Below are 57,671 nucleotides of genomic sequence, written 5' to 3' on the forward strand. Positions count from 1 at the left end.
CGTGTTCGATCGCGGTCGTCACCTGCCGCACCAGCTCGCGCAGCTGTCCCTGGTCCAGCTTGCCGCCCTGGTAGCGCCGCGCGCCGTCCAGCAGCTCGGCGTGGCCGGTGCTGCGGCCGAAGTCGGCCACCGCGTCGGCCAGCCCGCGCCCCTTGACCAGCTTGCGCGCCTGGTCGCCCAGGTTGCTCAGCAGCTTGCGTTCCTCGTCCAGCGGCAATTCGTCCAGCGCGTCCACCCGCATGCGCAGGCCCAGCGCCTTGGTCACCTTCTGCGCCAGCGGCCGCGCCTTGGCGCCCTGCAGGGCGATCAGCGGGCGCAGCATGGTGAAGGCGTTCTCGCGGGCGGCGTGGTCGGCGCCGGCGGCGCTGCGCGCGAGGGCGTTGAGGGCCCAGTCGACGCCGACGCCCGATTCGATGGCGTTGAGCACCAGCGCGGTGAACACGGCGGAGGCCTTGCCGTCGCCGGCGATGTCGGTCACGGCGGCGAATTGGGCCAGCGTGGGCGCGCCGTCGGCCGCGGCGATGGCGCCGACGGTGCGCGCGAGGGCGGAGCCGAAGCTATGGTCGGAGGACAGGTGTTCATCCAGCGTGCGCACTTCGATCAGGTGTTCTGGCTCCATCCGGCTCTCATGGCAAAAGTTTCGGGTCTCGCGGCCGCCCTTGTCAAAACCATTATAGTGGCGTCCCCACCACACGCAACGTTGATCGCGTTCAATCGTGTGCTAGGGGGATTCGGTCGACAGGAACAGCGTTTCCTTGATCTCCTCCATCACCACGTAGCTCTTGGACTGGGCCGCGCCCGGCAGCTGCAGCAGCATGTCGCCCAGCAGCTTGCGGTACTCGGCCATCTCGTGGATGCGCGCCTTGATCAGGTAGTCGAAGTCGCCCGACACCAGGTGGCACTCCTGCACCTCCGGTATCCGCAGCACCTCGCGCCGGAACTGCTCGAACATCGAGGCCGACTTGGTGTTGAGCGTGATCTCCACGAACACCAGCAACTTGGCGCCCAGCGCGGGCGGATCGACGCGCGCGTGGTAGCCGGTGATGACCCGGTCGCGCTCCATGCGCTTGACGCGCTCGATGGCCGGCGTGATCGACAGGCCCACCCGCTCGCTCAAGTCCTTCATCGAGATCCTGCCGTCCTCCTGCAGGATGCGCAGGATCTTGCGGTCCAGCTTGTCCAGCGTGCGGACGGATTCCTTGGTGGTTCGCATGATTTTCCACTAAATTTCGGAACTTATATAGTAACAAATACTAGGCGAACGCACATACCATAGCGTTATATCCGGCGCGGGCCGATCACAACACATAGGGGGAGCATCATGCGTATCGTCATCCTGGGAAGCGGCGTCATCGGTGTCACCAGCGCGTACTACCTGGCCCTGGCCGGCCACGACGTGACCGTGCTCGACCGCCAGTCCGGCCCCGCCCAGGAGACCAGCTTCGCCAACGCCGGCCAGATCTCCCCCGGCTACGCCTCCCCCTGGGCCGCGCCCGGCATCCCGCTCAAGGCGATGAAGTGGATGCTGCAGCGCCACGCCCCGCTGTCCATCACGCCCGACGGCACCAGGTTCCAGTTGCAATGGATGTGGCAGATGCTGCGCAACTGCAACGCCGAGCGCTACGCGGTGAACAAGGAGCGCATGGTGCGCCTGGCCGAGTACAGCCGCGACTGCTTCAAGACGCTGCGCGCCGCCACCGGCATCGAGTACGAGGGCCGCCAGCAGGGCACGACCCAGCTGTTCCGCACCCAGCAGCAGCTGGACGGCGCCGCCAAGGACATCGAGGTGCTGAGGGAAACCGGGGTGCCGTTCGAACTGCTGAGCCGCGAGCAACTGGTGCACGCCGAGCCCGGCCTGGCCCGCTCCAAGGACCGCCTGGTGGGCGGCCTGCGCCTGCCCAACGACGAGACCGGCGACTGCCAGCTGTTCACCACCCGCCTGACGGCCATGGCCGAACGGCTGGGCGTGAAGTTCCGCTACAACGTCAACATCGCCAACCTGGCCATGGAGGGCGACGGGATCAAGGGCGTGATGACGGAAACCGGCCTGGTGACGGCGGACGGCTACGTGGTCGCGCTGGGCGCCTATTCGACGCCGCTGCTGAGGAACATCGTGGACGTGCCGGTGTATCCGCTGAAGGGCTATTCGATCACCGTGCCCATCGCGGACGCGGACGCGGCGCCGACCTCGACCATCCTGGACGAGACCTACAAGATCGCCGTGACCCGCTTCGACGACCGCATCCGCGTCGGCGGCATGGCCGAGATCGCCGGTTTCGACCACCGCCTGAACCCGCGCCGCCGCGAAACGCTGGAGATGGTGGTCGACGACCTGTTCCCCGGCGCCGGCGACACCGCCCAAGCCAGCTTCTGGACCGGCCTGCGTCCGATGACGCCGGACGGCACCCCGGTGGTGGGCCGCACCGGCGTGCGCAACCTGTTCGTCAACACCGGCCACGGCACGCTGGGCTGGACCATGTCCTGCGGCTCGGCCCAGCTGCTGGCGGACATCATCTCCGCCAAGCGCACGGCGATCAAGGCCGACGACCTGTCGGTCGCCCGCTACGGCGGCGAACACGCGGCGCGCCCCCCGCGGCTGGTGAACGCCTGAGGCGCGCCCCGCGGACCCGGCGCGCGCCGGTCGCGACAAAACCGCGCGCCGCGGCAAATGCGCGCGCGCGCCATCTATCCATTGTGATTGCCGGCCGCCCTGCGTATAATTTTTTCATGAATAAACTGGAAGCATACGGCCACATCGCCGCCCTGGCGATCCGTGGCGACCTGGTGTTCCCCACCAGCGTCAACGCAGCCCTGCGCGTGCAGCTCGCGCTGGACGATCCCGACTGCCCCATCGACGAGGCGATCCGCCTGGTGCTGGCCGAACCGCAACTGGCCGCGCGCACCGTCGCGCTGTCCAATTCCGCGATGTTCAACCGCACCAGCACGGAGGTGGTCAACGTGCGCTCGGCCATCATGCGCATCGGCTACCACAACCTGTTCGCGCTGGCCGCCGCCATGGTGGTGCGCCAGTTCGGCAGCAAGATCGTCGATCCGGAACTGCGCGCCAAGGCCGAGCAGCTGTGGCAGCACACGGTGCACGTGGCCTGCCTGGCGCGCATCATCGCGCGCGAGGTCACCGGCACCAACCCGGACACGGCGCTGTTCGCCTCCATCGTGCACGAGGTGGGCAACTTCTACATCCTGTCGCGCGCCGACGAGTTCCCCGGCCTGCTGGAGGACGATCCCGACAACTGGCAGCCGGCCAGCGAGGAGATCATCACGCGCGAGGTGCTCAACAAGCTGAACATCCCCGAGGCGGTCAGCAACGCGATCCAGAACCTGCGCGACGGCTTCCTGCAGATCCCGCCCGAAACCCTGCTCGACACGCTGCTGCTGGCCAACCAGCTGTCGCCGGTGGACTCGCCCATGCAGGCGCCGCCGCGCGACCTGCCGCCGCACGCGGAATCGGTGGTGGACCTGTTCATCGACGAGGAAATGCTGGAGCGCATCCTGGCCGAGTCGGAGCGCGACGCGGCCGCGATGAACGCGGCCCTGCTGGTGTGAGGCCCGCGGCCCGGCGCGGGCCCGGGCTCAGGCCTTGGCCAGTTTGACGAACTTGGCGTCGGTCTTGTACACGCCGCCGGAGTTGGAGGGCAGCGTCGCGTTTTGCGCCTGCACCAGCACCGCGTAGCAGCCGGACTCCTGGGTGATCAGGCCATAGCAGGTCTCGAACTTGGTGTCGCCGCACAAATCGCTGGGGCGGAACTCCACGACGTTGGTGAAACGGCCTTTCATGTCGTTCCAGGCGGCCTTGCAATCGCCGAACTCGCCGCCGGTGGAGATGTGGCAAACCATGCGGCGACCGGACTCGTCGGTGTACGCCGCCATCAGGCAGCCGCTGAAGGGGGCGCTGATCACGTCCACGCCGGCCGCCGCGACCGTGTGGATGGCGTTCGGCAGGAAGGGCAGGAATTTGAAGCTGCCGAAGGCGAAAGCCTTGGTGGTGCCTTCGCACTCCACCAGCGCGCCATTGCCCATCCCGGAAAAGCGTTCGTAGGGCAGAAAGCTGGGCGCGCCAACCTTGATGTGTTTTTCCAACATGCGTGTCTCCTAGGGAATTGAACCTAGGAAATACTTTAACAGCAAATTGTGCGGAAAATGTGTAGAGATGCGTGTAGAGACGCGTGTGGGGATGCGCGCGGGCCGCCGCCCGCTCAAAGACTGTTGCCGTTCTGCCGCATCGCGTGCAACAGCACCGCCTGCGGGGCGCCGGGGGCGCGCCGCGTGCTCAGCAACTGCTCCAGCGTCACCCCGTCCAGCACCTTCAGGAAGGCCTCGGTGGCCTCCTTCAGCTTGAACTTCAGGTAGCAGTCGCCGTCCAGCGCGCAGGTGTTGTTGGCCTGGTCGAAGCATTCGGCCATGAAGAAGTCGGTCTCGCTGCCGCGCACCACCGCGCCGATATTGATGTCCGCCGGCTCGCGCTTCAGGCGCAGGCCGCCATTGCGCCCGCGCACGGTGTCGACCAGGCCGTTGACGCCCAGTTGGTGGATCACCTTGGTCAGGTGGTTCTTCGAGATGTTGTGGGTGTCCGCGATGTCCTGGATGGTGACCAGGGCGTCGCGATGCATGCCCAGAAAGATCAGCGAGCGCAGCGTGTAATCGGTGAAGGAAGTCAGTCTCATGGCGTCACTCGAACAGGAACCCGCATTGTAGCGCAAGCCGCGCAATAAAAATTGCCGAGGGGCGACGGGGACGGTGGCGATTTGCTATGCTTGCGGCTCCCCCCATCCCGGAGACACGCATGACGATCACAGCCCCCGCCTACGGTTCGGACCACTCCGGCCTGGTGTGCGGCTACCTGTTCGGCCGCGGCCACCAGCCGCTGCCGATCGAAACCGACGCGGCCCGCGAGTGGCTGGGCCAGCCCGGCCACCACGAGGGCGAGTTCCTCTGGCTGCACTTCAACCTGGCCAACACCGCCAGCGAGAAATGGCTGAAGGAGCACTGCACGCTGGCCGAGGAGTTCTACGAGAGCCTGCACGAGGGCCAGCGCTCGACCCGCATCGAAATGGCCGACAACGCGCTGATCGCCGTCATCAACGACGTGGTGCACGACTTCTCGTTCGACCCGTCCGACATCGCCTCCCTGTGGCTGAGCGTGGACCGGCAACTGGTGATCAGCGCGCGGCGCCAGCCGCTGAAGGCCATCGAGGGCCTGCGCCAGGCCGTGCGCGGCGGCGAGCCGATACGCTCGCCGGTGGAACTGCTGACCCATTTGCTGCGCGACCAGGCCGACGCGCTGGTGAAGATCGTGCGCGACGCCATCGGCCGCGTGGACGGCATCGAGGACAACCTGCTGGCCGGCAAGCTCAAGCGCCGCCGCGCCAACCTCGGCGCGCTGCGGCGGGTGCTGGTGCGCCTGCGCCGCCTGCTGGCGCCGGAACCGGCCGCGCTGTTCCGCCTGCTGCAGCGCCCGCCCGGCTGGGTGGCGGACGACGACCGCGAGGAACTGCGCCAGGCCACCGAGGAATTCGCCGTGGTGCTGAACGACATGGCCTCGCTGCAGGAACGCATCAAGCTGCTGCAGGAGGAGATCGCCGCGCAGGTCAACGAGAGCAACAACCAGAGCCTGTACGTGCTGACCATCGTGACCGTGCTGGCGCTGCCGATCAACATCATCGCCGGCCTGCTGGGCATGAACGTGGGCGGGGTGCCGATGGCCGGGGACCCGATGGGCTTCTGGGTGGTGGCCGGCATCGTGGCCGCCTTCACCGCCGTGGCGGGATGGCTGGTGTACCGCAAGCAGCAGGACCAGGAGTAGTGCGGGTCCGGGGCTACCGTTCGTAGGCGTCGCGCGCGTGCCGGGCGATATAGCCGCTGAGTCCCTCGCCGCCCCGCGCCAGCCGCTTCATCTCCTCCACCCGGGCGCGGCCGGCGCTGGCGTAGCTGTAGCGGTAGACGTCGCCGCCCACGAAGCGGACCTCGATGGCGTCCGCGCCGATGGCGTAGGCGGTGACGCCGGACTTGCCGCTTTTGTTGCGATATCGCTCCATGCCGACACCTTAGCAAAGCGCGCCCGGTCCTGTCGCCCCCTTCCCTGTCCGCCGATCAGCCGCCTGTCCGGGGTTGATCGAATGGGATGTCGCCGGGGTAAGTCCTTACCGACCGGCGTTCAATGAACGGCCACTCGGTGGCGCTCTCCATGGCGATGCTGCGCTTTGCCGCCGGAGCGGTTTGCGGGGCTTTTGCAGGTGCTGGCCTGGGCGCGGGTTGCGGTTGTGGTTGCGATTCGCGTCGCAGGATCGCCGCCAGTTTGGGCCTGGAACCATCCGGCAGATGGACCATCACGTCGTTCCACGCGTTGCGCACGTAGCCGCCCACTGCAAGGACAAACCGGTTCGGCGATGTCGGCAATCCATGGTGGATTAGCTGGTCGCCGATCACGCGGGCGTAGCCAGCGCTGTGCCTCCCGACCACCGTCAATTTGGTGCCCTCGGGCAGAAACAAGGATTTCCATTGATAGCCGCCGGCGATGGTTTCGTCACCCGTGTCCTCTTGCTTACGCTCGAGCCAGAGATTGATGGCCGCTTCGACCGCTTCCTCGGGAGTCACGCCTCCTCCCTCGCGCCGCAGATGGTCGAGAAGCCGGTGCAAGGTGGATGTGGGTACTGCGAGTGCTGTGTGGGAGAACATACTGAAACCTCCACTGAAATGACCTGAAAAGCCCTGAAAAAAACTGAAACCGCCTGTTAAGTTAGACCTTCTCAGGGAATTTCAGTTCATTTCAGGTCGTTTCAGTACCGGTTTCAGGGCGTTCTCCCGCATGGGGTTCGCGCGAGGCACCTCAACGCGCCATCGGATTCGGCGTCGGCTCGGCCACCTTGTGCAGCAGGTTGCGGTCGATGTGGTGGAAGGGCTCATCCTCCTTGCCGCGAATGAGCATCACCGTGTCCTCCTCGTAGCCCCAGCTGCCGTCGTCGTTGATGGTGACCTTGATGCGGTACTCCACCGTCTTGAAGCCGTACTCCAGGAAGGGATTGGAGCGGATGCCGTAGGTCTCGGACTCGCGATAGGCCACCAGTTCGAAGGTCTTGGCGTCCGGCGCCGCCGTGCCGGACGCCATCGCGATCTGGCCGCGCGGGATGGCCAGCGTCTGGATCACGGTGCCGGTGGCCGGCTCCCACAGCCAGTAGCCCACCTGCTCGTGGTAGGTCTTGACCTGGTCCGGCTTGGTGATGAGGATGACGTAGCGCAGGCCGTAGAACAGCTGCGGCCCGTTGGTGACCGGGTCGATCGGCTGCAGCTCGATGCGCTCGACGTAGGCCTGCTTGCGCGGACCGTCCTTCTTCGGCTTGATGTCCAGCCCGCGCGCGCCCTCCCAGACGCCCGCCATCGGCGCCAGCGGCCCCAGGTTGGCCAGCGTGTCGACGTCCACGTCGGACGGTTCGGTGTAGATGTCGTCGGAGAATTCGCTCATGGCCGGCTCGCTGTGGTTTCGATCCGGCAATTGTAATGCATCAAGCGGGGACCGTGGCCTGCCCCTCCAGCAGGCGCTGGATCTCCTCCGGAGGTAGCGGCCGGCCGAACAGATAGCCCTGCATCTCGCGGCAGCCGTTCCGCAGCAGGAAGTCGCGCTGCGCCCCGGTCTCGACGCCCTCGGCGATCACCCGCAACTGCAACTGGTGCGACAGCGAGATGATGGCGCGCGCGATGGCCTGGTCGTCGGCGCTGCTGTCCAGGTCGCGCACGAAGGACTGGTCGATCTTCAGGCAGCTGATGGGGAAGGACTTCAGCGCCGCCAGGCTGGAATAGCCGGTGCCGAAATCGTCGATCGCCAGCGCGATGCCCATCCGCTCCAGCGCGCGCATCTTCTCCACCGACTCCCGCAGGTCCCGCATGACCAGGCTCTCCGTCACCTCCAGCTCCAGCCACTCCGGCTCCAGCCCGCTGCGCTCCAGCGCCCGCTGCACGCGCTGCACCAGGCGCGCCTCGTCGAACTGGCGGGCCGACACGTTGACCGAGATCGTCACCGGCGCCAGCCCCGCGTCGCGCCACGCGCGCGCCTGGCGGCAAGCGGTCAGCAGCACCCATTCGCCGATGTCGACGATGGCGCCGCTCTCCTCGGCCAGGGGGATGAACTGGTCCGGCCCCACCACGCCGCGCTGCGGATGATGCCAGCGCAGCAGCGCCTCGACGCCGAACACGCGGCCCGTCTCGACGTCGACCTTGGGCTGGTACAGCAGCCGGAACTGCCGCTCCGCCAGCGCCGTGCGCAGGCCCTCCATCAGCGCCAGCTTGTGCTCCAGCGAGGCGTTCATCTCGTGCGCGTAGAACTGGCAGTTGTTCTTGCCGGTCTCCTTGGCGCGGTACATGGCCGCGTCGGCGTTCATCAGCAGCGTGTCGGCGTCGCCGCCGTCGCGCGGGTAGACCGCCACGCCGATGCTGCAGCTGACCTGCACCGGCTGGCCCTCCAGCGCCACCGGCCGTATCACCGCCTCGCGCAGCTTGTCCAGCAGCAGCGCCAGCGGCCGGTCGCCGTCGCCGGCCTGCTGCTCCGGCAGCACCAGCACGAACTCGTCGCCGCCGAAGCGGCCCACGGTGTCGTGCCGCCGCACGCAGCCCACCATGCGCGCGGCCACCTCCTTGAGCAGCGCGTCGCCGGCGTTGTGGCCCAGGCCGTCGTTGATCAGCTTGAAGCCGTCCAGGTCGATGAAGGCCACCGCCACCGCGCGGTTGTTGCGCTCGCCGTGCAGGATGGCCTGCCGCAGCCGGTCCGCCACCAGCGAGCGGTTGGGCAGGCCGGTCAGGGTGTCGTGGTGCGCCATGTGGACGATGCGCTCCTCGGCCTGTTTGCGTTCGCTGATGTCGCGCACGATGGCCACCACGCCGCCGTCCACGCCCACCACCTGCCAGTGCAGCCAGTCCGCGTGGAACTGCGGCATGCTGTTGCGCAGCTCCTCCTCGTGCACGCCGCCCACCCGCGTGATGTGGGCCAGCGTCTCGAAGATGCCGTTGCCGCGCGCGTGCGGCAGCCAGCCGCACAGGGTCATGCTCTGCAGCTGGTGGCGGCCCAGGCCCGTCAGCCGCTCGGCGCGGCTGTTGACGGCGGTGATCTTGAAGTCGGTGACCACGCCGTACCGGTCGCGCACGCCGCGCAGCGCGAAGAAGGCGTCCATATTGGCCTCCGACGCGGCGGCGTAGGTCTCCTGCGCGCGGCGGATGCGGCGCCGCACCTTGGCCGCCTGCCAGATCCAGTACCACAGCAGGGCCGCCATCAGCACCACGGCGGCGCTGGCCACGCCCGCCTCCCACAGGCTGGCGCGGCGGCGCTGCTCGAACATGGCCAGCTGCTCGCGCTCGGACAGGCCGGCCAGCGCGGTCAGCGGAAAGCCGTGCAGCGGGCGCGCCACCGTGTAGCGGGACACGCCGTCCCACGAGCTGGCGGCCGGCGCGCCGCCGTCGCGCGCCAGGTCGATCCTGCGGCCCCACATGACCTTTTCGCCCACCCGCAGCGCGCGCACCATGCCGTCGTTGCCCACCAGCGCCAGCACGCCGGCCTCGCCCTGGCGGCGGCGCTCGTAGCCGCTGGTGAAATAGGCCGGTTCGACGGCGATCGCCACCACGCCGGCGAAGCCGCCCTCCTCGTCCTCCAGGCGGCGGGAGAAATCGATCCTGGCCTCGCCGCTGGCCTCGTCGCTCCGCGCCGGCCCGGCCATGGTCGCGGCGCCCTTGTTGCGCTGGTGGTGCAGGAAATACGGCCGGCGCGCCACCGAGGCCGGCCCGGCGGCCGGGTTGCGCGCCACCACGCGCCCGTGCGCGTCGGCGATGGCCACCGCGAACACCAGTCCGGGCGGCAGCAGGCCGTGCTGGTTCAGCTCCGTCAGCGCGCCGGCCGCGCCCTTGCGCTCGACCGCGTAGGCCATCACCCTCAGCGACTGGTCGATCGCGCCCAGGTTGCGCACCACCTGCGCCTCGTAGGTGTCGGCCAGCTCGCGCACCGAGTCGGCCGCGGCCGCACCCGCGGCCTGCCGCTCCAGCGCGATGAAATGCAGCGTGAAGGCCCAGATCGCGGCCAGCAACAGCGCCGCGAACAGCGGCAGGGCGACGTGGGTCTCCAGTCCCATGCGCAGCCAGCGCGCGCGCGCCGACTCGCCCCGCTCGCGCGCGCCGGCGTCCATCAGTTCACCACCAGCACGGCGCGCACGCTGGCGTCGAGCGCGGAGCGCTCGATGTAGCCGATCAGCGCGGGATTGTCGGCCACCAGCCTGCGCACGGCGGCGCTGCCGGGCGCCTCGCGCGGCGGCTGGCCGCGCCCGGTGAAGATCATCTTGGTCCAGTGGGCCTTCATCAGCGCCGGCGAGCGCGAGGCCACCTTGGCGTAGAACTCGTCGCGCAGCGGGGAGCCCAGGTACTGGTCGATGGCCACCGCCTCGCCGCCCTCGGGGTAGCGTCCCGCCTCGGCCAGGAAGATGTCCGCCACCTCCCGCGGCTTGAGCGAGGTGACCGCGCTGCGCGCGGAGACGATGACCACCAGCTCCGCGCCCAGCGCCGCGCGGGCGGAGCCGGCCAGCAGGGCCGCGAGCAGGAAGGCGAGCGGACGTCGCGCCATGCCGCCTCCCCTAGAAGACGAAATCGAGCGACACGCTGGTCACGCCGAAGGCGCGGTCCGAGCGGAAGCCGGGTTGGACGTCGATCAGCATGCCGTTGGTGCCGTCCCTGGGTCGCACGCGGTCGTACTGCAGCTTGAGCGCGGCCGACGGCAGGAAGTCCCAGCGCACCCCGGCGCTGGCGGTGCTTTGCGCGCCGACGCCCCTGAGCGCGGCGTTCAGGCCCGCGTTCAGCGCGGCGGCGGCGGCGGCGGCCCCCGGCGGCAGGCCCTCCAGCGGCAGGCCGGCGATGGCGGTCGCGGTGTTGGCGCGCACCATGGCGCGGGTCGCGTACGGCGCCCACGCGCCGAGGCGGTAGCCGCCGCTGACATAGCCGGCCGTGCGGTCGCCGACGAAGGAGCGCGTGTTGATGCGCGCCACCTCCGCCATCAGGAACCAGTCGCCCGGGTCGTAGCTGGCGCCGACGCTGCCCGCCGTGGTGCGCTTGTCGATCAACTCGTAGCGCCCGGCCAGCGCGGCGCCCGCCGGGCCGAATCGGCGCAGGCCGTCGGACAACGGCCGCGTCAAGTCCACCGACACGGACGCCCGCAGCAACACCGCGCGCACGCTGAGCGGGCCGCGCGTGGCGGTGTTGGAGAGGCCGGCGATGCCGCGCGCCTTGGCGTAGCGGTCGTCCTGCACCTCCTGCCTGGTGCGTCCCGCGAACACCTGCGTGCGGTTCTTCACGTCCCCCAGGGTCCAGCGGTAGGCCGCGTCCACCCCGTCGCTGTGGCTGATCGGCATGGCGCCGTACATCTCCACCGGCGGCCGCACCCATGGCAGCGCGTAGCCGGCCTTGCGGTAGTCGCCGGCCAGGAACAGCGGCGAGGCGATGCGGCCCACGCGCACGCCCAGGTCCGGCGTGGCCTGGTATTTCACGTTGGCCCACTCCACCCGCGGCGCGTAGTCGTGGGTGGGCGCGCGTTCGGCCACCACCTGCAGCACCGCCGACCAGTGCGCGTCCAGCTCCACGCCCAGCTGCGCGCCCAGCCGGCTGTCGACGTCCGCGCTCCAGCGGCGGTCGCGGCCCGCGCGGCCGGGATTGAGCACGCTGGCCGTGAAATTGGCCTGGCGCTCGTTGCTGTGGGTGAGCGCGGCGCTGCCGAAACCGCCGAAGGTCCAGCGCGCCGCCTCCTCGCGGTGGTCGGCGCGCGCGGGCGCGGCCAGCAGGGCCATGGCGGCGCCGGCCACGCCGGCCATGCCTGCCACGCGCGCGGCGCGGCGCGGGGATACGGGTGCTTTCTGCATTCAGGGACTTTCTGGCGAATGACGCAAACGGTTACCCGGCGGTCGGACGGCGGCGCGTGATCAAGGTGTCGGGAAAGGCGTGGCGGCAAGGGCCGGCGCTCAGATTCTCACACTTTATAACAGCGGTTTGCGACTGTCGATAAATTTCCCGAACGAACTTTTTATTTCGTTTTAACAAAAAACAAGATGGCTGGAAATGCCACGCGGCACCGCTTATGCGATATAGTGGACATTCAAGCAACGATAGCCGCGCCGCGCCCACGTTTTCCCAGTGACAGTCCCCCGCCTCCTCCTCCACGCCGCCGCGACGGCGCTGTTCGCGCTGCATTCCGGCTGTCCGGCCGCCCCGCCGGGGCCGTTGCTCTCCGACTACACCCACACCGCCTGGGGCGGCCTGCAGGCCGCGCCGGTGGACGTGCTCAAGTTCGCCCAGGGTCCGGATGGCTGGCTGTGGATGGCCACGCCGACCGGCCTGTACCGCTACGACGGCGTGCGCTTCGAACGCGCCGACGCCGTGCACGGCCGGCCGCTCCACTCCAGCAACGTGCTGGGCCTGATGGCCGGCGCCGACGGCGCGCTGTGGGTGGGCTACCGGCTGGGCGGGGTGACGGTGTTCCGCCCGGACGGCGCGCGCACCTTCATGGAGGCCGAGGGCCTGCCCGGCGGCGCCGTGTTCCACATCGCCGCCGCCCCCGACGGCGCGGTGTGGGTCGCCACGCGCGACGGCCTGGCGCGGCTGGCGCCCGGCGCGGCGCGCTTCGAGCCGCAGGGCAAGGAGGTGGGGCTGCCCGAGCGGCGCATCTTCCAGATCCTGTATGGCCGCGACGGCACGCAATGGATCGCGGCGCTGGCCGGCGTGTACTTCCGCAAGCCCGGCGAGACGCGCTTCACCCACGCCTGGCCGCGCAAAACGCTGATGGCCATGGCCGAGGCGCCGGACGGCGCGATCTGGGCCGCGGACGCCGGCAACCATTACCACCGGGTCGCCACCGCGCCCCCGGCCGGCCCGGCCGGCCCGGCCGGGCCCGGGTTGACCGGCACCGGCATGCACTTCGGCCGCGACGGCGCCATGTGGCTGCTGCGGGCCGACGGCGTGGAGCGCAAGCTGGACATGTCCCGCCGCGCCGCGCCGGCGCAGCGCCTGACGCGCCAGAACGGCATCAGCGGCCCGCTGCCGCAGGCCTTCTTCCAGGACCGCGAGGGCAACGTCTGGATCGGCACCTCGGCCGGCGTGGACCGGCTGCGCCCCAACCGCCTGGCCACGCTGCCGGTGGACGCGCCGCTCGACCATCCAGGCATGGTGCCGGGGCCGGACCGCGACGTCTGGGTCGGCGACTACGCCGGCCACGTGCGCAGCTTCACCGCCGCCGGCGCGAAGCGGGTGGAGATCGAGGGGCCGCTGTCGGCCTCCTTCAGGGCGCCCGACGGCACCCTATGGATAGGCAACGAGCGCTGGCTGCACCGCCGCGCGCCCGGCGGCGCCCTGACGCGCTTCGCGCCGCCCCCCGGCGTGCGGGGCCTGGACCCGCAGGCGATGCAGCAGGACCGCGACGGCGCGCTGTGGGTGTCCTTCTCCGGCGGCGGCCTGTTCCGGCTGGCCGACGGACGGTGGACCAGGCACGGCGGCCTGTCCGGCTTCCCCGCCGCGCTGGCGATGACGATGGCGCTGGACGCGCGCGGCGCGCTGTGGATGGGCCACGCGCGCAACCAGGTCAGCCTGGTCGAGCACGGCAAGGTGCGCGTGCTGGGCGCCGCCGAGGGGCTGGACCTGGGCACGCTGCTGCAGCTGCGCGCCGACGGCGAACTGATGTGGGCCGGCGGCGAAAGCGGCACGGCCCTGTACCGCGCGGGCCGTTTCACGCCGCTGCGGGGACGCGGCGGCGAGGCCTTCCGCGGCGTGTCCGGCATCGCGCGCACCGCCGACGGCGACCTGTGGCTGCACGGCGCGGACGGCATCCACCGCGTCGGCGCCGCCGGCCTGGCGCGCTGGATGGCCGGCGCGGACGCCGAGATCGAGTTCGAGCGCTTCGACGCGCTGGACGGCCTGCGGGGCACCGCCTCCCAGCTGCGCCCCAACCCCTCGCTGATCCAGGCGCCGGACGGCCAACTGTGGTTCTCCACCGGGTCCAACATCGCCATGCTGGACCCGGCCCGCATCCGCCGCAACCCGCTCGCGCCGGCCGTGCTGATACGGGACGTGACGGCCGCCGGCCGCCACTACCCGGCCGGGGGCGGCGCGCCGCTGGAACTACCCAAGGGCAGCGACAGCCTGCAGGTCGCGTTCACGGCGCTGAGCCTGTCCATGCCGGAGCGGGTGCGCTTCCGCTACCGGCTGGAGGGGGTGGACCGCGACTGGCAGGAGCCGGTGGGCCGCCGCGAGGCCTTCTACACCAACCTCGCCCCCGGCGCCTACCGCTTCCAGGTGACCGCGGCGAACGAGGACGGCGTGTGGAACAGGGAGGGCGCCACGCTGGACATCCGCATCCCGCCCAAGTTCGCGCAGACGCCGTGGTTCGCGCTGCTGCTGGCGCTGGCCGGCGCCGCGCTGGCCTACGCGGCCTACGCGCTGCGCATACGCCACCTCACGCGGCGCATGCGGGAGCGGCTGCGCGAGCGGCTGGCCGAGCGTTCCCGCATCGCCCGCGCGCTGCACGACACGCTGCTGCAAAGCGTGCAGGGGCTGATCATGTCCTTCCACGCGCACACCCATTTGCTGCCGGAGGGCACCCGCGAACGCGCGCGCCTGGACCAGACGCTGAACCTGGCGGACCGGCTGCTGGTGGAGGGCCGCGACCAGATCATGGACCTGCGCGCGGCGGCCTCGCCGGATGAACTGGGCCTGGCGCTGCGCGAGTTCGGCAAGGGCCTGTCCGAGCACCGGGCGCACGCCTTCGAGGCGCACGTCGGCGGCCGGCGGCGGCCGTTGCAACCGAAGGTGCAGGACGAGATCTACGCGATCGCGCGCGAGGCGCTGTTCAACGCCTCCCGCTACGCCGAGGCCGGGCGCATCACGCTGGAGCTGGACTACGACGCCGACGTGTTCACCCTGCGCGTGCGCGACGACGGCCGCGGGCTGGACGAGGCCGTGGCGCGGGCCGGCCACCGACCCGGCCACTGGGGCCTGGTGGGCATGCGCGAGCGCGCGGCGGGCATAGGCGCCACGCTGCGGCTGCGCAGCGAACCCGGAGCCGGCACCGAGATCGAGGTGGCGCTGGCGGCGGAACTGGCCTACCTCGCCGGGCGCTCCGCCCTTCGCGGCGATGGCCGCCGCCGCGGCCCGCTGGCGCGCTGGCTGCGCCGCTAGGCGGGGAAAACAACAACGTATTTGTGCTCGCGGTACGCAGCCAGCGCGAGGCCGGCCACGCCAGGTCGTGAGGAGCGCGCGGCGGATCATCCGCGGCATTCTTCGGAGCGGCCTAGTAGCGGAAAAGCAGCGGCAAGGCGGGCCGGAAATCGTGCGCGAGGCCGCGGACCTCGTGGTCGAAGCCGATTTCAATCAGGTGCCGCCCGCCCTCGCGTATCGACACGGCACCACTCTCGACCGCCGCCAGCGCCGCCGCCGACCCGCCTTCGGCCCCGGGCATCGTCACGGTCAGCGAGGTGATCTCGCGCAGGCCAGCCGCGTGTTCAAGCGCCTGCCGGCGCTCCGGTGGCGCCTCCACTGGCGGCGCGCCATTGGACAGGAAGAACCACATCGGCTCCGACGGCGGCACGTCCCGGCCGATGTCGATGCTCATGCCGGCCGGCAGATACGCGGGACGGTAAGCCCAGGCGGGAAAAGGCGCCGGCGTCTCGCTGCCCGACGGCCGGAAGCAAATCCCGAAGGGCGAGACGCCCCGCGTCCCGGACAGGCGTTCGTGCAGGCCGGTCGGCCGCGTCGATTCGCTCACGATCTCCCGCTCATCCGCGATCCAGAGCAATTCGATGAACGCGTTGCGGAAGAAGAAGCGGCGGTTCGCGGTGCCTTGTCCGGGATGCCGGTTGCCGGTCCCCTCGGACAAGCCAAACACGCGCAGCAAATCGGCCTCCGGCGCGCCGACGCCCGCGCGGATGAATACGTGGTCTACCTTCAATTCGCCCCGGCCGCGCAGCCATCCAGTTTGTCCGGCGCCGGCGACTGATAGCCCACCTGGCCGCCGCACAGCGAGTACGCCACGCGCACCGGCTGCCCGTCCGGCCGGCTGATCCTGGCCGTGTGCAGCAGCCGCCCGGGCTTGCCATCGGCGAACAGTTTGATGACGGAGATGCCGCCGGCTTTCGCGGGCGGCGTGACTTCCACCACGCCGCCGACGAGCTTCAATTGACGCGTGTCGCCACCCACGGGAAGCGACAGCGCCTGGGTCTCCACGCCGTGGTCGTTCCGCAGCGCGATGCTATAGCCGAGTTGCGGCGGGAGTTCGGCCGCCCGCGGGTTGGACAGCGCCAGCAACGACAGCGACGCGACGAGAGCGGCGGATTTACGCATGATGTTCCTTTGTTTTTTCGCCAAGGCGGGACCGCCATGATCATCGATTTCAACGTCGGCCGCAATCATCGATTCGCGAAATCCCGGAGCAGCCGGACATACTCCGGACTCAGCGAAATGGTGTTGTGCCCGGTCCCCGGAACGATACGCAGCGTCGCCACCGGCGACGGGAAGCTGGCCAGCAGCGATTCCGTGCTCGCGCGCGGGATGACTTCGTCGTGCTCGGCCGCCAGGATCAGCGTCGGCGCGGCGACCCTGGGCGCATACCGCCAGGATTCGAATTTGTCCCGCAGCAGCGTGCCGACGGGGATGTAGCCGAACAGCCGCGCGGCCAGCGTCTGGACGCTGTCGTACGGCGTCACCAGCACCAGCCCGGCGACGGGACGCCGGCTCGCCACTTGAACCGCCACGCCGCTGCCCAGGCTGCGGCCCATCACGATCACGCTCCCGTGGCGCGCGCGCGCCTTGTCGAACAGGACCAGCGCGTCGGCGACCAGGGCCCGCTCGGTGGGGCTGCCGGTGCTGCCGCCATAGCCCCGGTAATGCATCAGGTAGATGGCCCGCTCGGGAAACGCGGCCGCCAGGTCGGGCAGGCCGAGGTTCACGTCCTCCGCGTTGCCGCCGAAGTAGACGAGCGCCCGCGCGCCCTGACGATCGCGGACGGTGACGCGCAGCTCCGCGCCATCGACCGGCAACGCGACGACGTCCGCGCCTTCGACGGGCGACGCCGGCGGCGGCATATAGATCAGCGAGCGCTGGAACACGAACAGCGCGGCGCACAGTCCGAGGTAGCCCAGCGCCGCGAGCGCGGCGAGCTTGCCGGCGAACGCCAGCACGGCCGCGAGTCGGGGATTCACCCCGCCGTCCCCGCGGGGAGGCCACGGCGACGCGCGCCGCGCCCCGGACCGGCGGCGCGGCGGCCCGCGCTACTTCTTCTGCCAGTACGAGAACTCATGTTCGTAGCAGGTGGTGTCGATCTCGGCGATCTTGTCCTGCATCGCGGCCTGGGCGTCCTGGATGGCCTGGTTGTACACGCTGGGACCGATCTCCCGCAGGCAGTAGTCGAGGAACAGCCTGGCCTTCAGCTCGCCCACCTCCTCGTCCAGGTTCTTGGAACAGTAACGCTGGATGGAGCCCACCAGCCGCTCCTCCACTTCCTTGCTCAACTTGATCGCCATGTATTTCCCTATTTGCCGCCGCCGACCGTGATGGTGGTGGCCGTGATGTAGGACGCCGCCGGCGACAGCAGGAACACCACCGGTTCGGCGATCTCCCCCGGCTGTCCGACCCGGCGCATCGGTATGTTCGGCGCCGCGCGCGCCAGGCGGCCGGCGTCGCCGCCGCGCGCGTGGATCTCGGTCTCGGTCATGCCCGGCGCCACGCCGCACACGCGTATGCCCCGCGGCGCCAGCTCGCGCCCCAGTCCCATCGTGAACGCCTCCACGGCCGCCTTGCTGGACGCGTAGTGCACGTAGTCGCCGGCGCTGCCGCTGGAGGCGGCGGTCGACGAGATGTTGACGATCACGCCCGCCGCGCCGCTGCGCTGGAAGGACGCCACCGCCGCGCGGCAGCAGTCCATCAGCCCCAGCACGTTGACGCGGAAGACGTCGGCGATGACGGCGGGATCGGCCCGCATGAACGGCCCCAGGCCGCCCGTGATGCCGGCGTTGTTGACCAGCGCCGTCAACGGCCCCAGTTCGCGCTCGGCGGTCTCGAACAGCCGCGCCACGTCCGCCGGCGCGCCGACGTCGCCCGGCACCGCGATCGCCTCGCCCCCGGCCGCGACGATCGCGTCCACCACGCCCCGCGCGGCGGCCGCGTCGCTCAGGTAGTTGACGGCCACCGCGTAGCCCTCGCGCGCCGCCGCCAGCGCGGTCGCCGCGCCGATGCCGCGCCCGGCGCCGGTGATGATCACTACCTTTTTCATGCGCCCCCCTATGCCGCTTGCGCCTCGCCGTCGACCGCCACGCGGTCGCGGCCGGCGCGCTTGGCGGCGTACAGCGCCTGGTCCGCCGCGCGCAGCAGCGATTCGGCGTCGGCCAGGCGGTCCTTGTCGAAGCTGGCCACGCCGATGCTCATCGTCACGTGCGGACGGACGGCGGCCGGCGCGTGCGTGATCTCCAGCGCGGCGATGCAGGCGCGGATCGCCTCGGCGTGCTGGCGCGCCTGCTCCGGGCCGGTGTCCGGCAGGATGGCGGCGAACTCCTCGCCGCCGTAGCGCGCCGCCAGGTCGGCCGAGCGCTGCAGCTTGCCGGCGAAGGCCTCGGCCACCATGGTCAGGCAGGCGTCGCCCTGCTGGTGGCCGAAGTGGTCGTTGTAGGCCTTGAAGGAGTCGATGTCCATCAGCAGCAGCGACAGCTCGCCGCCGTGGCGCTGGGCGCGCCCCAGCTCGCGCTGCAGCGCCACGTCGAAATGGCGGCGGTTGGCGATGCCGGTCAAGCCGTCCACGTAGGACTGCGCGCGCAGCGACTCGGCCTGGTCGCGCAGCATGCGCTCGCGGCCCACGGTGGTGCTGACGTCGCCGATCTCGATCAGGCAGTAGCGCTCCTTGCCCTCGCTGAACGGCGTCACCGCCACCGACTGCTCCATCCGCTCGCCGCCCCAGGTGCCGGCGGGGTACAACGGGAACGGCGTGCGGTTCAGCGCCTGCGGCAGCTGCGCCGGCAGGTTGTTGGCCAGCGCGCTGTGGATGGCCTGCTCCAGGCGCTGGCCCAGCAGGTCGGGGAACTGCTCGAACAGGTCGACGCCCTCGACCCGGCTGGCGGACAGGCCTGAACGGCTGGCCATCCACTGGTTCCACAGCACGATGCGGCGGCGCGCGTCCAGCACCACCAGGCCCAGGTTGGCCAGGCCGAGCACGCGCTTGAACAAGTTGGGATGCTGCGGGAGGACCGGCGCGGCGCGCTGTGCGGCTGCGCCCTGCGGCGTGATCGTGTTGTCTTGCATGCGGATTTTCCAGGGGCCAGGCTGCTGGCGGCGGCCAGCGATCGTGACGGGAATTATAAGCGCTGGCGCGCCGCTTGCGGACCTCATTCGCCGAAGGTGTCCATGATCAGCCCCCGCAGCCACTGGCCGCCGGCGTCCTGGCCGTAGCGGCGGTGCCAGAAGATGTTGGTCTGCAGTTCCGGCAACGCCAGCGGCGGCGCGATCCACGCCAGCTTGAACGGCGCCGCCGCGCGCTGCGCCAGCTTCAGCGGCACGGTCACCACCAGGTCGGCGGTGGAGACGATGTAGGGAATGGCGGTGAAGTGCGGCACCCGGTAGCGCGACGCGGCCTGCACGCCCGCCTCGCGCAGCAGCTCGTTGATGCGGTCGTAGGGACTCTCGGCCGAGGCCACCAGCAGGTGCTCGGCGGCGAGGAAGCGCTCCAGCGTCGGCTCGCCCTGCCCCAGCGCGTGCCCCTGGCGGAACATGCTGACATAGGGCTGGCGGAACAGCAGGCGCTGGAACAGCGCCTCGGACGCGTCCTCGAACGCGCCGATGGCCAGGTCGATGCGGCCGGCCTCCATCTCCTCCCTCAGCGCCGCCGTCCCGGCGCGCACCGAGCCGATCTCGACGCGCGGCGCCAGCGCCCTGCAGCGCTCGATGAGCGCCGGCATGAAATACACCTCGCCCACGTCCGTCATCGCGATGGCGAAACGGCGGCGGCTGGTGGCCGGGTCGAAGCGGTCGCGCTGGTTCAACGCCAGCGCCACCTGCCCCAGCGCGGCGCCCACCGGCTCCGCCATTTGCTCGGCGAAAGGAGTCGGCTGCATGCCCTGCGCGGTGCGCACGAACAGCTCGTCGCCCAGCGCCCGGCGCAGGCGCGCCAGCGCGTTGCTGACGGCGGACTGCGTCAGGCGCAAACGCCTGGCCGCCGCCGAGATCCGGCGCTCGCGGTAGACCTCCTGGAACACCACCAGCAGGTTCAGGTCGATGTCGTGCAGCTCGAGCATGAGTCCACCATAATTTACAATGTGAATATTCTACATTTTTATATTCACATCGTAAAATCCGCGCCCATCCCCTAAAGTGTAGCCATACCGTTCAGAGGAGACAGCATGACCGCGACCACCGCCTACCAATCCGGCTTCGGCAACGAATTCGCCACCGAGGCGCTGCCGGGCGCCCTGCCCCAGCACCGCAACTCGCCGCAGCGGGTGGCCCACGGCCTGTACGCCGAGCAGGTGTCCGGCACCGCCTTCACCGCGCCGCGCAGCCACAACCGCCGCTCCTGGCTGTACCGCATCCGTCCGGCCGCGATGCACGGCGCCTTCGAGCGCATCGACAACGGCCGCCTCGTCGGCCGCTTCGACCATCCCGCGCCGCCGCCCAACCAGCTGCGCTGGGACCCGCTGCCCATGCCGGCCGCGCCCACCGACTTCATCGACGGCTGGACCACCATGGCCGGCAACGGCGCGCCCGAGGCCCAGGCCGGCTGCGCCATCCACCTGTACGCCGCCAACGCGGACATGCGGGGCCGCTACTTCTACAGCGCCGACGGCGAACTGCTGATCGTGCCGCAGCGGGGCCGCCTGCGCATCGCCACCGAACTGGGCCTGGTCGAGATCGAGCCGCAGGAGATCGCCGTGATCCCGCGCGGCATCCGCTTCCAGGTGGCGCTGCCGGACGGCGAGGCGCGCGGCTACATCTGCGAAAACCACGGCGCGCTGCTGCAATTGCCGGACATGGGGCCGATCGGCTCCAACGGCCTGGCCAACCCGCGCGACTTCCTGACGCCGACGGCCGCCTACGAGGACCTCGAGGGCGACTTCGAGCTGGTGGCCAAGTTCTGCGGCAACCTGTGGCGCGCGCGCATCGGCCACTCGCCGCTGGACGTGGTGGCCTGGCACGGCAACTACGCGCCCTACAAGTACGACCTGCGCCACTTCAACACCATCGGCTCGATCAGCTACGACCATCCGGACCCGTCGATCTTCCTGGTGCTGCACGCGCCCAGCGACACGCCGGGCGTGAGCACGCTGGACTTCGTGATCTTCCCGCCGCGCTGGCTGGCGGCGGAGAACACCTTCCGCCCGCCCTGGTTCCACCGCAACGTGGCCAGCGAGTTCATGGGCCTGATCCACGGCGAATACGACGCCAAGGCCGGCGGCTTCGTGCCCGGCGGCGCCAGCCTGCACAACTGCATGAGCGGCCACGGCCCGGACGCCGGCACCTTCGACAAGGCCAGCGCCGCCGACACCAGCACGCCGCACAAGGTGGACGCCACCATGGCCTTCATGTTCGAGACCCGGCACGTGATCCGCCCGACCGAGCAGGCGCTGCGTTCGCCGCAACTGCAGGGCGACTACCAGGCATGCTGGGCCGGCATCCGCAAGAACTTCAAGGCCCCGGCATAAAAAGCGCCCAGGGCTATTTAAAGTTGCGCGGCAAAGAAAAACGGCGCCGGACAAGAGCCGGGCGCCGCTGGTCGGGAACGGGAGGACTTAGCCGTGACGGCGGCGGCGCAGCATGCACAGCGCGCCCAGGCCCAGCGCCAGCAACGGCAGGCTGCCCGGCGTCGGCACCACGCGCACCAGACCCTCGATCACGTCGTTCTGGCAGGTTTCGCCCCAGTGCATGGCGAAGGACGAGAAATTGACCAGCGCCGTCGACGACGCGTTGATCGTGAACGTCAGTTTCTGGTCCTTCGTCACGGTCCAGCTGCCGGTCAGGCCGGTGTAATTCACGGTGCTCGAGGTGGTCTTCACCGCCGTGGCCTGGCCATTGCGGTAGAGGCACTGGGTGCCCAGCGTGCAGGTCATGAACGATTCGGAGTTCTTGATGTTGGCCGCGTTGGTCGAACCGTTCAGTTGGTACAGCTTGAAGGTGCCGCCGGTGTTGCTCCAGCGGTTGTCCAGGCTGAAGCCGTAGTTCCACTTGGTGCCGTTGGCGGCGTTGTCGCCGGTGTGGTGGGCGTCCGTGCCGAACGGATTCCAGGCCTGCGACAGGAACACGTCGCCATAGCCGATGCCGTTCGGGCCGGCCCAGGAGTCGGCGCCCGCGTGGCCGGCGAAGGCGGTGTTGATGGTCACCGTCAGCACGCTGCCGACGCGCGCGATCGTCGCGCCGCCGATGTCGTACATGCTGCCGCCGATCACGTCGCCCTGGCCGTGGCTGTCGCCGCCCCAATAGGCGTTCGCGCCGGAGTCGCTGATCCCGCCAGCCTGGGCGCCATGCATCGCCAGCAGCGCGAACGCGGCGCAAAAGGCGCTGAACAGTTTTTTCATGATTCGTCCCGTGGAAAGATTTAATTCTTTAAAGCATTAATCATGCCAGGCGGTTAACAAGCTTTGTAAACAAGCCCTTACCCGCCTCCCCCCGCCCGTGTGGCGCGAACTGTAAAGATTTCCGACAGTCCGGGTTGCCCGGTTGCACCGTGCGCGCAAGCATGCCACCATTCAGGGTTGCCGCCATTGTATACTGGTTCGTACCCAAAGGAAATTCATGTTTCATTTTATTAACAAACGAACGGCGCTTTCCAGCCTGTGCTGCGCGCTGCTCGTGGGGGCCGCGCTGACCGGCTGCCGGCAGGAAAGCAAGGCCGACCTGCTGGCCCAAGCCAGGCAATACCGCCAGAACAATGAATTCAACGCCGCCCTGATCTCGCTGAAGAACGCGGTGGAGGCCAATCCCGACCACGCGGAGGCCCGCTTCCTGCTGGCCACCTTGTACAACGACACCGGCAACGCGCTGGCGGCGGAGAAGGAGATCCGCAAGGCGCTGGCCAACGGCACGCCGGCCGCCACCGCCATGCCGGTGCTGGCCAAGGCCTTGCTGCAGCAGGGCCAGTTCAAGAAGGCGCTCGAGGAGACCGAGGCCGAGGCGGCCAATAACGGCGCCGACCTGCTGTGCGTGCGCGCCGACGCCCACCTGGCGCTGGAGCAGGTGCCCGAGGCGAAGAAAGTGTTCGAGAAGGTGCTGGAGCTGCACCCCGACCATCCCACCGCCCTGATCGGCCTGGGCCGCGTGGCCTTCCTGTCGGGCGACGTGGACCTGGCCCACCAATACGCCACCCGGGTGCTGGCGGCCCAGCCCCGCAACACCGACGCGCTGATGTTCAAGGGCGACCTGCTGCGCGCGCAAAACCAGCCGCAACAGGCGCTGGACGCCTACGACCAGGTCATCGCCATCAATCCGCAGCACCGCACCGTCCACGTCGAGATGGCCTACCTGGAAATCGCCGTCGGCAAGTTCGCCGAGGCCCAGGCCAACCTCGCCAAGGCCGAGAAGGTCACGCCCGGCAGCGTGCTGGTGGCCTACACCCAGGCCCTGCTGGACTTCTCGCGGGGCAAGCACATCGCCGCCCAGGAGTCGCTGCAGAAGGTGCTGCGGGTGGCGCCCGACCATCCGCCCAGCGTGCTGCTGGCCGGCGCCGTGGCCCTGAACCTGGGCTCGCTGCAGCAGGCCGAGCACCACCTGCGCCGCTACCTGGACCGCAACCCCTACAACGTCTACGCGCGCAAGATGCTGGCCTCCACGCTGCTGCGCAGCGGCGCCACGCCGGACGCGCTGGCCGTGCTGGAGCCGGCGCTGAAGAGCGAACAGCAGGACGTGCAGCTGCTGGCCCTGGCCGGCGAATCCTATATGCAGGCGCGCGACTTCAACAAGGCCACCGAATACTTCGGCAAGGCCAGCGAGCTCGATCCGACTGCGGCCAAGCTGCGCACCTCGCTGGGCATGAGCAAGCTGGGCAAGGGCGACCGCGCGCAGGGCATCAGCGACCTGCAGGCGGCGGCCAGGCTGGACACCAGTTCCGAGCAGGCCGGCATCGCGCTGATCCGCGCCGAACTGGGCCTGCAGCGCCTGGACCAGGCCCACGCCGCCGTCGAGGCGCTGGAAAAGACGCAGCCGGCCAACGCCACGCTGCAGGACCTGAAGGGTATGGTCTACCTCGGCAAGCAAGACCCGGCGCGCGCCCGCGCCGCCTTCGAGCGCGCGCTGGCGCTGGAGCCGGCCTACTTCCCCGCCGCCGCCAACCTGGCGCAGCTGGACGCGGTGGAGAAGAAGCCGGAGGCGGCCCGGCAGCGGCTGAAGAACTTCCTGGCGAACAACAAGGGCAGTGTCGAGGCGCTGAACGCGCTGGCCACGCTGGCCACCGCCGAGCGCAAGCCCGACGAGGCCACCCGCTGGCTGGAACAGGCGCACGAGGTGGACGCGAACGCCATCGGCCCGGCCGTGCGCCTGCTGTCCCACTACCTGGTCAACGCCAGGAACGACAAGGCGCTGCTGCTGGCGCGCAAGGTCCAGCTGGACCACCCGGACAACCCGGACCTGCTGGACCTGCTGGGCAAGAGCCAGCTGGCCAACGGCGACAAGGTCGGCGCGCTCGATTCCTACAAGAAGCTGGCCGCCGCCCTGCCCCGTTCCGCGCACGCGCAGATGCAGGTGGCCGCGATGGAGCTGCTGCTCGACAACACGGCGGCGGCCGAGGACCATTTGAAGACGGCGCTGGCGATGCAGCCGGACTTCCCGGCCGCGCAAGTGGCGCAGGCCGAGCTGTACGTGAAGCGCGGCTCGTACGAGCTGGCGATGATGATGGCCGACCGCCTGCAGCGCAAGTATCCGAAGGCCTCGGCCGGCTACCAGCTGGCGGGCGACGTGCGCACCGTGCAGAACAAGCACGAACTGGCGCTGGCGGCCTACGAGCAGGCGCTGGCGCTGGGCAAGAAGAACGAGCTGGTCGTCAAGATCGCCAACGCGCTGCGCGCCACCGGCAAGCCGCAGGAGGCGGTGCGGCGGCTGGACCAGTGGCTGAAGGCCAATCCGGACGACGCGCGCATCGAACTGTACAAGGCCGAGACCATGCTGGCCGACAAGCAGTACGCCGAGGCCGCGCCCTACCTGGAGGCCATGCTGAAACGGCACCCGGACAACGTCACCGCGCTCAACAACCTGGCCTGGGCCTACCAGCAGATGAAGGACAGGCGCGCGCGCGCCGTGGCCGAACAGGCTTACCAGCTGGCCGGCGACCAGCCGGCCGTGATGGACACGCTGGGCTGGATCCTGATCGAGCAGGGCGACACGGCGCGCGGCCTGCCGATCCTGCAAAAAGCCCACGCCCAGGCGCCGCTGGCGCGCGACATCCGCTACCACCTGGCCGCCGGCCTCGCCAAGGCGGGCCAGAAGCCCGCCGCGCGCCAGCACCTGGAGCAGCTGCTGGCCGGCGACACGCGCTTCGCCCAGGCCGACGACGCGCGGGCGCTGCTGCTGCTGCTGCGATGAGGGCGACGGCGATGCCGCCCGCGCCCCGCCGTCCGCTGCGCGCCGCGCTGGCGGCCCTGTGCCTGTGCGCGGGGCCGGCCGCCGCCAACGACGTCACCATGGCCTTCGGCGAGAAGATCCCGCCGTTCTGCTTCCCCGAGACCAATTCCGGCATCGAGATCGAGGTCATCAGCGCCGCCCTGGCCCACCGGGGCCATGTGCTCAAGCCGGTGTACTACCCGTTCGCGCGCATACCGGTCGCCTTCAAGGCGCACGTGGTGGACAGCGCGATGACCGACCTGGGCCAGGACATGCTGGCCGCCGGCGCCTGGTACGGCGACCCGGCCGTCACCTACGACAACGTGTTCATCAGCCTGAGGGAGCGCAAGCTGGTGATCCGCAAGCCGGAGGACCTGCGGGGCCTGACGGTGATTTCCTTCCCCGGCGCGGCCAAGCGCTATCCCGAGTGGCTGGGGCCGGTGCAGAAGGCGGGCCACTATTACGAGCAAAACGACCAGGGCTTGCAGGTGACCACCCTGAACATGGGCCGTTACGACCTGGTGCTCAGCGACCGCAACATCTTCAAATACTTCATGCTGCTGCAGTCGCGGAACAAGGCGGTGCGGCTCAAACCGGTCACCGAGCATGGCTTCGTCAAATTGAATCCGATGGATTACCGCACCGTGTTCTGGAACCGCCAGATCCGCGACGATTTCAACGCCGGACTAAAACACATCAAGGACAACGGCCAATTCGACGCGATTTACCGTAAATATCTGGGCAAGGCCGAGCATTAATCCCCGCGAATAAATCGCGCGCCGCATTGGGAATATCGCTTATTAAATCCCTTCGCCAAACGATCAATTTCTTGATCATTATGTATTCCTCCCCAATATAACGGACACCAATTCCGTTATATGTTCGGCATTTCCGCCACACCTCCCCGCCACTCCCGATCAACCGTGTGATTGTTCATTCGACCGCCGCGCGCGGCCATGCTCGGCTTTATATACTGGCCGGGCAGCTGTTGATTAATAAAACAGAGTCAAAAACCAAATACGGAGATGAGAGTGGATAATATAAACCAGGACAGATTGCGGTTACGCCCTTTAAGCTACGCGGTATCGATCGCGCTGGCGTCTTTGGTGACGGGTAATATCGCCGTGGCCCAGGAGAATAAATCGGCGACCGCCGTCGCCGCAAATGGCGAGGTGAAACAAGTGCTGGTGGTGGGCACCCGCGCCTCCCAGCAATCGGCCATCGAACGGAAGAAGAACGCCGCGACGGCGATGGACTCCATCGTCGCGGAAGACGTGGGAGCGCTACCGGACCGCAACGTCGGCGAGGCGATTTCGCGCCTGTCCGGCGTGGCGCTGGACCGCGGCGACTTCGGCGAGGGTGTCAGCGTGGCGGTGCGCGGCAATTCGGCCGACCTGACCCGCGTGGAGATCGACGGCCAGGGCGTGCTGGCCGGCGGCGGCACCGACCTGAACGGCGGCGGTGGCGGACGCGGCGTGGAGCTGCGCGAGATGTCGGCCGACCTGATCAAGAGCGTCGACGTGGTCAAGGGCGCCACCGCCGACATGACCGAGGGCTCGCTGGGCGGCGGCATCATCATCAAGACCCGCACCGGCCTGGACTTCAAGAAGCCCTTCTATTCGCTGCGCGTGGCCGGCTCCCAGGGCTCGCTGAACAAGCAATGGTCGCCGGACACCAACCTCATCCTCGCCGACAAGTTCCTCGACAACCGCCTGGGCGTGCTGCTCAACGTGTCGACCTCGCAGATGCACAACGAGGGCCACTCGTCCGAGGTGGCGACCAGCAAGGTGGCCGGCTACGCGCGCGCCATCGACTTCGACAACTCGCCCGCGAAGACCTTCTCCTTCAACCCGGCCACGGTCTCGGCCAACGATCCGGCCTCGACCTCGCCGATCCAGTCCATCCCGATGACGGCCGGCGGCTTCTTCAATTCCGCCTCGCCGCTGGAACTGGTGACCCGCTCGGCCGCCGCCAAGTCCAAGGCCGACTGCCACGCCGCCTTCCCCAACCTGACCACGGCCCAGCAAAACTCCATGGCCGCCGGCAACGCGGGGCGCAACGCCGCCATCAACCAGCGCGGCAATGAACTGCTGACCTGCCTGAACCAGTGGAACGACTACACGCCGTCGCTGGTGCGCTTCCTGGAGAAGAGCCAGGTCGACAAGCGCCGCTCGATGGACTTGCGCCTGGACTTCAAGGTCAACAACGAGCTGAGCGTGTACGCCAAGGGCAGCCTGACGCGGCGCCGCATCGACGACACCTTCATGACCTACGGCCTCGGCGGCCTGAACGTCAACACCGCCGTCGCCCTGAGCCCGACCTACAACGGCCCCACCTTCAGCGACGCGACCGGCAAGCGGGTCGCCGTCCCGAATTCCGGCTATTACAACTACGACAATTACACCTTCCGCACCAACGCCTTCCCGATCGAGGGCGCGGTCGCCAACGTGGTGCCCGGCTCCGCCGTGGTCGACGCCAACCACCACGTGACCAGGTTCTCCATCACCGACGGCAGCGCCGGCGTGGACCAGATCCACAACGTGATGGAAACCAGCGTGCGCTACCTGCAGGCGGGCGGCAGCTGGAAGAGCGGCCCGCTGGCGGCCGAATTCCTGGTGGGCGACTCCAAGGCCGACTTCTCGCGCGGCGACAAGCGCACCAGCTGGAGCTACAACTACGGCCCGGCCACCCTGCAGGCGCTGCCGAACGGCCTGTGGAGCTACAGCTTCCCGGCCGGCAGCGCCTTCGACCAGACCAATCCCGCCCTGTACGCCGCCGCGCGGCCGGCCACGGTGGCCACGGTGGCGGCGCCACTGTCGGCCAACAACACGGTCGCCCTGCCCGCCTACAGCATCGCCCAGCAGCCGCTGCGCACCCAGGCGCCGCAGATCACCTGGACGCCGAAGATCAACGAGTCCAGCGAGCGCACCGCCAAGCTGGACCTGAGCTACGCCCTGCCCGAGGGCGTGCCCTTGCTGACCCGCCTGAAAACCGGCTTCAACCTGCGCGACACCGGCGGCAACAGCTGGGGCGCCGGCGGCTACACGGCGGCGACCGCCAAGGGCGAGTTCGGCGCGGCGGGCTACGTGCCGGCCGTGCACGTGCCGTCGGCCAACGTGCGCAGCTCCTTCATGGGCTGCGAAAACACCGCCGGTTCGCTGGGCGCCGGCGGCGCGCCGTGCAAATACGGCTTCAACCCGAGCAGCGATCCGCGTCCCAACACCGTGCAGTCCGGCCAGACCGTGATGACCCAGGCCCAGTTCCAGGACATCATCGCCCAGTCCATGACGCAGCCGAACTCCCTCTTCTTCAACGGCGCCAAGGACAGGCCGGCGGAACTGATCAAGGGCTGGAACCAGATCGACGTGGAGAAGGTGTTCTCGCTGGTCGGCACCCCGAACATCGACTTCGACTGCGTGAAGGAATGCACCGGCAGCGACGGCAAGGTGTACCAGCAGCCGGTGAGCACCTTCAAGGAGCGCACCACGGCCGGCTACGCCATGACCGACTTCTCGCTCGACCACATCCCCTTCACCGGCAAGGCGCTGCCCTTCGGCATGGAGCTCGAGGGCAACCTGGGCTACCGCGTGGTGCGCACCGAGGTCAAGGCCACCGGCATGATGTATTTCACGTCCATCGTGAAGACGCCGTCCTTCGACCCGGCCTTCCCCAACCTCGCCACCGGCATCTCGTCCAGCACCATCGGCAAGATCACGGCGCTGGAGGCCAACACCACCGACTACCTGCCGATCCAGAACTACGCCATGTGGGTGGTGCCGAACGAGGTCGTGCTGCGCTACCACCGCTCCAAGGCGGTGGCCCGCCCTCCCGTGACCAGCCTGCTGCCGGCCGGCACCTGCACCTTCGACGAGCGCCGCTATTCGACCAGCACCGACGGCGACACCGACCAGAGCTGCTCCGGCACCATCGGCAACCCGGCCCTGCGCGCCCAGCGCAACACCAACCAGAACGTGAGCCTGGAATGGTACCCGAACCGCGACACGCAATTCAGCGTCGCCACGTTCAAGCAGGTCGGCAAGGTCGGCGCGGCCACCACGGTGGGCCGCAGCGACGTCAAGCTGTTCGACGGCACCGACCTGATCGACCCGCAGACCGGCCGGCGCCTGTCGGACCTGGACTTCAACTTCAGCACCTGGGAGAACGGCGCCAGCACCACCCGCAAGGGCGTCGAGTTCTCGACCCGCACCGCCTTCACCTTCCTGCCCTGGCACCTGCGCAACACCGGCATCGACGCCAACTACACCAAGCTGCGCTCGGCGGTGTCGTCGGTCAACATCGTGGACCTGATCACCGGCGATCCGCTGCCGCCGGCGCGCGAGTCGAAGTACTCGTACAACTGGGCGCTGTGGTACGACGACGGCGCGCTGTCGGCCCGCGTCGCGGTGCAGGCCGTGGCCTCGTTCTTCAGCTGCATCGCGGGCTGCGGCGGCAACACGGTCAACAACTACCCGAACGCGGCCGGCGGACGCACCACGATCACGCCGTACAACCCGGGGTCGCCGAACTTCAGGGACGCCACGCGCTGGGTCGACGCCAAGATCGCCTACCGCTTCAAGAACGGCATCGAGCTGTTCGCCGAGGCCCGCAACCTGGGCCGCGCCACCGTCTCGAACAGCCAGGGCGTGTACTCGCCGTTCGCCGACGGCACGCCCAACCTGCTCGACATCGCGTACACCGGCCGCCGCATCATGGTGGGCGTGAACATCCGCAGCCTGGAGTGAGCGGCTAGCCGCGGCCGAACAGCCTGTCCATGCGCGCCATCGCCTCGGCGATGCGCGGCTGCGCGGTCGCGTACGAGAAGCGCACATGGCGATGCGGCGCGGCCACGCCGAAGTCGTCGCCCGGCACGAAGGCCACCCCGGCCTCGCGCAGCACGGACAGCACGAACCTGGCGCTGTCGCCGGCGTCCGGATGGGCGACCCGGCCGCAGTCGGCGTAGACGTAGAAGGCGCCGTCCGGCATCACCGGCACGCCGAAGCCCATGCCGCGCAGGGCCGGCACCAGGAAGTCGCGTCGCCGCTTCAGCTCCAGCCTGCGCTCCTCGTACACCGCGATGGAATCCGGGTGGAAGCAGGCCAGCGCCGCGTGCTGGGCGATGGTGGACGGGCAGATGAACAGGTTCTGCGCCAGCTTTTCCACCGTGCCCACCAGTTCATCGGGCACCACCAGCCAGCCCAGGCGCCAGCCCGTCATGCTGAAGTATTTGGAGAAGCTGTTGACGGTGATGACGCCGTCGTCGATGGCCAGCGCGCTGTGCGGCGCGTGGTCGTAGCTCAGCCCCTGGTAGATCTCGTCGACGATGGCGAAGCCGCCGCGCGCCCGCACGGCGGCCAGCATGTCCGTCATCTGCCCGATGGTCAGCGAGGTGCCGGTGGGGTTGGACGGCGAGGCGACGATGACGCCGCGGGTGCGCGGCGTCCAGTCGCGCGCGACGTCGCCGGCCACCAGCTGGTAGCGCTGTTCGGGGCCGGACGGCACCAGCACCGCCTTGCCGCCGAAGGCGGAGACGAAATGGCGGTTGCAGGGATAGCTGGGGTCCGGCATCAGCACCTCGTCGCCCTCGGACAGCAGCGCGGCGCAGGCCAGCAGCAGCCCGGCCGAGGCGCCGGCCGTGACGACGATCCGGCGCGGATCGACGGCCACGCCGAAGGCGCCCAGGTAATGGGCGGCGATGGCCTCGCGCAGCGCCGGCATGCCCAGCGCGTCGGTGTACTGGGTGGCGCCGCCGCGGATGGCGCGGATGGCCGCCTCGGCGACCAGCTCCGGCGCCGTGAAATCCGGCTCGCCGACGCTCATGCTGATGACGTCCACGCCGGAGCGGGCCGCCTCGCCGGCCGCCTTCATGATCTCCATCACCCGGAACGGCTCGATCGCCCGCACGCGCGCGGCGGTCCGCAGCGCGTGCGCGTGGTTGGCGGGGTTGGCGGCGGGGTCGGGCTGGGTCATGGCGGTTCTCTGCTGGTGGATGGCGGCGGTCCGGCCAGCGGCCGCCCGGGAGGCGATTATAGCCCAACGGGCGGCGTCGAAAAGCCGCTCAGGCGCGCCGTCCCGCCCCTCCCGCCGCCGCCCGGTACGGCTGCGGGCGCATGCCCATGTGCTCCAGCACGCCGTCGGCCATGCGGTCGACGCTGAAGCGCGAGGCGACGACGCGCGCGTTGGCGGCCAGTTCGGTGTGCAGCGCGCGGTCCTCCAGCAGGCGGCCCAGCTGGCGCGCCAGGTCGCCGCTGTCCCAGGTGCGGAAACTCAATCCGCCGGAGCGGCCCTGGTCGTGGATCACCTCCGCCACGCCACCGTAGTCGGGCACCAGCACCGGCGTGCCGTGGCTCATGGCCTCGGCCACCACCAGCCCGAAGGGCTCGCGGTTGACCGACGGGTACACCACGCAGTGGCTGTGCGCGTACAGCGCGCCGCGCAGCTCGGGCGCGACCGTGCCGGCGTGGTGCACGGCCAGCCCCAGGTGCCGGCCCAGGTCGGTCAGCACGTCGCGGTAGCCCTGGCCCTTGGCGGTGGCGCCGCAGATCACCAGCTGCATCGGCGGCGCCGCCTGGCCGCGCCGGGCCAGCAGCCTGGCCGCGTACAGCAGCAGGTCGATGCCCTTCTCGGATTCCTGCCGCCCCAGGTACAGCACGATCGGCGTGTCCTGCCGCAGCGCCGGGAAGGCGGCCTTGATCATCGCGAAGTCCGGGCGCGCCCCCGGCCCCGGCAACTCCACGCCGTTGTACACCACCTGCAGCCGCGCCGGCGACACGCCGATCTCCTCGACCAGGCGCTGCGCGTAGTCCTCGCTGACGGCGATCGCGCGCCAGGCCGAGCGCGTCATGGCCTGCCGCACGCCCGCGCGGAACGGCTCGCCCAGGCCGATGCGGGTGGCCAGCGCCGCGAATTCCTCGTCGCCCTGGAAGGTCAGCGCGTAGTCGAACTGCGCGTCCTTGCCCTGGGCCGCCATCGCCAGCGGCCCCAGCGTGCCGAAGCCGGCCAGCAGGTGGGTGACGCCGTCCTCGGCGATATGGCCGCGCAGCCGCCGCGCCAGCGCCGGATCCGGCTCGGGGCCGGCGAACAGGGAGCGCAGCATGTTGGACAGCAGGCGCTCGACATAGCCGCCGCGGCGCTGGATGGCGCGCACCCGCAGCCGCTTGGGCAGCAGGAACAGCGCGCCGCCCACCACGCGGTCGAGGAATTCGGACGGCCGCTGGAAATGGTAGCGGGTGCCGTGGCACAGCATGCGGTGCCCGATGCCGGCGTCGGCCAGCTCCTCGTTGCACTCAAGCATCCAATACACCACGACCTTGTGGCCGCGCCGGTGCAGCGCGTTGGCCAGCGTCAGGTCGCGCACGGTGGAGCCGAGATAGTCTCCGCTGCCCATGGTGAGGATGGCGAAACTGGGGGCGATAAGCATGGTGTTCTCCAATGGCTGGCTAGAAGGTGGGCTGAAGGGTGGACTAAAAGGTGTACGACAGGCCGTAGAACAGCGAGCGCCGCGGCAGCGTGCCGAATTCGCTGCCCGCCTTGCCGCGCGACAGCGTCGGCGTGAGGTAGAGCTGGGTGTGCCCGCCCAGCTCGTACTCGATGTGGAGCGACGCCTGGTGCGAATGGTCGTCGGCGTTGCGGATGGCGCGCAGCAGCAGGTTGGTGTTGCCGCCCACTTTGGTGTCCACGTATTGCAGCAGCTGGTAGCGGCGCCGCAGCACCGGCAGGCGCGGCTGCGGCAGCGCGGTGCCGGCGCACAGCGCCACCGGCGTCAGGCGGCAGCCGGCGTTGTTGCGGAAATACTCGGCCGTGAAGGTGGCGCCGCTCTCCAGCGTGTACGAGCCGCCCAGCAGCGCGCGGTAGTCGCGCCGCTGCGGCGCCTGGCTGGCGCGCCGCTGCGCCACGCTGGCCTCGCCGTACACCAGCAGGGCCTCCGACGCGTTCCAGCCGGCGAAGGCGCCGGTCCGGTTCAGGCCGTGCTTGCGGTGCGACCACAGCAGCGACGCGTAGTGGCCGTCGCCGGTGTAGTCCAGCTTGGCCGCGTAGGTCCGGTCGAAGCCGGTCTGTTCGCGCTCGGTGGCGTCGAAGAAGTCCGCCACCGCCTCCCGCGCGCCGGCCAGCGCGGCCGCCGCGCCCAGGGCGAAGCTGCCGACGGTGGCGCTGTGGCGGTCCTCGCGCCCCAGCCTGCCGCGCCCGGTGTTGGCGATCAGCGACAGCGTCCACGTGCCGCTGGGGATGTACACGGCGCGCACATAGTCCATGCCGGGCTGCTCGACGTTGGGATTGCTCTTGCCGTTGTTGGGATTGAAGGGATTGGAGGCCGACAGCAGCGCCGCCGGCCCCCATTGCAGGTTCTCGCGGCCGGCGATGAAGGTGAACGCGTCGCCGGCGCGGTAGCGCACATAGCCCTCGTTGATGTAGGCGTGGGAGGCGTGGTAGGTCTGGCGGCCGGGCAGGCCGAACTCCATGTCGGTTTCGCTGCGCAGCAGCGACAGGCGCGGCTTCAAGCCCAGTTCCAGCCCGGCCCCGGTCCAGCCGAAGTCGGGCCGCAGGTCCAGCTGCTGCTGGTTGCGCGGCAGCGCCAGCAGGTTGAAGCCGCGCTCGGCGCCGCTCTGCCGGTGCGCCACGCCGAAGGCGAACAGGTTGTAGCGGGTGTACAGTTCGCTCTCCGGCGCGGCGGCGGACGCGTCCGCCCCGGCGGCGGGGCCCGGGCTGGCGGCCAGGGCCAGCAGCAGCGCCAGTGGCGGCGCGGGCGGACGGGGCGGGTGCTTACGCATGGCGGGTCCTATCGCATGAAAAGGTTCAGGTCGAACACATGGTCGGGCAGCGGGCCGATGTGCGGCTCGCGCAGGCTGAGCCGGGTCACCGCCCCGTTCATCAGCTCGCCCCGCATGACGATGCGCGACAGGAAGGGCCGCTTGCGCCCGCCCAGCCGCACCTCGTTGTCGTAGTCCATGGTGGCGGTCTTGAACTTCTTGCCCGACACCGTGTAGTACTCGGCCTTGACGCCCACCTGGCGCCGCGTCGAGATCCAGTAGCGGATGCGGTCGTAGGTCACCTTGTCGGTCCTGGCCTTCAGGTCGAACACGCGGCAGGCCTCGCCGTCCACGTCCTCCTCAGGCAGCTCGGCGGCGTCGTAGTGCTCGGCGTAGTTGGTGGAGGCGATGTCGCCGTAGGAGGCGTCGCCCATCAGCTTCTGGCGCTGCGACACCGGCACCGGCTTGCTCAAGCCCTGCTTGTAGAACCACATGCTGGTGTTGAGCATCAACAGCTTGTTGCCCTTGTACTTGGGCGGCGCCTGGCTGACGCCGGCCACGTTGAAGCCGCGCGCCTTGATCTCGTACACCAGCGTGTCGGTCACCCGCTCGTTCTCGCTGGTCTCCACCGTCACGTTCCAGGCGATGCCCTCGACATTGCCGCGCGCCTCGTCGGCCGCCCGCAGCAGCTCCAGCGCGGCCGGCGCCGCCGCCCCGGCCGGCGCCGCCGGCGACCATGCCAACGCCACGGCCAGCGCCCAGGCCGTCGGCGCGCCCCTCCATCCTGCCGGGCCGGCCGTCCCGCGCTTGCGTTTCCAGTTTTCCATGATGTCCTCCGTCAGGTGTAGCCCAGGGCGCGCGGAATGTCCATGCGCGCCGCCTTGCGCGCCGGCGCGACCGCCGCCGCCAGCGACAGCAGCAGCAACAGCAGCACGCTGGCCAGCCAGTGCCAGCCCACCAGGTAGATGCGCAGCGGCACCTCGCGCGTGATCTGCGGCGGCACCCAGGTCGGCTCCAGCAGCCGCAGCAGGTACAGCTGCAGCAGCAACACCGCCATCCCGAACAGCGCGCCGGCCGCGCCCAGCAGCGCGCTCTCGAGCGCGAACAGGCCGACGATGCCGCCGCGCCGCACCCCCAGCGCGCGCAGCGTGCCGATCTCGCGGGTGCGCTCCATCACCGCCATGCCGACCGTGTTGAGCACGCTCATGACGACGATGGTGAAGACGATCTGGAACGTGATCAGGAAGATCACGTCGAACATCTTCTTGACCTTGGTGTAGAACGGCGCCTGTTCGCGCCAGGTCCTCAGTTCGACCTCCAGGCCGGCCGCCGCCAGCGCGCCGGCCAGCCGGTCGCGCGCCGCGTCGGCGTCGGCGCCGGCCCGCAGCAGCACCGTCACGCGGTCGGCGCCGCCGGTGTCGTACAGGCCCTGCGCGAACGCCAGCGGCACCGCCGCCAGCTTGTCCTCCAGCGCCTCGACCGGGGCGTCCACCAGCTGCGCCAGGCGCACGTCGAGCGCGTTGATCTGGCCGGACACGGTGGGCGCCATGGCCACCGCCGCGCCGCCCAGCTCCAGGTTCAGCTGGCGCGCCAGGCCCCGGCTGACGCCGATGCCGTCGCGGCGCGCGTCGTCGAGCGCCTCGCCGTCGTACTGGCGCACCCGGTCGGCGCCGTTCGGCGCCTGCTCCATGATGGCCGCCACGTCGGACGGCACGCGTCCGGCGGCGACGAAGATGGTCGACACCTGGCCGTTGCTGAGCAGGCCGGCGATGTGCAGCGCCGGCGTGGCCAGCAGCACCTCCGGGTCGCCCAGCAGCGTGTCCCGCGCGCGCGCCAGCTCGGCCGGCGCCAGCAGGTAGCGCGCCGGATCCAGCTTGCCCTGGCGCAGGAAGCCGGCCTTGTACACCGTCAGGTGGCCGTTGCCCTCGCCGTAGATGTAGCTGTCCTCCAGGCTGCTGAAGATGTAGGCGGTGAAGCCGCCCAGCGTGTTGACGGCCACGAAGCCGAGGCCGATGGCGGCCACCGTCACCAGCGAGCGCCGCCCGTTGCGGAACAGGTTGCGCGCGGCGAGCCTGAGCCAGGTCCTCATGAGACCCCCCTGGCCGGCGCCACCTGGCGGTCGGACACGGCGCGGCCGTCGCGCAGCTGCAGCTGGCGGTCGACCCGCCCCAGCAGGCGCTCGTCGTGGGTGGAGAACACGAAGGTGGCGCCCTCGTGGCGGCCGATCCGGCGCATCAGCTCGATGATCATGACGGCGTTCTCGGTGTCCAGGTTGGCGGTCGGCTCGTCGGCCACCACCAGCGCCGGGCGCGTGATCAGCGCGCGCGCGATCGCCACCCGCTGCTGCTGGCCGCCGGACAGCCTGGCCGGCCGGTGCGCCATGTGCGCGGCCAGCCCGACCTGCGCCAGCCGCTCGGCCGCCTCGGCGCGCGCGGTCCTCTCCGGCGCGCCGCCGATCTGCAGCGGCAGCATCACGTTCTCCAGCGCCGACAGCACCGGGACCAGGTTGAAGCTCTGGAACACGAAGCCGATGGCGCGGTTGCGCACGTCGCTGCGGCGCCGGTCCGACATCCGCGCCGTCGGTTCGCCGTCGAAGGCGAGGCTGCCGGAGGTGGGCGTGTCGAGCAGGCCGAGCAGGTTGCACAGCGTCGACTTGCCGGAGCCCGACGGCCCCCAGACGGCGATGAATTCGCCGCGCTCGATGCGCAGGTCGACGCCGGCCAGCGCGTCGAGCGCGACCTCGCCCAGCTGGTACTGTTTGCCGACGCCGCGCAGTTCGAGCAGCGGCGGCTGGATTTGGTTGAGCATATGCACTCCTGTGGGATTGGGCGGGCGCGCGGGCGCCGGCCGGGGGAAAACGCGCCGCGGTGTCAGCCGCCGGGCGCGGGGTCGGCGGCGACGGCGCACACCAGGTCGCCCTCGCGCAGGCTGTGCACCAGCGCCTCGCGCCCGCCGGGCCCGTGGCGCATCAGCAGCGCGCCGTCGGGCTCGCGCCGCAGCGCCGCGTAGCGCCGGGGCGAGCCCAGGCAGCCGGTGCCCATCAGCTTGCCCAGCGCCTCCTTGGCGCACCACAACCGGGTCTGCCATTCGGCGGCCTGGGCCGGGGTGGCGTCCGGCAGCAGCGCCAGCTCGGCCGGGCCGGCGTAGGCGGCCAGGCAGGCCGGCTCGCGCGCGGCCACGCGCTCCAGGTCCACGCCCACCGGCGCGCCGTGCGCCACCGCCACCGCGCGCTCGCCGTGGTGGGCGATGCTGAGCGAGGGCGGCGCCTGCGGGCCCGGCCAGACGTCCACCCGGGGCTGGCCCCGCTCGTCGGCCGCCAGCGAGAACGCCGCCGGGTGCAGCATGTCGGCCGCGCCGCCGCCGCGCGCGGCCCACACCCGCGCCGCGTCCTTGGCGGCGATCCGGCCCAGCAGCCAGGCCAGCTGGCGCGCCGCGGGCAGCGCGTGGTACGGCGCCATCTCGGCCAGGTGCAGGTAGTGCCGCGCCAGCAGGCCGCGGTCGAAATCGGCGACGGCGCGCCCGTCCATGCAGCGGCACACCAGGGCCGCGCCGGCCGCCGCCGGCAGCGCCTGCTCCACGCTGAGCAGGTGGCGGCAGGGCTGGCGGCGGAAGTCCAGCAGTTGCCGGTCCCAGCGGAACTGCCACGACTTCCAGTCGCGGATGCGCAGCCAGGGTGCGCCGGCGCCGTCGCCGATCTCGACGTCGCTGCTCAGCAGCTTGCCCAGCGCGCGGGTGCGCACGCGGATCGGCACCCGGCTGCCGGGCGGCGGCGTCGGGCCGTAGTATTCCAGCTTGCCCAGGCCGATCGGGAAGGTCACGCGCCCGTGGCGCGCCATGGCCCACACGCCGATCAGCTGCCCCACCCCGTCCATCAGCGCCGGATCGGTCAGCAGCTGCGGCGCGGCGCTGGAGCGGAACAGGCGGTCCGGCGCGCGCACCGCCAGCGTGCCGGCCGCGTCGTCCCGGTCCAGCGCGATCGGGCCGTCCAGGCAGCGCAGCGTGGGGCCGTGGAACAGCTGGCGGCTGGCGTAGACCTCGGCCGCGCCGATGGCCGCCGCCGCGGCCGGCGCGGCCGCCACCGGCTCCAGGCTGTGGCGGTAGTGCGCGCCGAACAGCAACTCGGCGCTGATGGCCGGCTGCGGCGCGTCGCCGGCGACGATGGAGGCGGCCACCCGGATCCCGCGCGGCCCGGCCTCCTCCAGCACCCGCGCCTCGATGCGCAGCGCCAGCGTGGCGCTGTCCTCCAGCGCGATCCAGCGCACCGCGCCGACGGCGTCGATGCCGGTCAGGCCCAGTCCCGGCGCCAGGCACGCGGCCACCTCGGCCATCGCCTCCAGGCTGAAGGTCATCGGCAGCACCGGGTAGCAGGCCGCCAGCGGCTTGTGCGGGCGGGCCGGCACGAAGTGGTGGTCGGCCAGGTGCAGGTCCTCGTCCAGCGCCAGGGTGCGCAGCACGGCGATGCCGCGGCCCGGGACGTGGCCCAGGACCTCGCCCAGGAAGGGCATGGCCGGCGTCATGTCTTCTCCATCACCAGGCCGGTCACGGTCAGGCCGGGACCGAAGCCCAGCGCCACCACCCGGGTGCCGGCGGCGATGTCCGGCTCGTCGACGATGCCCTTGAGGATGTGCGGAATGGTGGCCGAGGACATATTGCCGTTCTCGCGGAACACCTGCTTGCTGATGGCCACCTGCTCGTCGCGCAGCCCGAGCTCGCCCTGCACGTGCTCGACGATCTTCGGCCCGCCCGGGTGGATCGCGAACACCAGGCCGTCGCGCTCGCTCTCGAACTCGATGCCGGCGCGCCGCAGCAGGCCGACCACGAAGGCGCGCACATGGCGCTTGATCACCACCGGCACCATCACCGACAGGGTCATCTGGAACTGGTGCGAGGCCGGCACCCAGGTCATGTCGTCGGCCGAATCGGGCAGCAGGTGCTCGTGCGCGGCCAGCACGCGCAGGCCGCGCCGCCCGCGCCGCCGCACGTGGGCGTCACTGCCCAGCGAGTAGCGGATGAAGCCGTCCGCGAACAGGCTCATGGTGATGATGTTCTCGATGCCGTCGTCCTCGATGTTGTGGTGGCCCGACAGCAGCTCGGTGTGCACGATGTCGACCAGTTCGCGCGGGGCGCCGTCGTGCCAGTGGGCCGACGCCAGGAAGCCGTGCGCCATCTTGATGGCCGGGAAGGCGCCGTAGCAGCCCATGTGGTAGCTGTGCGTGACGGTGGTGTCGTACCATTCGCGTTGCGCCGCCATGCGCTCGACCGGGCTGGGCGCGAGGTAGCCGGAGCAGGTCACGTGGATCAGGTCGTCCGGCGCCTCGCGGCCGGACGGGAACAGCTCGTCCAGGCAACCGCCGACGATCTTGCCGTAGGCCGCGTGGCGCCGTTTCAGGTCGAAGCCCCTGGTGTCCTCGGGGCCGTCGAACAGGCGCAGGTGCTCCTCCTCCGGTTCCTTGAGCACCAGTTCGCCCTCGTTGTAGCGCAGGTCCACCAGGCGCGGGAACAGCACCAGCTGGCGGCGGTGGATCTGGTCGGTCGAGACGGCGTAGCGGGCGATCTTGTCGCGCATGTGGCGCAGCGTGCGCAGCAGGTCCTCCTTCTTGTCCAGCTGGTGCGCCTTGCAGTGGCCCTTGGCCAGGCCGAAGGCCGATATCTCGAGCGCGACGCGCTGGCCGACCGGGCGGGCGACCTGGGCCGGCTGGAAATCAAACAACACGGGTTGGGGGGCGTTCATTGCGGTTCTCCTGGTGCGTGGAATGGAACGGAAACGTCAGCGGCGCGCCCGCGGCGCGGCGATCTGGCGCATGCTGGAGGTGATCACCAGTTCGGGCTCGCCGGCCGCGCCGCGGGCGATCTCGCGCAGGAAATGGCGGCGCCCCTCCTCCGGCGCGATCGGGCGGATCGCGCGCGCCGCGTACAGCTTGCGCAGGCCGTCGTCGACCATGCCGGCGTCCCACGGGCCCCAGTTGATCGACAGCGCGTGGACCCCGGGCCAGCGCGCGCCGAGGCTGTCGGCCAGCTTGTTGAGCACCTCGTTGGCGGCGCTGTAGTCGCACTGGCCGGCGTTGCCGAAACGCCCCGCCACCGACGAGAAGAAGGCGATGAAGCGCAGGCTGTCGGGGCGCAGGCGCTCGGCCAGCAGCAGCGCCGGCAGCACCTTGGTGTCGAACACGGCCTCGAACGAGGCCTGCGTCTTGTCGCCGATCAGCTTGTCGTCGACCACGCCGGCGCCGTGCAGCACGCCGTCGACGCGGCCGTGGCGCAGGTACAGGTCGTCCAGCAGCGCGGCCAGCGCCGGGCCGTCGCGCACGTCGAGCGCGTGGTACTCGACCACGGAACCGCTGGCGCGCATGGCGGCCAGGTTGGCGCGGGTCTGCCGCTCGCGCAGCACGGAGCGCACCGCCCGGTCGACCTCGGCCGGCTTGACCTTGGGCCGCGCGGCGCGCATCCGCTCCAGCAGCACCCGCCGCAGATCCTCCGCGGGCACGCCGCGCGTGTCCTCGCCCTCCTCGCCGGGCGGCGCGCTGCGGCCCACCAGCACCATGGTCGGCCGGTATTCGGCCGCCAGCGCGCAGGCGATGTCGGCGGTGATGCCGTAGGCGCCGCCGGTCACCAGCAGCACGGCGCCGTGCGCCAGGCGCAGCGCCGCCAGTTCCTCGCGCGGCGCGTCGTCGCCGCGCAGGTCCAGGCGCCAGCGCCCGGCCGCCGTCAGTCCGGTCTCCACCGCCTCCGGCGCGCCCTGCAGCTCGGCCAGCAGGCGCGGCGCCAGGGCCTCGGGCGCGATGTCCGGCGCCGCGTCCACGCACTGCACCCGCACCGCCGGCCACTCGCGCGCGGCGGACTTGGCCACGCCCAGCGTGCCGGCGCTGGCGGCGGCCAGCTCGCCGGCGCGGGCCAGGCCGAAGCGGCCATCGAGCCGGGTCAGGTTCAGCACCCGCCCGGCGCCCTGCGTGGCGGACGCCCTCAGGTCCGGCTGCAGCGCCTGCAGCAGCAGGAACAGGGCGCGCGCGTCGTGCACGTGGGCGTCGTCCGTCCCCTGGTCGGCGCCCATCAGGTTGACCAGCGCGCCGAACGGACGCCGGGCCTCCTCCAGCGCGCGCCAGGCGCGCACGCCGGCCGCCTGCGACAGGTCGGCCGTGCAGCGCACCGCGTCCAGCCGCGCGCTGGCGGCGCCCGGTATCAGCTGGAGCACCGTGTAGCCGCGCTGTTCGAGCGCGTCGCGCAGCGCCGTCGCCAGCGCCGACTCGGCGCCGGCCAGCAGCACCGGGAAGGCGCGCGACAGCTCCGCGCCGGGCGCGGGCCGGGCGGCCGCCTCCAGCGCCCGCACCACATAGCGGCGCACCGGGTCGGCCGGCTCGGCCGCGGCCACCACCGGGGCCGGGGCCGGGACCGGGACCGGGGCCGAAACAGGCTCCACCGCCTCAGACTGCGGAGACGACGGAGCCGGCGCTTTTTTTGGCGCGGTCTCCTCCAGCGGAGCGCTCTCCTCCGGCGGAGCGGCCGGCTCCAGGGAGAGCGCGTACCAGTCGACGATCTGGTTGAGCGTCTTGTAGCCGGACAGTTCGCCGATGACGGCCTCCTCGTCGCGCTCGCCGATCAGGTCGTAGCGCGCGGTGAGGCCGCTGAAGATCTCGATGCGCTTGATCGAGTCGATGCCCAGGTCCGCCTCCATGTCGGCGTCCAGGTCCAGCATGTCGGTCGGATAGCCGGTGCGTTCGGACACGGCCCTCAGCAGCTCGGCCTTGAATTCGGCCGCGCCGGGTTTGACGGTGCCGTCGGGCGCGGCGGCCGGCGTCGCGCCCAGCGGCGGCAGCACCGGGATGGGCGGCGTGGCCCCGCGCGGCGCGGCGGGCGCGGGGGTGGCGACCCGCGCGGCGGCGGCCGGCGCCGCGGCGGCCGGCTCGGGCGCGCTTGGCGCGGCGGCCACCAGGTGTATCGGTGGCGCGGCCGCGCGGGCGGGCGCCATCGCGGGCTGCCCGTCCTCCAGCGGCGCGTCCCGCAGCGGCGCGCCGGCGCGCGGCCAGGCCGCGCCGTCGGTCCCGGAAGTCCCGGCCGGCGCCATCAGGGCCGGCGCCTCGGGCAGGCGCTCGTAGGCCAGGCCGGCCAGCTGGGCCTGGAAATCGATGAAGTGGCGCAGGCTGAATTGCTGCTCGCGCTGCAGGTCGAGCAGGCGCGCCAGGCCATGCTGGATCTGGGCGATCTGCGCGTGGCCCGGCGCGCCTTGGACCGCGTGCGGCGCGGAGGGCGGTTCGTGGGCGGTGAATTCTTCTGCGTTCATGGTGCTTCTCCTTTGGTGGGATGTGGGCAAGGAACTGGCGGATCGGCGCGGCGGCAAGCGGTACACGGGCGCGCCGGACGCCGCCGGCACGTGCGAGGCGGCGCGTTGGGCGGGCGCCGGCGTACCGGCGGCGGCGCCGGTCGTCGCGCCCGCGTCGGTCATGGCGCCGACGTCGGTCATGGCGGCGGCGCCGGTCGTCCCACCCGCGTCGGCCAGGGCGCCCGCGTCCGCCATCGCGGCGCGCGCCGGCCGGGACGGCGCGGCGTGCCAGGGCAAGGCCCGGCCGCCGTTGACGCGCCAGGCCAGCGGCCCCGGCGCGGCGCGCCGCGCGGCCTCCGCGGCCACCTGCTCCAGCGTGGCCTCGTCCAGGCCGCGCCCGGCGAACCAGGGCCCGATGTCGACCGGCAAGCCGATCGACATCGCCTGCGCCAGCAGCTGCGCCAGTTGCTGCCAGCCGGGCCGGCCCGGCGCGTCCAGCGACAGCGTGGTGTGCGGCCGCTGGTCCAGGATGGCGTCGACCAGGCCGCCCAGCACCAGCCCGGGGCCGCATTCGACGAACACACGCGCGCCGTCCCGGTACATGGCCTCGATCTGCTCGACGAAGCGCACCGGCTCGGCCACGTGGCGCGCCAGCAGCGCGCGCATGCCCTCGGCCGACGCGGGATGCGGCTCGGCCGTGGTGTTGGAATAGACCGGGACGCGCGGCGGCTGGAACGCGACCGCCTCCAGCTCCGCGGCCAGCGGCGCGCGCACGCCGTCCATCACGGCGCAGTGGAAGGCGGCGCTGACCGGCAGCCTGCGCACCCGCATGCCCTCGGCCTGCAGCGGCGGCAGCGCGGCGTCGAGCGCCTCCGCGCCGCCGGCGACGATGGTCTGCCGCGGCGCGTTCAGGTTGGCGATGCCGACCCCCAGCCCGAGGCGCGCGATGGCCTCCGCCACGCGCGCGCCGTCGCCGTCCAGCACCGCCATTGCGCCGGCCGGGGCGCCGGCCGCCAGCCGGCCGCGCGCGGCGGACAGGCGGCGCAGGCCATCCGGCGTGATGGCGCCGGCCGCGCACAGGGCCACGTACTCGCCGTAGCTGTGGCCGGCCGCGAAGTCCGGCGCCAGCCCGAAGCCGGACAGCAGTTCGAAGGCGGCCATGCCGGCCATGCCCAGCGCCGGCTGCGCCGCCTCGGTGGCGTTCAGCGCGCGCTGTTGCGCCTCGCGCCCGGCGTCGTCGAACACCGGCGCGGGGTAGACCAGGCCGGCGATGGCGGGCTGGTCCGAGAACCAGCGCTGCAGCGCCGGCGCGCCCATCACCAGGTCGCGCAGCATGTTCACGCGCTGCGAACCCTGGCCCGGGAACAGGAAGGCCACGCGGCCGGCGTCGCTGGCGCTTTCACGGTAGTACAGCCCGGGCGGCTGGCGGATCTCGGCCCGCTCCGGCAGCAGTTCCAGCGCGCGCCGCAGACGCTGGCGCAATTCGTCCACGCCGCCCGCCGTCAGCACCAGGCGGCAGGGATGGCCGCCGTTGGCGCGCCGCGCCGCGTGCTGCTCGCGGTGCAGCGCGCAGGCCAGGCGCGCCAGGTCGCCCGGCGCCGCGTGCTCCAGCGCCGCCAGCAGGCGCCCGGCGGCGTCGATGATCTCCGCCCGCGTGGCGGCGGCGAAGCAGAAGATCTCGGCCTCGCGCGGCTGCAGGCTGGACGCGTCGGCCTCGCGGTAGCGGCCCGTGTATTCGCCCAGCACCAGATGGAAATTGGTGCCGCCGAAACCGAACGCGCTGACCCCGCAATGGCGCCGGCCGCCGGCCGCGTGCAGCCAGGGGCGCGCCTCGGTGTTCAGGTAGAACGGCGAGGCGTCGTCGGCGAGCGCCCGGGCCGGCCGCTCGACGCCGATGGTGGGCGGCAGCACGCGATGGCGCAGCGCCAGCGCGCCCTTGATCAGGCCCGCCATGCCCGCCGCCACCTTGCTGTGGCCGATCATCGACTTCACCGAGCCGAGCGCGATGCCGCGCGGCGCGGCGCCGCCGAACACCCCGCCCAGCGCCTCCAGCTCCGAGCGGTCGCCCAGCGCGGTGCCGGTGCCGTGCGCCTCGACCAGGCCGACGCTGGCCGGCTCCAGGCCCGCGTCGCGGTAGGCGCGCCGCAGCGCCAGCATCTGGCCGGCCGGATGCGGCGCGGTCAGGCTGCGGTTGCGGCCGTCGCTGGAACTGCCGATGCCCTCGATCAGCGCGTACACGCGGTCGCCGTCGCGCTCGGCGTCGGCCAGGCGCTTCAGCACCACGGCGCCCACCCCCTCGCTGATGGCGATGCCGTCGGCGCCGTGGTCGAAGGGGCGCGAGCGGCCGCGCGGCGACAGCGCGTGGGTCTGGGCGAAGCACATGAAGCCGATGGCGCCGTTGGTGCAGTCGATGCCGCCGGCCAGCGCCACGTCCGCGTCGCCGTGGCGCAGCTGCTTGATGGCCACGTCCAGCGCGGCCAGGGACGCGGCGCAGGCCGCGTCGACCGTGAAGTTGGTGCCGCCCAGGTCGAGCCGGTTGGCCACGCGTCCGGCCACCACGTTGCCCAGGATGCCGGGGAAGGCATCCTCGGTCCACCGCGGCAGCGCCTCGCGGTTCAGCGTCTCGACGATGCGCTCGCGCTCCCCCTCGTCCAGGCCCTCGACCCGCGCCAGGTACAGCGGCAGCAGCGTGCGGAAGTTGTAATAGCTGCTCAGGTCCGCCATGCCGCCGACGGCGAAGATGCTGGCGGTGCGCTCGCGCGGGAAGGGGCGCGTGTCCAAGCCGGCGTCGGCCAGCGCCTGGCGCGCCACCTCCAGCGCCAGCAGCTGCATCGGCTCGATCGCCGCCAGGCTGGCCGGCGCGATGCCGTAGCGCTGCGGATCGAAGGCGATATCGTCGAGGAAGCCGCCCCACTTGGCGTACACCTTGTCGGGCACGCCGCGTCCGGGCTGGAACATGCGCTCCGCGTCCCAGCGCTCCGGGTCCACCTCGCGCACCGAATCGACGCCGCGCACGATGTTCTCCCAGTATTCGCGCAGGCCCTGCGCGCCCGGGAACAGGCATGCCATGCCAACGATGGCGATGGGCTCCGCCGCCGGCGCCGGCGCGGGCGCCGCTGCGGCCTGCGCCGCGCGGCCCGCCAGCAGCGCCTGGGCGCCGGCGCTCACCGATTCGTGCAGCGCCGCGATGGTGCAGGTGTCGCCGCGCAGGCGGGCCGCGTCACCCAGCATGTACACGCCCTCGCGCCGCTGCTCGCCGGCGTCCAGGCCGACGTAGCGCTCGGCCGCGCCGGCGTCGGCGCCGCGCGTGATGCCCTTGGCGGCGATGCGCAGGCGCCCGATATTGATTTTCTCCAGCGCCAGCAGCATGTCGCGCTCCGGCGTGGCGGCCCGGATCAACTCCCGCCTGGTCTTGTCGAATTCGGCGCAGAACGGGGTGGCGGCGCAGCGCGTGTAGACCCCCACGCCGGACTGCAGCAGCACGGTTTCGCGGCAGGCCACCGCCTCCCGCTGGAAGGCCGGGACGATGGCGCCGGCGGCCACGATCTCCTCGGTGAAAACATAGGCCGTTCCCATCCATACGCCCACCTTCATGCCACGCGCCACCAGCGGCGCGGCCAGCGCGGCCACCATGGCGGCCGACAGCGCGTCGTGGACGCCGCCGGCGAACATCACCCGCACGGCCTCCGGGTCCTTCAGTCCCGCCTCCAGCAGCACCTCGATGGCCTGTTCCCACAGCACGAAGCTGGAGCGGGGCCCGGTGTGGCCGCCGCACTCGTTGCCCTCGAAAACGAAATGGCGCGCCCCCTCGGCCAGGAAGCCCCGCAGCAGCCCCGGGGACGGCACGTGCAGATAGGTGGCCACGCCCAGCGCCTCGAGCTCGCGCGCCTGGCTGGGCCGGCCGCCGGCGATGACGGCGAACGGCGGCCGGCAGGCGCGCACCGCCTCCAGCTGCTCCTGGCGCAGCGCCAGCGGCATGAAGCCGAGCAGGCCCACGCCCCAGGGCCGGTCGCCCATCAGCGCGCGGGTCTCCTCCAGCATCGCCGCCACCCGCGGTCCGCGCAGCACCGCCAGCGCCAGGAAGGGCAAGGCGCCGCCACGCGCCACGGCCAGCGCGAACGGGGCGACGTCGCTCACGCGCGTCATCGGCCCCTGCGCCACCGGATAGCGGGTGCCGTGCGCGGCGGCGAGCGGCCCGCCCGGCGCCAGCGCGGCCTGCGCGGCGGCCAGGCCGGGCGCCTCGGCCATGCCGGCGGCGATGGCGGTGACGACCCGGCCCACCGTGCCGTGGCGCCGCGCCAGCGGCGCCGCCAGCGCGATCTCCTGGCCCATGGGCAGCAGGCCGTCCTCGCGCTCGGCCAGCCCCTCGGCCAACAACGCCCGCCATGGCTCGGCGGCGGCGCGCGCCGCCTCGATCCGCCGCAGGCGCGCGCGCCCGGAGCGGCTGGAGACGCGGTATTGCGCCGTCCCCGCGCCGGCCAGCGCGGTCTCGCTGCCGTCCAGGCCCTGCCAGGCCTGGCGCGCCGGTCCGGCGCCGTAGGGCCCCTCTTGCGTCAGCCACAGCTGCTCGCACAGCACCACGCCGGCCGCGCCGGCCAGCGCGGCGGCCGCCGCGCTGTTCGGGCCGATGCCGCCCTGTATCCAATAGGGCGCCGCCAGCCGGCCGGCGGCCTGCTGCAGCAGGATGAAGGCGGCGCACTGGCCGACGCGGCCGCCGGCCTCGTGGCCCTTCAGGATCACGCCGTCGTAGCCGGCCGCGGCGGCCGCCTCGGCGCTGTCGATATCGCAAGCCTCCAGCAGCACGGCGCCCGCCACGCCGCGCGCGGCGGCGCACGCGCCGGCCAGGTGGCCGGCCGGCACGCCGGCCAGCACCAGCAGCGGCACCGCGCGCTCCGCCAGCAGCCGCGTCAATTCCCGCAGGTCCGGCGCGGCGCCCTCCCCGCGGTCCGGACAATCCCAGCGCACGCCCCAGCCTCCGGCGCGGTCCATGCCGTCGGCGCCGTCGCGCAGCGCGGCGATCGCGCGCCGGCGCGCGTCCTCGCCCTGGCCATGCCCCAGGTCCAGTACGCCGAGCGCGTTGGCGCGCCGCGCCGCGATCGCGATCTCCGGCGTCAATCTGTGCGCCGGCGTCACCGCGATCACCTTCGTGTTGTTCAGTAGCGTGCTCATTGCGCGTTTCCCTTCCGAGTTCGGTGAAGTGGACCGGCTGGATCGGCCGGAGCGGCGCGCCGCAGCAACAGCGCGCGCATCGAGTCCAGTCCCGGGTGTGGCGGGTCGCGCTCCAGCAAGGCGCACAGCGAGGGCGTGACCGGCATCACCGCCACCCGCTCGCGGCGCAGCAATTGCCCCAGGCCGTAACCGTCGCTGCTTTCCCGCTGGGTCGGGATCACCAGCCTGGCGCCGCATGAAAGGGGCCATAGGACGTCCCAGGGCACGGCGTACGGCGGCGCGGCGACGTGCATCAGCACCGCGTCGCCCTGCCGCAGCGCGCACAGCCGCTGCGCCGCCAGCAGGCCGTCGAGGACAGCGCCGTGGCTGCGCGGCCGCGGCGCCCCGGCCTCCACGTACGCCGGCGACAGGCGCCGCGTCGGATGCTCCAGCGGCCAGCCATATGGCAGCGCCGCGTCGTCCTCCGGGCAAAACAGCACCGAACCGCGCACGCCGAGTTCCAGGTCCCGGGGCTGGCCGGTCAGCAGCAGCGTGGCGCCGCGCTCGCGCAGCGTGGCGTGGCGCCGTTCGGGCGACTGTCCGGGATCCAGCAGCAGGCTCGCGGCGCCGGATTTCAACACCGCGAGGACGACGCGCACCAGCGCGATCGACGGCGCCAGGTTGAGCGCGCAGACGCGTCCCGGCCCGGCGCCGTGCTGTTGCAGCATCATGGCCAGGCCGTCCGCCTGCGCGTCCAATTCGCCATAGGTCAGCTGCGACCACGGCCCGCGCACCGCCAGCGCGCCGGGATTGGTCTGCGCCAGCATCTCGAAACGGCGCTGCAGCGCGGAACCCGGGTCGTCCCCGGCCGCGCCGGTCTCCCCGCCGATGTCCTCCGGAGGGTATTCGTCCCCGGCGGGGCCGTTTCGAATCGTGTCGACGAAGGCGTGGCTCATGCCGTCGACGGGAATTCGATAAAGCGTCGCGCCCGCCAATTTAATTCCCTCGGGAATATTATTGGGTGTGGCCATTAAAAGATCAGCGTCCATTTAACCCCCAAACAGATAATATGTTTGATGCGGCGCACAATATTTATTCCACTCAATTATTTATTCAGTGAAATAAAAATTTCCATAAAATTCAAAGCATTAGCTTGAAATATTTACCCCTGTTTTTTTATTAATTAGTTAATAATATGAAGGTATACCGCGGCGCAGCATTTAATCTAAATCAAACGTTCTGGCGCAGTCGGAAACACGCAACATGGCGCGTGGAAAGGGATATTTATTAAGGGAAGGGAATTGCGCGCGCGAGGAATGCGCGCGCCGGGGGGAGTGGCGCTGTGGCCCGGGACGGGCACCGGCCGCTGGGCGCGGGCCGGTGCCGATTTGAATTCGCTACGTTATTTGCCGCGCACGTCCAGGCTGCGCGCCGGCAGGCGCACCGAGACCGTGTGGCGGATGTCCGCCGCCGATTTCGCCAGCTGCACGCGGTAGTCGCCCGCGCCTATCTTCCAGCGCTTGTCCGCCGTGTCGAACACCGCCAGCAGGCGCGGATCGACGCTCAGGCTCACGGTACGGCTTTCGCCCGGCTTCAGCTCCACCTTCTCGAAGGCGGCCAGGCGCTTGGGCGCCTCCCACTTGGCCGCGTTGGCGGGCGACACGTAGACCTGCGGCACGTCCTTCACGGTGCGCTGGCCGTCGTTGCTCACCTTGAAGGTGACGGTCAGCTTGCCGCCGTCCGCGCGCGCGGCCAGGCCGGAGTACGCGACGCTGCCGTACGACAGGCCGTGGCCGAAGGGGAACAGCGGCTTGTGGCCCTTGAGGTCGAACCACTTGTAGCCGACCGCCGCGCCCTCATGGTAGTTGACGGTGAAGCGGCTGTCCTTGGGCAGGCCCTCGCCGTCCAGCTTGGGACGGGGCAGCTGCTCCAGCGACGCCGGGAAGGTCAGCGGCAGGCGGCCGGACGCGTCCACCTCGCCGCTCAGCACGCGGGCGATCGCCTCGCCGCCGGCCGTGCCGGGATACCACGCCTCCACCACCGCGCCCACCTGGTCCAGCCACGGCATCAGCACCGGCCCGCCGCTCTCCAGCACCACCACGGTGTTGGGATTGGCCTTGGCCACGGCGGCGATCAGCGCGTCCTGCCGGTCCGGCAGGGTCAGGGACGCGTCCAGCGCCTCGGCGGTCCACTGGTTGGCGAACACGATCACCAGTTCGCTGGAGGCGGCCAGCTGCGCGGCCGCGGCGACGTCGGAGCCGTCCGCGTAGCGCAGCTGCGCCTTGCTGCGCGCCGCGATGGACTTCATCGGCGAGGACGGGAAATACACCATCGGCCCCGGGAACTCCTTCGGCCCCAGCCCCGGCACCGCCATGCCGCCGGCCGGATACACCTGGGACGAGCCGCCGCCCGACAGCACGCCGACGTTGGCGTGCGAGCCGATGATGGCGATGGATTTCAGGCCAGGCGCCAGCGGCAGCAATTGCTTGCTGTTCTTCAGCAGCACGATGCCCTCCTCCGCGTCGGCCTGCGACACCTTGGCGTGCGCCGCGTAGTCGATGGCGCCGCCCTCGGCCACCGGGTGGTCGATCACGCCCTTGTCGAACAGGGCCCACAGCACGCGTTTGGCCATGTCGTCGAAGCGCGCCCGCGGCACGTGGCCGTTCTCGACCGCCTCCTTGAGCGCCTCGTTGAAGTAGGCCGAGTGGTCGAAGGGCCAGCCCGATTGCTGGTCCAGGCCGCGGTTGGCGGCCGGCACGGTCGAGTGCGTGCCGCCCCAGTCGGACATGACCCAGCCCTTGTAGCCCCAGTCGCGCTTGAGCACCTGGTTCAGCAGGTAGTCGTTCTCGCAGGCGTAGTCGCCGTTGTAGCGGTTGTAGCCGCACATGACCGCGCCGGGGCTGGCGTTCTCGATGGCGAACTGGAAGGCCAGCAGGTCGGAGGTGCGCGCCGCCTGGTCGCCCAGCCGGGCGTCGAGGTGGTTGCGGCCGGTCTCCTGGTCGTTGGCGGCGAAGTGCTTGATGGTCGAGACGATGTGGTTGGACTGGATGCCCCGTATCTGCGCGCCCACCATCTGCGCCGCCAGCCACGGGTCCTCGCCGCCATATTCGAAATTACGCCCGTTGCGCGGCTCGCGCGCCAGGTTCACGCCGCCGGCCAGCAGGATGTTGAAGCCGGAGGCGCGCGCCTCCGCGCCTATCATGGCGCCGCCCTGGTAGGCCAGCGCCGGGTTCCAGGTGGCCGCCGTGGCCATGCCCGAGGGCAGCGCGGTGCGCTCGCGCACGTCCGGGCCCGGCTGGCTGGCCACGCCGATGCCGGCGTCGGCCTGGTGCAGCTCGGGGATGCCCAGCCGGGGGATGCCCTTGAAGTAGCCCGCCGCCTGCTTGCGGCCCGCCTCCTGCCGCTTGATGCCCTTGAAGTCGTTGGGGAAGTAGCCGAACAGCAGATTGATCTTCTCGTCGTCCGTCATTTCCTTCAGCACCAGCGCGGCGCGCTGTTCGGCCGGCAGGCTGCGGTCCATCCATGGCTGGCTCGCGGGGGTTTGGGCCGCCGTTTGGGCCGGGGTTTGGGCCCAGCTCGCGCCGGCGCCGCCCAGCAGGGCCAGGGCCACCGCGGTGGCGCATGCGTTCTTGTTCAGTTTCATATTCATTTGCGTTTGATGGTGATGGCCTTGCCGCTGTAGGCGACGATCTGGTCCGCGTCGTCGAAGCTCTCGGAGCTGGACACGCCCGGCTTGATGAAGTGCACGCGGAACTGGCGCTGCGCGACCATGCCCTTGTACTGGCCGGCGCGGTCGCCGATGGTGAGCGTGCCGGTCTTGTCGTTGTAGCTGAACGGGATGCGGCTGGACTCGCCCCGCTCGTAGGCCTTGGTGACGCCGTCGTCCTCGTACAGGCTGGTCTGGCCGTCGGCGCCGGTGTAGACCTTCAGCGTGATCGGCGCGTCCGGCTTCTCGTCGACGTACTGGGTCACGGGACCCATGGTCAGGATGGCGCCGGCCTTCACCAGCAGCGGCATGCGGGTGGCGGGCGCCTTCACGACCACCGACGCGCCACCCTTGTGCAGTTCGCCCGTGTAGAAGTCGTACCACGACGCGCCCTTGGGCATGTACACGCTGCGTTCGCGCGCGCCGTACACGTGCACCGGCGCGACCAGCAGGTCGCGGCCGAACAGGTACTGGTCCTTGATGTCCTTGACCCGCTCGTCGTTGGGGAAGTCCATCACCAGGCCGCGCATGATGGTGCCCGAGTTGTAATGGGTGTCCGCGGCGGCCGAGTAGATGTAGGGCATCAGGCGATAGCGCAGCTTCAGGTACCACAGCATGGACTCGCGCATGTCCGAGTTTTCCGGCGAGATGAGGTGGATCTCGCGCCTGACCACTTCGCCGTGCGAGCGGAACTGCGGCGTGAGGGCGCCGAACTGGAACCAGCGCAGGTTCAGTTCGCGCCACTCCTTCTCGTCCTCGGGCTTCATCTGCGCGGCCGTCGTCGCGCGGTTTTCCTGGGCCGAGCCGACGTCGCCGCTCTGGTAGCGGGTTTCCTGCGCGTAGCCGCCGATGTCGTGCGTCCAGTTCGGGATGCCGGACATGGAGAAGTTGACGCCGGCCGAGATCTGGTCATACAGATTGTTCCAGCGGGCCACCACGTCCCCGCTCCACACGGCCACCGAGTTGCGCTGGATGCCGGCGAAGCCCGAGCGCGACAGGATGTACTGGCGCGTGTCCGGCTGGTCGCGGTTCAGGCCATCGATCAGCGCCTTGGTGTGCTGCAGGCTGTAGCTGTTGAAGGTGACCTCGCCCGCGCCATGCACGGTCGGGCCGATCAGCTTCTTGAAGTCCGCCGGCCGGGTGTTCGACAGCACGTCCGGCTCGCTGTTGTCCATCCACCAGGCGTCGAAGCCCAGGTCCACCAGCTTGGACTTCATCTGGCGGTAGTAGATGTCGCGCGCCTCCTGCGTGTAGGGGTCGTAGTGGCTGTTCTTGTAGCCGGGGCCGACCCAGTCCAGGGCGCCGTCCTCGACGTTCTTGGTCCACATGTGGCCCTTGGCGGCCAGTTCCTTGTAGTTGTCGGTGTTCGAGTAGAACTTGCCCCACACGGACAGCATGATGCGGGCCTTGTTCTTGTGGACCTCGTCCACCATGCCCTTGGGATCCGGGAAGCGCGCCTTGTCGAAGTCGTGCGAGCCCCAGCCATTCTCGGGCCAGTAGAACCAGTCCTGCACGATGTTGTCCAGCGGCCAGCCGCGCTTGCGGTGCTCGCGCAGCACGCCCAGCAACTGCTCCTGGGTCCCGTAGGTCTGGCGCGACTGCCAGTAGCCATAGGCCCATTTCGGCATCATCGGCGCCTGGCCGGTCAGGTGGCGGTAGCCCGCGATGACCTTGTCCATGTTGTCGGCGCTGATCACGTGGTAGTCGATGCCCTCGGCCACTTCGGACGAGAACGTCAGCGAATGGCGCTCGGCTTCGGGCAGGGGATCGTTATGGGTGATGGCGACCATGCCGCCGGACGGCTTCCACTCCAGGTGCAGCTTGACCGGCTTGCCCTTGGCGAATTTCACCTCGAAGTTGTGGTACCACGGGTTCCAGTCCTGGCGCCAGACGTCCAGCACCTCTTTGCCGTCCACGGTCAGCGTCGCGTAGTCGGACGCGTACAGCTGCATCTTGTGCACGCCGGGCTTGTCGGAGCTGAGCGTCGCGTCCCACACGACCTTGAGGTCCTTCAGGTTCTTCAGGTCCTTGCTGGAACCGAGTTCCTTGGGCCAGTTCTCGGCCACGTCCTTCAGGTACTGGTAGGCGATGTCGCGCTCGTGGCGGGTCAGCACCAGCTTGCCGTCGACGTAGTAGCGCGCCGTCAGGCCGCCTTCCTTGCCCTGGTCGTCGACCAGCTTGAGGTCGCGCCCCATCGGGCCGTAGGGCTTGGCGTCGCCGAAGCGGGAGATGGAATTGTTATCCCACAGGACGCCGTAGTTCTTGTCCGAGACCACGAACGGCACGGCCACGTCCATATTGTGCTGGGCCAGCGTCACGTCCTCGCCGTTCATGTTCATCTGGCCGTTCTGGTGCTGGCCCAGGCCGTAGAAGGCGTCCTTGGTGCCGTGGTTGAAGCCCTGCTTGATGGCCATGTAGGGCTTGCCGCCGATGGTGACGGGCGCCATGCTCTCGGACGCCTGGCGCAGGAAGACCTCGCCCTTGGCGTTGGTGAATTGCACCAGGCCGGTCTTCAGCGAGACGGTGGCCGAGATCTTGCCGGCCTTGAGGGTGACCGAATCGCCGGCCGATTTGGCGACGCTGAAATCGCAGGCGCAGGGCGCGGCCACCGTCATCAGCGACGGCGAGCGTTTCTTGCCCGGCTGGTCGAGCTTGACGACGTGGATGATGTCGTCGCGCATGACTTCGAGCCGCACTTCCTTGGCGGCGCCCTCGTCGGGCAGCACCACCACGCCGGTGGCGGTCTTTTCGAAGCTGCCGGCCAGGGCCGGATTCATGGCGACCAGCGCCAGCCAGGTTACCGCGGTCATTTGTTTCAGTTGCATTTGTGTCCTCCGATATTCTTCATGTTCTTTAGTACTTACCCAGTTTCACCCGCAGCACAACGGGATTGGCTGGCAGGTTCAGGCCGTAATCGACCTGGTCGCCGTTCCAATTGCGCTCCAAGACCCACTTGCCGGACGGGTCGAAACGCCCCTCCTCCACCCGCGCGAACATCGAGGGCTTGCCCTCGTTGCCGCCGGCGCCGGCGAATTTCAGGCGGATATGCTGGCCGATGACGATGAATTCGTCGTCGCCGATCTGCGCGATCGCGGCGCCGCCATTCGGCGTCTCCGTGTTCGGCGGCGTGTCCTTCAAATTGGGGAACCAGGCCTTCTCGCCGAATTGCCACTCCCTGAAGGAGGCGCTGACTTTCCAGCCGCGCAGCGCCACGCTCTGCTCGGCGCGGTCGTCGCCCTCGGCGACACCGCGCGTGTTGCCCTCGAACGCCCACTTGGCCCACTGCCGTTCCATCGGCCGGAAGGCGGCGTAGATCTTGCCGAACGGTTCCACCATCGCCTTGTCGTAGCCCTTGGCGCCCAGCGGGAAGTTGCTGTATTCGGCGTAGTCGATGCCGAACGGGGCGTAGCCCAGCGCGCCGCGGCCCAGCACCAGGTAGGCATAACGCGCATAGGTCGCGGCGTTGCCCATTTCCGGCACCATCAGCGCGTTGTCCGGGCGCTGGAACTGGTCCAGCGTGGCGGCCACCTTGGCCGACTCGGGCAGGTAGATGTCCGGGGCGGCGAAATCGATGTGCGGCGCGGCGGCCTTGTAGATGTCGATCACGTCGTACGTCGGGCCGCCGCTGGCGAAATTGCTCTTCCACGGCGCCAGCGGTTCCAGCGGATCGCGCAGGGCGTTGTTGACGTACATGGGCAGGTCGTACACCGCGCGCCCGGCCTTCGCGATCTCCTCGATGTAGCTGGCCACCGCGTAGCTGTGGAAATACTGGCCGGCGTAGTCGCCATACACCTCGCTCCAGCTGCCCTTGGCCGCCAGTGGCACCGGGGACTTCTTGCGCTCCAACACCGCCCGCGGCACCGGCTGGCCGAACGCGGCCTGGCCGCGCGGGCTGAAATCGCGCTCGAAGCCAAAGGTGCCGACCTCGTTCTCCACCTGCATCATGATGACCGTCCGGTGCTCCTGGTCGATCTTCTTGATGTGGCTCATCAGCGCAACGAAGGCCTTCTTGTCGGCCTTCAGCGTCTCCTCGCCCAGCGGCGACAGGCAATAGGTGGTCTTGCCGTCCGGGCCCACCATGCGTGGGAAGCGCTGGTTGTTGAATTTGACCCACTCGGGGGTGTATTGAGGGCTGGTGTTTTTCCAGGTGCCGAACCACAGCAACACCAGGCGCACCTTGTTCTGGCGCGCCTGCGCCAGCAGCGTGTCCACGTAGCTGAAATCGAATTTGCCTTCGACCGGCTCGATCTGCTCCCACGCGACCGGAATCTCGACCGTGTTCGCGTGCATGTCCCTGGCGGCGGCCCAGACCTTGGCCAGGGCCCGCGGATAGTTGCTGGAATTGTGCGCCTGCGCGCCCAGCATGACAAAGGGAGCGCCGTCGACGATCAGCGCGTGGCGGCCGTCTTTTTTCACCAGGTGCGGCAGGCCGGCGCCGGCTTGCGACACCTGGGCGCCGGCCGTGGCCATGGCCGCCAGGCACAGGGCGGCCAGCAGCCGGCTGGAAGTCTTGCTCATGTGTTCATCCTTCGAGGACTGATGATGGAAAAAGTTCATCGCGGATAAGGGCTCCACATACTACGGGATTCCCTTATCCGCGATCAGCCTAAAAAAAAGCCTCTTGCGGCCCGAAACCGGGATCGCAAGAGGCTATGCTTTTTTCTTAGAAGGAGTACGTCATTTTCGCGGTGTAGCGCGGACCGGAGACGAACCATGCGCGGCCCTTGGTGCCGATATGCTGGTCCATCAGCTGGCGGTACACCGAGTTGGTCAGGTTGGTCGCCTCCAGGCCGATCTGCATGCGGTCGTTGATCTTGTAGAAGATCGACGCGTCCAGCTGACCGTAGTCGTCCGCCCAGGTCGGCAGGCCCCACACGATGTTGCGCTGGCCGAAGGTCGGGCTGGCCGGATTGGTGTCGGTGCCGTCGCTGCCGTTGGTGCCGTTGGCGTTGACCGACTGCAGGCTCTTCGAGCGCCAGCTGTAGGCCAGGCGGCTCGAGACCGGTCCCTTGTCGTACATCAGCGCGACATTGAACGAGCGGCGCGACAGGCCTTGCAGCGGCAGGTTGCCGAAGGTCTGGCCGTTGGTGTCGCAACCGTTCATGTTCAGGTTCAGGTTGGCGGCGCCGCCGGTGCTGGAGCAGTAGGCCGAGAACACCGGGTTGTACAGCTTCTGCTTGCTGTCCACGAAGGTGAAGTTGGCCTGCATGCCCAGGCCGGAGAGCAGGCCTGGCAACTGGTCGAAGGTCTGCTGGTAGGCCAGTTCGAAGCCGCGCGCCGAACCCTTGGCGCCGTTCACCGGGCCGGTCACGACGAAGTCCTGCATCTTGCCGGTCACGTCGGGCAACTGGTAGTTGTAGACCTGGTTGACGATGATGTCCTTCAGTTCCTTGTCGAACACCGCCAGCGTCAACGAACCCACCGGCGCGAAGTACCACTCGGCCGTCACGTCGAACTGGTTGGCCTTGATCGGGGTCAGCTTGGGGTTGCCGCTCGCGGTGCCGCTGCGATTCACGCTGTTGACCACCATCGTGCCGGCGGCGGTGTTGGTGGTGGTGCTGGCGCTCTGCGTCATGCTGGTGTAGGCCTGCAACTGCGAGAAGTCCGGGCGCGACAGGGCCGAGGCGAAGGCGAAGCGGAACTGCAGCTTCTCGCTGGCTTTCAGGCGCAGGTTCAGGCTGGGCAGCACATTGTCGTAGGAGTTGTCGAAGTCCTGCTTGGCGGAGAAAGCCGGGATGTTCGGGATGGCGACGCCGGTCACGGACACGCCAGGCGGGATCACCGGCGCGTTGTTCGTGAACACGGTGTAGCCACGCGCCGTCATGTCCGTTTTCACGTAACGCACGCCGACATTGCCGTCGATCGGGTATTTCAGGTCGTCGAAGCCGAAGCGCAGCTGCGTGTACACCGCCTTGGTCTTCTCGGACTGGTCGTTGATGCCGGCCGGATCGGTGCCGAAGGTCGCGGCCTTCCACGGATCGCACGAGCCCCAGCCCTGCTTGACCCTTTGCTCCTCGCACAGGATGTCGTGGTACTTGTGCAGCGCCTCGTAGCTGGCCGGGTAGCCGGTGGCCAGCGACACGTTGGGGAACACCAACGACGGCACGGCGACCTTGCCGTTGAAGAAGTTGTCGAAGCTGTGCAGGCTGGTGTTGCCGCTGAAGCGCGGGTCGCCCAGGTAGGCCAGCTGGCTGATGTTCCAGCCCAGCTGCCACGGCTGCGAGATCGGCGACCAGTT

Annotated in this window: 40 protein-coding genes (2 of these 40 cut by a window edge); 8 read left to right on the top strand and 32 right to left on the bottom strand. The window is 70.3% G+C overall.

Annotated features, from left to right (window positions below; genetic code table 11):
- Together BM436_RS06325 and BM436_RS06330 are read right to left on the bottom strand one after the other, a co-directional pair.
- A protein-coding gene (locus BM436_RS06325) for a hypothetical protein (RefSeq protein WP_093554648.1) crosses the window boundary here: on the bottom strand, window positions 1-619 show its start. It extends 926 nt beyond the left edge of the window; only the first 619 of its 1,545 coding nucleotides appear in the window; its start codon is at window positions 617-619; the stop codon falls past the left edge of the window.
- Between the two features lie 102 nt (window positions 620-721).
- A complete protein-coding gene (locus BM436_RS06330) occupies window positions 722-1,213 on the bottom strand; it encodes an Lrp/AsnC ligand binding domain-containing protein (protein WP_093554649.1) in 492 nt (163 codons plus the stop codon).
- Between the two features lie 108 nt (window positions 1,214-1,321).
- On the opposite strand from BM436_RS06330, the gene BM436_RS06335 reads away from it, so the two are divergent.
- Both BM436_RS06335 and BM436_RS06340 read left to right on the top strand, forming a co-directional pair.
- Window positions 1,322-2,611, top strand: coding sequence for a D-amino acid dehydrogenase (locus BM436_RS06335; protein ID WP_093554650.1), 1,290 nt, complete (start codon window positions 1,322-1,324; stop codon window positions 2,609-2,611).
- Window positions 2,612-2,727: 116 nt separating this feature from the next.
- Window positions 2,728-3,564, top strand: a complete 837-nt coding sequence (locus tag BM436_RS06340; protein WP_093554651.1) for an HDOD domain-containing protein — start codon at window positions 2,728-2,730, stop codon at window positions 3,562-3,564.
- Window positions 3,565-3,591: 27 nt separating this feature from the next.
- On the opposite strand, the gene BM436_RS06345 is transcribed toward BM436_RS06340, so the two are convergent.
- Both BM436_RS06345 and BM436_RS06350 read right to left on the bottom strand, forming a co-directional pair.
- On the bottom strand, window positions 3,592-4,101 hold the full coding sequence (locus BM436_RS06345; protein WP_093554652.1) for a hypothetical protein: 510 nt from the start codon (window positions 4,099-4,101) through the stop codon (window positions 3,592-3,594).
- Window positions 4,102-4,214: 113 nt separating this feature from the next.
- Entirely contained in the window at window positions 4,215-4,682 is a 468-nt protein-coding gene (locus BM436_RS06350; protein WP_093554653.1) for an RrF2 family transcriptional regulator, read from the bottom strand.
- Between the two features lie 119 nt (window positions 4,683-4,801).
- Here BM436_RS06350 and BM436_RS06355 point away from each other — a divergent pair, with 119 nt between their 5' ends.
- Window positions 4,802-5,821, top strand: coding sequence for a transporter (locus tag BM436_RS06355; RefSeq protein ID WP_093554654.1), 1,020 nt, complete (start codon window positions 4,802-4,804; stop codon window positions 5,819-5,821).
- Between the two features lie 13 nt (window positions 5,822-5,834).
- On the opposite strand, the gene BM436_RS06360 is transcribed toward BM436_RS06355, so the two are convergent.
- The 6 genes from BM436_RS06360 to BM436_RS06385 all read right to left on the bottom strand — a co-directional run bounded on the left by BM436_RS06360 (window position 5,835) and on the right by BM436_RS06385 (window position 11,894).
- Entirely contained in the window at window positions 5,835-6,053 is a 219-nt protein-coding gene (locus tag BM436_RS06360) for a hypothetical protein (RefSeq protein ID WP_093554655.1), read from the bottom strand.
- A 55-nt stretch (window positions 6,054-6,108) separates the two neighbouring features.
- On the bottom strand, window positions 6,109-6,693 hold the full coding sequence (locus BM436_RS06365; RefSeq protein ID WP_093554656.1) for a hypothetical protein: 585 nt from the start codon (window positions 6,691-6,693) through the stop codon (window positions 6,109-6,111).
- A 151-nt stretch (window positions 6,694-6,844) separates the two neighbouring features.
- Window positions 6,845-7,477 (bottom strand): FABP family protein, encoded by a 633-nt coding sequence (locus BM436_RS06370; protein WP_093554657.1) that lies wholly within the window; start codon window positions 7,475-7,477, stop codon window positions 6,845-6,847.
- A 40-nt stretch (window positions 7,478-7,517) separates the two neighbouring features.
- A complete protein-coding gene (locus tag BM436_RS06375) occupies window positions 7,518-10,178 on the bottom strand; it encodes a bifunctional diguanylate cyclase/phosphodiesterase (protein WP_093554658.1) in 2,661 nt (886 codons plus the stop codon).
- Entirely contained in the window at window positions 10,178-10,609 is a 432-nt protein-coding gene (locus tag BM436_RS06380; protein ID WP_177306999.1) for a phosphate ABC transporter substrate-binding protein, read from the bottom strand. The genes BM436_RS06375 and BM436_RS06380 overlap by 1 nt, the downstream gene beginning before the upstream one ends.
- Before the next feature lie 10 nt (window positions 10,610-10,619).
- Window positions 10,620-11,894: a hypothetical protein gene (locus tag BM436_RS06385; protein ID WP_229489396.1), complete on the bottom strand. Its 1,275-nt coding sequence runs from the start codon at window positions 11,892-11,894 to the stop codon at window positions 10,620-10,622.
- Between the two features lie 271 nt (window positions 11,895-12,165).
- Between BM436_RS06385 and BM436_RS06390 the strand changes: the two genes are divergently transcribed.
- Window positions 12,166-15,198: a sensor histidine kinase gene (locus BM436_RS06390; protein WP_229489404.1), complete on the top strand. Its 3,033-nt coding sequence runs from the start codon at window positions 12,166-12,168 to the stop codon at window positions 15,196-15,198.
- Window positions 15,199-15,310: 112 nt separating this feature from the next.
- Here the strand turns inward: BM436_RS06390 and BM436_RS06395 are convergent, their stop codons facing one another.
- The 7 genes from BM436_RS06395 to BM436_RS06425 all read right to left on the bottom strand — a co-directional run bounded on the left by BM436_RS06395 (window position 15,311) and on the right by BM436_RS06425 (window position 20,294).
- The gene (locus BM436_RS06395) at window positions 15,311-15,967 is read right to left on the bottom strand and encodes a VOC family protein (RefSeq protein ID WP_093554659.1); all 657 of its coding nucleotides are present in this window, start codon (window positions 15,965-15,967) and stop codon (window positions 15,311-15,313) included.
- A complete protein-coding gene (locus BM436_RS06400) occupies window positions 15,964-16,428 on the bottom strand; it encodes a hypothetical protein (protein WP_143132993.1) in 465 nt (154 codons plus the stop codon). Before BM436_RS06400 ends, BM436_RS06395 begins: the two co-directional genes overlap by 4 nt.
- Entirely contained in the window at window positions 16,425-17,216 is a 792-nt protein-coding gene (locus tag BM436_RS06405) for an alpha/beta hydrolase (protein ID WP_229489415.1), read from the bottom strand. The genes BM436_RS06400 and BM436_RS06405 overlap by 4 nt, the downstream gene beginning before the upstream one ends.
- A gap of 69 nt (window positions 17,217-17,285) precedes the next feature.
- On the bottom strand, window positions 17,286-17,537 hold the full coding sequence (locus tag BM436_RS06410; protein ID WP_093554661.1) for a DUF2164 domain-containing protein: 252 nt from the start codon (window positions 17,535-17,537) through the stop codon (window positions 17,286-17,288).
- An 8-nt stretch (window positions 17,538-17,545) separates the two neighbouring features.
- Complete coding sequence (locus BM436_RS06415) at window positions 17,546-18,286, bottom strand: SDR family NAD(P)-dependent oxidoreductase (RefSeq protein ID WP_093554662.1); 741 nt, start codon at window positions 18,284-18,286, stop codon at window positions 17,546-17,548.
- An 8-nt stretch (window positions 18,287-18,294) separates the two neighbouring features.
- Window positions 18,295-19,305, bottom strand: a complete 1,011-nt coding sequence (locus tag BM436_RS06420; RefSeq protein ID WP_093554663.1) for a diguanylate cyclase domain-containing protein — start codon at window positions 19,303-19,305, stop codon at window positions 18,295-18,297.
- An 83-nt stretch (window positions 19,306-19,388) separates the two neighbouring features.
- Window positions 19,389-20,294 (bottom strand): LysR family transcriptional regulator, encoded by a 906-nt coding sequence (locus tag BM436_RS06425; protein ID WP_093554664.1) that lies wholly within the window; start codon window positions 20,292-20,294, stop codon window positions 19,389-19,391.
- Window positions 20,295-20,399: 105 nt separating this feature from the next.
- On the opposite strand from BM436_RS06425, the gene hmgA reads away from it, so the two are divergent.
- Window positions 20,400-21,698: a homogentisate 1,2-dioxygenase gene (gene hmgA / locus BM436_RS06430; protein ID WP_093554665.1), complete on the top strand. Its 1,299-nt coding sequence runs from the start codon at window positions 20,400-20,402 to the stop codon at window positions 21,696-21,698.
- Window positions 21,699-21,785: 87 nt separating this feature from the next.
- Here hmgA and BM436_RS06435 read toward each other — a convergent pair whose 3' ends face one another.
- Complete coding sequence (locus BM436_RS06435; RefSeq protein WP_093554666.1) at window positions 21,786-22,568, bottom strand: hypothetical protein; 783 nt, start codon at window positions 22,566-22,568, stop codon at window positions 21,786-21,788.
- 217 nt (window positions 22,569-22,785) lie between these two features.
- Here BM436_RS06435 and prsT point away from each other — a divergent pair, with 217 nt between their 5' ends.
- The 3 genes from prsT (at window position 22,786) to BM436_RS06450 (ending at window position 30,323) form a co-directional block, all read left to right on the top strand.
- A complete protein-coding gene (prsT, locus tag BM436_RS06440) occupies window positions 22,786-25,563 on the top strand; it encodes an XrtA/PEP-CTERM system TPR-repeat protein PrsT (RefSeq protein WP_093554667.1) in 2,778 nt (925 codons plus the stop codon).
- An 11-nt stretch (window positions 25,564-25,574) separates the two neighbouring features.
- The gene (locus BM436_RS06445; RefSeq protein WP_218164820.1) at window positions 25,575-26,339 is read left to right on the top strand and encodes a substrate-binding periplasmic protein; all 765 of its coding nucleotides are present in this window, start codon (window positions 25,575-25,577) and stop codon (window positions 26,337-26,339) included.
- Between the two features lie 348 nt (window positions 26,340-26,687).
- Window positions 26,688-30,323 (top strand): TonB-dependent receptor, encoded by a 3,636-nt coding sequence (locus tag BM436_RS06450; RefSeq protein WP_229489423.1) that lies wholly within the window; start codon window positions 26,688-26,690, stop codon window positions 30,321-30,323.
- A 4-nt stretch (window positions 30,324-30,327) separates the two neighbouring features.
- Here the strand turns inward: BM436_RS06450 and BM436_RS06455 are convergent, their stop codons facing one another.
- The 14 genes from BM436_RS06455 to BM436_RS06520 form a co-directional block, all read right to left on the bottom strand.
- Complete coding sequence (locus tag BM436_RS06455) at window positions 30,328-31,548, bottom strand: pyridoxal phosphate-dependent aminotransferase (protein ID WP_093554669.1); 1,221 nt, start codon at window positions 31,546-31,548, stop codon at window positions 30,328-30,330.
- An 88-nt stretch (window positions 31,549-31,636) separates the two neighbouring features.
- The gene (locus tag BM436_RS06460; protein WP_177307001.1) at window positions 31,637-32,998 is read right to left on the bottom strand and encodes a glycosyltransferase family 4 protein; all 1,362 of its coding nucleotides are present in this window, start codon (window positions 32,996-32,998) and stop codon (window positions 31,637-31,639) included.
- Between the two features lie 43 nt (window positions 32,999-33,041).
- Window positions 33,042-34,346, bottom strand: coding sequence for a hypothetical protein (locus tag BM436_RS06465; protein WP_093554670.1), 1,305 nt, complete (start codon window positions 34,344-34,346; stop codon window positions 33,042-33,044).
- A gap of 8 nt (window positions 34,347-34,354) precedes the next feature.
- Window positions 34,355-35,152 (bottom strand): outer membrane lipoprotein-sorting protein, encoded by a 798-nt coding sequence (locus BM436_RS06470; protein WP_093554671.1) that lies wholly within the window; start codon window positions 35,150-35,152, stop codon window positions 34,355-34,357.
- An 11-nt stretch (window positions 35,153-35,163) separates the two neighbouring features.
- Window positions 35,164-36,414, bottom strand: a complete 1,251-nt coding sequence (locus BM436_RS06475) for an ABC transporter permease (protein WP_093554672.1) — start codon at window positions 36,412-36,414, stop codon at window positions 35,164-35,166.
- Window positions 36,411-37,133, bottom strand: a complete 723-nt coding sequence (locus BM436_RS06480) for an ABC transporter ATP-binding protein (protein WP_093554673.1) — start codon at window positions 37,131-37,133, stop codon at window positions 36,411-36,413. Before BM436_RS06480 ends, BM436_RS06475 begins: the two co-directional genes overlap by 4 nt.
- 62 nt (window positions 37,134-37,195) lie before the next feature.
- Window positions 37,196-38,842 (bottom strand): 4'-phosphopantetheinyl transferase superfamily protein, encoded by a 1,647-nt coding sequence (locus BM436_RS06485; protein ID WP_093554674.1) that lies wholly within the window; start codon window positions 38,840-38,842, stop codon window positions 37,196-37,198.
- Window positions 38,839-40,056 carry a 3-oxoacyl-[acyl-carrier-protein] synthase III C-terminal domain-containing protein gene (locus BM436_RS06490; RefSeq protein WP_093554675.1) on the bottom strand — a complete coding sequence of 406 codons (1,218 nt, stop codon included), beginning with the start codon at window positions 40,054-40,056 and terminating at the stop codon, window positions 38,839-38,841. The genes BM436_RS06485 and BM436_RS06490 overlap by 4 nt, the downstream gene beginning before the upstream one ends.
- A 36-nt stretch (window positions 40,057-40,092) precedes the next feature.
- Window positions 40,093-47,748, bottom strand: coding sequence for a type I polyketide synthase (locus tag BM436_RS06495; protein WP_093554676.1), 7,656 nt, complete (start codon window positions 47,746-47,748; stop codon window positions 40,093-40,095).
- Complete coding sequence (locus tag BM436_RS06500; protein ID WP_143132994.1) at window positions 47,745-48,758, bottom strand: AMP-binding protein; 1,014 nt, start codon at window positions 48,756-48,758, stop codon at window positions 47,745-47,747. The genes BM436_RS06495 and BM436_RS06500 overlap by 4 nt, the downstream gene beginning before the upstream one ends.
- A 371-nt stretch (window positions 48,759-49,129) precedes the next feature.
- Entirely contained in the window at window positions 49,130-51,370 is a 2,241-nt protein-coding gene (locus BM436_RS06505; protein WP_093554678.1) for a beta-glucosidase, read from the bottom strand.
- 2 nt (window positions 51,371-51,372) lie between these two features.
- Window positions 51,373-54,258, bottom strand: a complete 2,886-nt coding sequence (locus tag BM436_RS06510; RefSeq protein ID WP_093554679.1) for a glycoside hydrolase family 31 protein — start codon at window positions 54,256-54,258, stop codon at window positions 51,373-51,375.
- 28 nt (window positions 54,259-54,286) lie between these two features.
- Complete coding sequence (locus BM436_RS06515) at window positions 54,287-55,951, bottom strand: GH35 family beta-galactosidase (protein WP_093554680.1); 1,665 nt, start codon at window positions 55,949-55,951, stop codon at window positions 54,287-54,289.
- A gap of 145 nt (window positions 55,952-56,096) precedes the next feature.
- Window positions 56,097-57,671, bottom strand: the 3' portion of a protein-coding gene (locus BM436_RS06520) for a TonB-dependent receptor (protein ID WP_093554681.1). 1,434 nt of this gene lie beyond the right edge of the window; the window shows 1,575 of its 3,009 coding nt (coding positions 1,435-3,009); the start codon falls outside the window, past its right edge — the gene reads right to left on this strand; the stop codon is at window positions 56,097-56,099.

It is taken from the genome of Pseudoduganella namucuonensis, from assembly GCF_900116645.1.
GTDB classification, from domain to species: domain Bacteria; phylum Pseudomonadota; class Gammaproteobacteria; order Burkholderiales; family Burkholderiaceae_D; genus Rugamonas; species Rugamonas namucuonensis.

Coding starts and splice junctions, on each gene's coding strand:
- BM436_RS06425 (WP_093554664.1), bottom strand. CDS start 20,294: ATGCTCGAGCTGCACGACATCGACCTGAACCTGCTGGTGGTGTTCCAG.
- BM436_RS06515 (WP_093554680.1), bottom strand. CDS start 55,951: ATGAGCAAGACTTCCAGCCGGCTGCTGGCCGCCCTGTGCCTGGCGGCC.
- BM436_RS06410 (WP_093554661.1), bottom strand. CDS start 17,537: ATGGCGATCAAGTTGAGCAAGGAAGTGGAGGAGCGGCTGGTGGGCTCC.
- BM436_RS06415 (WP_093554662.1), bottom strand. CDS start 18,286: ATGAAAAAGGTAGTGATCATCACCGGCGCCGGGCGCGGCATCGGCGCG.
- BM436_RS06495 (WP_093554676.1), bottom strand. CDS start 47,748: ATGAGCACGCTACTGAACAACACGAAGGTGATCGCGGTGACGCCGGCG.
- BM436_RS06385 (WP_229489396.1), bottom strand. CDS start 11,894: ATGCAGAAAGCACCCGTATCCCCGCGCCGCGCCGCGCGCGTGGCAGGC.
- BM436_RS06370 (WP_093554657.1), bottom strand. CDS start 7,477: ATGAGCGAATTCTCCGACGACATCTACACCGAACCGTCCGACGTGGAC.
- BM436_RS06480 (WP_093554673.1), bottom strand. CDS start 37,133: ATGCTCAACCAAATCCAGCCGCCGCTGCTCGAACTGCGCGGCGTCGGC.
- hmgA (WP_093554665.1), top strand. CDS start 20,400: ATGACCGCGACCACCGCCTACCAATCCGGCTTCGGCAACGAATTCGCC.
- BM436_RS06490 (WP_093554675.1), bottom strand. CDS start 40,056: ATGAACGCCCCCCAACCCGTGTTGTTTGATTTCCAGCCGGCCCAGGTC.
- BM436_RS06350 (WP_093554653.1), bottom strand. CDS start 4,682: ATGAGACTGACTTCCTTCACCGATTACACGCTGCGCTCGCTGATCTTT.
- BM436_RS06365 (WP_093554656.1), bottom strand. CDS start 6,693: ATGTTCTCCCACACAGCACTCGCAGTACCCACATCCACCTTGCACCGG.
- BM436_RS06485 (WP_093554674.1), bottom strand. CDS start 38,842: ATGACGCCGGCCATGCCCTTCCTGGGCGAGGTCCTGGGCCACGTCCCG.
- BM436_RS06340 (WP_093554651.1), top strand. CDS start 2,728: ATGAATAAACTGGAAGCATACGGCCACATCGCCGCCCTGGCGATCCGT.
- BM436_RS06380 (WP_177306999.1), bottom strand. CDS start 10,609: ATGGCGCGACGTCCGCTCGCCTTCCTGCTCGCGGCCCTGCTGGCCGGC.
- BM436_RS06510 (WP_093554679.1), bottom strand. CDS start 54,258: ATGCAACTGAAACAAATGACCGCGGTAACCTGGCTGGCGCTGGTCGCC.
- BM436_RS06400 (WP_143132993.1), bottom strand. CDS start 16,428: ATGATTGCGGCCGACGTTGAAATCGATGATCATGGCGGTCCCGCCTTG.
- BM436_RS06435 (WP_093554666.1), bottom strand. CDS start 22,568: ATGAAAAAACTGTTCAGCGCCTTTTGCGCCGCGTTCGCGCTGCTGGCG.
- BM436_RS06475 (WP_093554672.1), bottom strand. CDS start 36,414: ATGAGGACCTGGCTCAGGCTCGCCGCGCGCAACCTGTTCCGCAACGGG.
- BM436_RS06445 (WP_218164820.1), top strand. CDS start 25,575: ATGCCGCCCGCGCCCCGCCGTCCGCTGCGCGCCGCGCTGGCGGCCCTG.
- BM436_RS06460 (WP_177307001.1), bottom strand. CDS start 32,998: ATGCTTATCGCCCCCAGTTTCGCCATCCTCACCATGGGCAGCGGAGAC.
- BM436_RS06470 (WP_093554671.1), bottom strand. CDS start 35,152: ATGGAAAACTGGAAACGCAAGCGCGGGACGGCCGGCCCGGCAGGATGG.
- BM436_RS06465 (WP_093554670.1), bottom strand. CDS start 34,346: ATGCGTAAGCACCCGCCCCGTCCGCCCGCGCCGCCACTGGCGCTGCTG.
- prsT (WP_093554667.1), top strand. CDS start 22,786: ATGTTTCATTTTATTAACAAACGAACGGCGCTTTCCAGCCTGTGCTGC.
- BM436_RS06375 (WP_093554658.1), bottom strand. CDS start 10,178: ATGGACGCCGGCGCGCGCGAGCGGGGCGAGTCGGCGCGCGCGCGCTGG.
- BM436_RS06355 (WP_093554654.1), top strand. CDS start 4,802: ATGACGATCACAGCCCCCGCCTACGGTTCGGACCACTCCGGCCTGGTG.
- BM436_RS06360 (WP_093554655.1), bottom strand. CDS start 6,053: ATGGAGCGATATCGCAACAAAAGCGGCAAGTCCGGCGTCACCGCCTAC.
- BM436_RS06345 (WP_093554652.1), bottom strand. CDS start 4,101: ATGTTGGAAAAACACATCAAGGTTGGCGCGCCCAGCTTTCTGCCCTAC.
- BM436_RS06500 (WP_143132994.1), bottom strand. CDS start 48,758: ATGGCCACACCCAATAATATTCCCGAGGGAATTAAATTGGCGGGCGCG.
- BM436_RS06335 (WP_093554650.1), top strand. CDS start 1,322: ATGCGTATCGTCATCCTGGGAAGCGGCGTCATCGGTGTCACCAGCGCG.
- BM436_RS06420 (WP_093554663.1), bottom strand. CDS start 19,305: ATGCAAGACAACACGATCACGCCGCAGGGCGCAGCCGCACAGCGCGCC.
- BM436_RS06455 (WP_093554669.1), bottom strand. CDS start 31,548: ATGACCCAGCCCGACCCCGCCGCCAACCCCGCCAACCACGCGCACGCG.
- BM436_RS06505 (WP_093554678.1), bottom strand. CDS start 51,370: ATGAAACTGAACAAGAACGCATGCGCCACCGCGGTGGCCCTGGCCCTG.
- BM436_RS06330 (WP_093554649.1), bottom strand. CDS start 1,213: ATGCGAACCACCAAGGAATCCGTCCGCACGCTGGACAAGCTGGACCGC.